Raw genomic sequence first — 57,671 nt, 5'->3', positions numbered from 1 at the left:
TGAAGGAAGGCGACCGCGTCGGCGTGCCCTGGCTGTACACCGCCTGCGGTTGCTGCGAGCACTGCCTGACCGGCTGGGAAACCCTTTGCGAAAGCCAGCAGAACACCGGCTACTCGGTAAACGGCGGCTACGCCGAATACGTGCTGGCGGACCCGAACTATGTCGGCATCCTGCCGAAGAATGTCGGCTTTACCGAGATTGCGCCGATCCTCTGCGCGGGCGTCACCGTGTACAAGGCGCTGAAGGAAACCGAGGCACGTCCCGGCCAGTGGGTGGCCATTTCCGGCATCGGCGGCCTGGGCCACGTCGCCGTGCAGTACGCCAAGGCCATGGGCCTGCACGTGGTGGCAGTGGACGTGGATGACGCCAAGCTGGAGCTGGCGCGCAAGCTCGGCGCCAGCCTGACCGTCAATGCCAAGAAAGAGGACCCGGTCGAAGTGGTGCAGCGTGATATCGGCGGCGCCCACGGCGTGGTCGTCACCGCCGTGTCCAACAGCGCCTTCGGCCAGGGCATCGGCATGGCCCGCCGCGGCGGTACCGTGTCGCTGGTCGGCCTGCCGCCGGGCGACTTCCCCACGCCGATCTTCGACGTGGTGCTCAAGGGCCTGCACATCACCGGTTCCATCGTCGGCACCCGTGCGGACCTGCAGGAAGCCCTGGACTTCGCCGGCGAAGGCCTGGTGAAAGCCACCGTCGCCGCCGGCAAGCTGGATGACATCAACGCCATCCTCGACCGCATGCGCGCCGGGCAGATCGAAGGACGGATCGTGGTGGAGATGTAGGCCCCGCTCCAAACACCAAGCTCTGCGTAGGATGGCGTGGAGCGCAGCGATACCCATCGATCGCGCTGCAGACAGCAAGGGTATCGCTGCGCTCCACCCCTCCTGCAAAAGCGTCCGGGCTCAGCTTCAGAACTCCACAGTGGTCGAAACCTCGAACTGCCGCGGCTCGCCCACGGCGACGTAGAGGTTGTTCGCCGCCGACGGGTAGTAGGTGCGGTCGAACAGGTTCTTCACGTTGAACTGGAAGCCGACGTTGTGGCCACCCAGCTTCGTGTCGTAGCTGGCGAAGGCATCGGTCACGGTGTAGGACGGCAATTCGAAGGAGTTGGACGGGTCGCCCGCACGCTTGCCCACGTAGCGCGGCCCGCCGCCCAGGCGCAGGTTGTCGCCGCCGAAGATCGACCCGGCGTCGTATACCGCCGCCAGCGAGGCGGTTTCCTTGGCCACGTTCTGCAGGCGGTTGCCCTCCAGCACCGGGTCTTCGGTGACCTCGGCATCCAGCCAGGCGTAGCTGCCGATCAGGTTCCAGTGCTCGCTCAGCTGGCCGGTGACATCCAGTTCCGCGCCATAGGAGCGCACCTTGCCGGCGGTGCTGACGCGGCTGTCGCCGTTGGCGTCGAGCTGGGTGACCATCACGTTGCGCTTGCGGATGTCGAAGAAGGCCAGGTTGGCGGTGACGCGGCCGGGGATGTCGAGCTTGCCGCCGATCTCCCAGGAGGTCGCTTCTTCCGGCTGGATCGCCGAGTCGATCACCTCGCCCGTGGACAGCGGCGCGATGGTGGAGTTGGGCTTGAACGACTGGGTGTAGCTGCCATACAGCGACATCTCGTCGTTGATCTTGTAGATCACCCCGGCGCGCGGTACCCACTTCTGTCCGCTGATATCGGTGTTGGCCTTGAACGGCCGGCCGCGCCCGGCGTACTGGTCATACATCTGGTAGCGCCCGCCGGCGACCAGAATCCAGTGGTCGTCCAGGTGCCAGGAGTCCTGCAGGAACAGCGAGTCGCTGCGCAGCTTGTCGGTCTGGTCGCTGTCCGCCGGGCTGACGCGCGTGGCGGGTGAAATCTGCCCGTAGACCGGATCGAGGTAATTGAAGGTGGTGTTCTTCGTGTCGCGGATCAGGTCGGCGCGGTAGATCTTGCGCTTCTCGCTATCGATGCCGAAGCTGACTTCATGGCGGAAGCCGCCCAGTTGCAGGTCGCCGTTCAGCCCGGCGGTGGCGAAGCTGTCGCTGCTCACCGCGCCGCGGGTGGCGTCGGTGCGGCGGGTCAGGGTGCCGTTGCTGTTGACCCTGGTGACGCGGGCCTGGTTGTCGTCGTAGGTCTCGCGGGTCCAGCCGTAGGCGAAATGCGCCTTCCAGGCATCGTCGATGCGCTGCTCGACGTCCAGTCGAGTCAGGTCGGAGCGGCCTTCAGTGATGTTGAAGGGCTCGTCCAGGCGACGCGTACGGGGGATATCCAGCGGCTTGTTGGTGCGCGGGTCGATGGCAGTGCCACGGTCGAACGGCGTCTTGAACTCGCGGTGCTCGTAGCTGAGGTTCACCGTGGTGTCCTCGCCGAACCAGGCCAGCGAGGGCGCGACGAGGGTCTCGCGCTGCTGGCCGAAATTGCGCCAGTAGTTCTCGTCCTGGTGATCGACGATCAGCCGGTAGGCCAGGTTGGTCTCGCCCAGCGGGCCGGTGGTGTCGATCTGCGCGCCGCTGCCCTGTTTGCCGTGGGCGTAGGTCGAACCACGCAGGGTGACGGCATTGTACTGCTGCAGCTGCGGCTTCTTGCTCACCACGTTGACGATGCCGCCCGGGTCCTGGATGCCATACAGCAACGAGGCCGGCCCCTTGAGCACTTCGACGTGGTCGGCGGTGGCGGTGAGGTTGCGGCCCAGCACCGAGGGCAGGCCGTCGCGCATGATCGAACCGTCGCGGTTATCGCCGAAACCACGCTTCATCACCGCGTCCTGGGTGCCGCCGAGGGTGTTGGCCTGGGTGATACCGCTGATGTTGCCAAGCGCGTCGTCAAGATTGCGCGGCTTCTGGTCGTGCAGCGCCTGGGCCGGGACAGTGACGATGCTTTGCGGGGTTTCCAACACCGGCGTGTCGGTGCGGCCGATGGAGGCGACCGGTGCCGGTTGGTAGCTGGTCGACGCCGCCTGGCCGGTGACGGTGGTGTCGGTGAGGCTCAGGGTGTCGGTCGGCACGCGCTCCAGGGTCAGGGTGCGGCCATCGAGGGCGCGGAAGCGATAGCCGGAGCCCGCCAGCAGGCGATTCAGCGCGTCGTTGGCACTGAGCTGGCCGGAGACCGCCGGGGCTTTGAGGTCGTACGGCGCCTCGTCGGTGTAGACCACACTGAGGCCGGTCACCCGGCTGAACTCGCTCAGCGCCTGGGGCAAGGGTTGAGCCGCGATGGCGAAACCAAAGCGCGCCTGCAGGGCAGCGCCGGCGGCGGCATTCTCGGCCCACGCGGAGGGAGCCTGCGCGGCGACCAGGGCAGCGCCCAGCACGACGGCGGCAAGGGGTTTCAGGGACAGCTCGGGAACAGCGCGGCGCAGCGGGATCATCGGGGCTCTCTTGCTCGAAGGTCGGACTACACATGCGAATAAATCGCATTCATGACCACTACACGGAGCAGCCGCCGCAGTACCTCACCCCTTTTTCGAAAAAATCTTCGCCCTCAGCGGATCAGCACGAAGCGACCGAGCAGAGGCTGCTGATGGAAGCCCACCACCGCCTGCAGGGAATCCAGCGCCGCCTGAGGGTCGGTGCTGCGGAAACTGCCGCTGACCCGGCGCTGCGCCAGCTCGCTGTCCAGCAGCACGATGCGGCCCGGGTAGTAAGTGCCCAGGCGCTCCAGCACCTCGCCCAGCGGCGCGCGGTAGAAGGTCAGCCAGCCCTGGCGCCAGGCCAGCGCGGCCTGGGCATCGGCGGGCTGCGCATCACCGAGCCGCGTGCCGTCGATGCCGACCCGTTCGCCAGCGCCCAGCACCACTTCCGGCATGCCGGCGGCATGGCTGCCACGCACCGAGACGCGGCCTTCGGCGACCGTGACGCGGGTCTGCTCGCCCTGGCGACGGACTTCGAACTCGGTGCCCAGCACCCGCGCTTCACCCTCTCCGGCGCGCACCACGAAGGGTTTGGGCAGATGTTTCACGGCAAAGGACGCAGCACCGCGCAGCAGGTCGACGCGGCGTTGTTCACCGTCCAGGGAAACCGCGACGGCGCTGTCGGCGTCCAGGGTCAGGCGCGAGCCGTCGCCCAGGGTGATCTCCCGCACTTCGCCCGGCGCACTGACGTAGTCGGCGGAGAGATCGGTCAGCCAGTGACCCGGCGACCACCAGGCACCGGCCCAGAGCATCAGCAACAGGCAGGCGGCGCTGGCCAGCGGGTAGGCCCAACGCCGGTGGTTGCTCTGCGCGCGGCGCGGCGCCGGGTGGTCCATCGCGGTGAGATAGGCGCCCAAAGCATCGCCCTCTTCCCCCGCCAGCCGCTGCGCCGGCAGGGCGCTGGCCTGCCAGAGCGCATCGACTTCGGCATAGGCGCGGGCATGTTGCGGATCAGCCGCCAGCCACGCCTGGAAAGCCGCCAGCCATACGTCGCCGCCAGCGTCGTTCAGGCGCAGCAGCCACTGGCGCGCCTGCCGCTGGGCGTCCTCGGGCGAGGTGGCGATTTCAGGCTTCATCGGTCGGCGGCTCCACGGCGATCTGCCCGCGCAGCGGGCTCAAGGCTCGCCTTGCACGCATCGAGGGCGCGCATCATATGTTTTTCCACCGCGCTCTGGGAAAGCCCCATGGCCGCGGCGATCTCGCCGTAGGTGCGGCCATGCACACGACTGAGCAGGAAGATATGGCGGGTGCGCTCGGGCAACTGGCGCAGGGCGTCTTCGATGAGGTCCAGTTCGGCGCTGGCCTGCACCGCCTGCTCGGGGGAAGGCTGGGCATCGTCCTGGTCGGGCAGCAGCGCGCTCAGGGTTCGCCCGCGCGAATCTTCACCGCGCAGGTGATCGATGGCGAGGTTGCGCGCACTGCGCAGCAGGTAGCTGCCGAGTTCTTCCACTGGTGCCTGAGGGCGCTTCCAGAAGCGCAGGAACAGGTCCTGGACCAGGTCCGCCGCGGTGGCCCGGCAACCGACGCGGCGTCGTACCAGGGCTTCCATGCGCGGACGCTGGGAAAGGAACACCCGCAGGAAATCCTCGCGCGGCAACGCCTCGGCGGGCGCCGGGGCGTCCGTGGTGCGGGAATCGGCCGGGCGGTCGGAATGGGACATCGGGGCTGCAGGCTCGCCAGCGGTCCGCACCGAAACCGGTGCGAGGGGGAGACCGTGGAAAGCCGCAAATGATAATGCTTATCAAATAAACAGAATAGCCCCGGCTGTCTGCCTCAGGGCGTTTCGTCCAGCCCCAGGCCGCCTTCGAGCTTGCGCCAGAGCAGGCGGATCTGCGCCTTGCGCACCAGCGCACAGCGGTACAGGCGGATTTCCTGCGGGACAATCCAGTGCGGGCCGCCGCACAGCGCCAGCTCACCACGCGCCAGCTCCGACTCCATGCTCAGGCGCGGCACCCAGGCCACACCCATGCCTTGCAGCGCCATGCTTTTAAGGCTGTCGGCCATCGCCGTTTCATAGACCGTCGTGTAACGCAGGTTGCGCTGGCGCAGCAGCAGGTTCACGCCGCGACCGAGGAAGGCACCGGCACTGTAGGCCAGCAGCGGCACGCTCTGCCCGCTGTCGAGATCGAAGAGCGGCACGCCGGCGGAGTTCACCGCGCACACCGGCAGCATTTCGGTGCGCCCCAGGTGCAGCGAGGGGAAGACCTCCGGGTCCATCTGCAAGGCGGCGTCCGGGTCGTAGAAGGCCATCATCAGGTCGCAGCCGCCTTCGCGCAGCAGGTGTACCGCCTCGCCGACGTTGGTCGCCACCAGGCGGCTGGCGATATTCAGGCCTTCCGAGCGCAGCCGGGAAATCCACGCGGGGAAGAAGCCCAGCGCCAGCGAGTGCGCGGCGGCGAACTGCAGCACCTCGCCCTGCCCGCCTTCCAGGTGGTGCAGGTGGCGCACCACCTGGCCGAGTTGCTCAACCACTGCGCGGGCGGTGACGAGGAACAGTTGCCCCGCTTCGGTCAGTTCGATGGGCGTGCGCTGGCGGTTCACCAGGGTCAGGCCGAGGGCATCTTCCAGGCTGCGGATGCGTCGGCTGAAGGCCGGCTGGGTGACGAAGCGCTTTTCGGCGGCCTGGGAAAAACTGCGGGTGGTGGCCAGGGTGCTGAAGTCTTCCAGCCATTTGGTCTCGAGGTTCACGTCAACTCCAACGCATTCACACGCTGATCGATTGGTCAGGAGCCGGGCGCGCGTAGCACAGTCGCACGCTCGCCGTCATCAATTCGTCACAGGGTACATTATGCCGTTCGTGCATGAGGCAGCCTTTAACAGCATTGGCCGACGAAAGGCGAAATCCCTAGTCTACCGGGCATCGCGGCACTGGCCGTGTTTCCCTGAGACAATCCCCGTCATGTCCCCTGTTGCATCGTTCCGCATCGAGAAAGACCTCCTCGGCACCCTCGAAGTACCTTCTGACGCCTACTTCGGCATCCAGACCCTGCGCGCTGTGAACAACTTCCGCCTCTCGGGCGTGCCGCTGTCGCACTACCCGAAACTGGTCGTCGGCCTGGCGATGGTCAAACAGGCGGCAGCCGATGCCAACCACCAGCTTGGCCACCTGTCGAACGAGAAGCACGCTGCCATCAGCGAAGCCTGTGCCCGCCTGATCCGCGGTGACTTCCACGACCAGTTCGTGGTGGACATGATCCAGGGTGGCGCCGGTACTTCCACCAACATGAACGCGAACGAAGTGATCGCGAACATCGCGCTGGAAGCCATGGGCCACACCAAGGGTGAGTACAAGTACCTGCACCCGAACAACGACGTGAACATGGCGCAGTCGACCAACGACGCTTACCCGACCGCCATCCGCCTGGGCCTGCTGCTCGGCCACGACACCCTGCTGGCCAGCCTCGACAGCCTGATCCAGGCCTTCGCCGCCAAGGGCGTCGAGTTCGCCGGCGTACTGAAGATGGGCCGTACCCAGCTGCAGGACGCGGTACCGATGACCCTCGGCCAGGAATTCCACGCCTTCGCCACCACCCTGGGCGAAGACCTCGACCGCCTGCGTCGCCTGGCGCCGGAACTGCTGACCGAAGTGAACCTCGGCGGCACCGCGATCGGCACCGGCATCAACGCCGACCCCGGCTACCAGAAGCTGGCTGTCCAGCGCCTGGCTGAAATCAGCGGCCACCCGGTCGTTCCGGCTGCCGACCTGATCGAAGCCACCTCCGACATGGGCGCCTTCGTGCTGTTCTCCGGCATGCTCAAGCGCACCGCGGTCAAGCTGTCGAAGATCTGCAACGACCTGCGCCTGCTGTCCAGCGGCCCGCGCACCGGCATCAACGAGATCAACCTGCCGCCGCGCCAGCCGGGCAGCTCGATCATGCCGGGCAAGGTCAACCCGGTGATCCCGGAGGCGGTGAACATGTGCGCCTTCGAAATCATGGGTAACGACCTGGCGCTGACCATCGCGGCCGAAGGCGGCCAGTTGCAGCTGAACGTGATGGAGCCGCTGATCGCCTACAAGATCTTCGACTCGATCCGCCTGCTCCAGCGCGCCATGGACATGCTGCGCGAGCACTGCATCACCGGCATCACCGCCAACGTCGAGCGCTGCCACCAGCTGGTGGAGCACAGCATCGGCCTGGTCACCGCGCTGAACCCGTACATCGGCTACGAAAACTCCACCCGTATCGCCAAGACTGCGCTGGAAACCGGCCGCGGAGTGCTGGAGCTGGTTCGCGAGGAGAAGCTGCTGGACGAAGCCACCCTGGCCGACATCCTGCTGCCGGAAAACATGATCGCCCCGCGCCTGATTCCGCTGCGCGCCTGATCCTCCGCCCGGCGCGAGCCGGGCACGTCTCACCGGTTGAGGGGGAGTATTCCTCCCTCACCTTTCAGGGATTGGTTACCCCCAGTCCCTTCTTTTATACCCGGCGCCGCGGGTTTACCCGAGGCGCCACGTCTCACCGGTTGAGGGGCCTCTTGGCCCACTCTCCTTTAGAAGGGACACCGCTTACCCCGGTGTCCCTATTTTTTTGCCTGAAATCCGGGCGCGGCGGAAAACATGGCAGACGGAGTCCGCGCCTACGCCGGTTCAGGTTTCGTAGGAACGGACTCCGTCCGCGATTGGCATGAGTCGCACGGCACCGTAGGGCGCATAACCGCTTGCTGTGATCCGCCAGTTCCGTGCCAGGCACAGTGGCGGATAACGCTGCGCGTTATTCGCCCTACAAAACACTTTCCTGGAGTTCCGGTCGTGGCGGTGCGGCTTCTGTAGGAGAGAGGGGGACGCCATCGTCATTGCTCGCGAACACGATCTCCCTCCCGTCAATACCGGCGCAGGAGGGGTTCGCGAGCAAGCTCGCTCCTACAAAAAGCAGGGGCTGCGGGAGATCAATCCTGACGTTGCAGGTGATCGAGAATCCGCCGATTGAGAGCGGCGATACGCTCCACGGCGTCCGCCTCATCGCACTCGGTATCCGACGCACCGAGCTGGCGGGCGCAGAGGTTGAGCGCAGAGAGCACCATCAGCTCATTGCTGGTGACGTAGGGGAATTTCTTCTTGCTGGCGCTGATCTCCGCCTGCAGCAGCGCAGCCGCGTCCTGCAGCCGGCGCTCTTCACCGGCCGGCGCCCGGACGCTGTATTCGCGCCCGAGGATGCGCAGGACGCGGACGCCGTCGCCACTCATGCGCTGGCGCGGCTGTCGCTGACGCGGCGGATCAGCGCCTGCAGGCGAGTCGCGGTGGCGTTGTGCTTCTCTTCCTGCTCCATGAGCGACAGTTGCAGCGTGTCGTTTTCCTCACGGGCCTTGAGCAGCTCTTCACGCACCTGGGCGTTGTCCTGCACCAGTACTTCATTCTGCTGCAGCAGCTCGGCGACCAGCTGTTCAAGTTGTTCGAGGGTGGAATCGAGCATGGGAGCCTCCGCAAAGCCTTTCAAAGGGTGCGGAGGATAAAGAAAGGGGCGCGGCGGGGCCAGTAAAAACGCGGTTCTTCTGACAAGCCGTATGCTGTCAATTCAATGGCTTACGAGATAATTCTCGTGCTATTTCAATGATTTCCTACCACCAACGAAATTTGGACCGGGAATCAACCCACAAGGTTCGCCTACGGCGCCGGCTTCCGCTCCGATGGGGAAGGCATCCTGCAGGAGCGAGCTTGCTCGCGAACCAGGGCTCGCTGCGGGGATTGTTCGCGAGCAATATCGATGGCCCCTCGCTCCTACGAAGAGCCGGAACGTCAGATGCGAATCACGCCTTCCTCACGCAGCAGCTTGAAGATTGCCTCGGCGCCCGCCTCGGGAGAGACGTCCTTGAGGACCTGCCCGGTACCGCCAGAGGCCTTGGCGGTGGCGGCCTTCATGCGTTCGGCGCCGGTCTTCGCCTTGATCATCTTCAGCCGCTTGGGACGCGGGCGCGCGGGTTGCAGGTTGCCGTCGGCAAGCAGTGGATCGTCCACCACCTCCACTTCGTGGGCTTCCAGATAACCCCGGCGAGCCGGGCCGAAGGCGCTCTGGCGAGCCGCCGGCGCGGCATTGTCGACGCTGGCGACGAAGGGCAGGCGCACCTTCAAACGACGGCGCTGGCCGCGAGGCAAGGCCTGCAATACCTGGGCACTGCCGCCTTCGACCTTCTCCACTTCCGCCAGGCCGACCACCAACGGCCAGCCGAGGCGCTCGGCCAGCAGGAAGGGCAACATGCCGGAGCCTTCACCGGTTTCCGCCTGGGTGCCGGTGAGCACCAGTTGCGCATCGCTGTCGCCCAGGTAGGCGGCCAATGCTGGCAGTGCGTCGGCACCGGCAGGCTGTTCGAGCACGGCCAGCTCATCCAGGCCCATGCCGAGGTAACCGCGCAGCGCTTCTTCCCCGGCATCACCGGCATGCACGACGCGCAGGCGCTTACCGGCGAGGTTCATGCCCAGTTCCACCGCACGGGCATCCTGGTCGGCGCGCCGCGCACGGCCAGAGGCCGGGTGGGCGCCGATGGACACCAGGGCGACGATGTTCAGGTCGTTCATAAGCCACCTCGGGCTTTCAAGCTGGCGTAGGGCGAATAACGCGCAGCGTTATCCGCCGATGATGCGTTGGCGGCGGATAAAGCCGAAGGCTTTATCCGCCCTACCGAGGAACTCCTATCACGCTGCATCGCGCGCCGCTCCATTGCGATGGGCTTCGGCCAGGACCATCAGCGCCTTGAGGATCGCGGCGGAATCACCGATCACCGAGAGATCGGCGCGTTTGATCATGTCGCAGCCCGGGTCCATGTTGATCGCCACCACCTTGTCGCAGGAACCGATGCCCTGCAGGTGCTGGATCGCCCCGGAAATGCCGACGGCAAGGTAGACCCGCGCGGTGACCCAGGTACCGGTGGCGCCAACCTGACGGGCACGCGGCATGTGGCCGTCGTCCACTGCCACGCGCGAGGCGCCTTCGGTGGCGCCGAGCGCAACGGCGGCGCGATGGAACAGCTCCCAGTCCTTCACGCCGTTGCCACCGGAGAGGATGAACTCCGCCTCGGCCATGGGAATCTGCGCCGGGTCCACGGCCACCGGGCCGAGGTCCTCGATGCGCGGCAGGTTGCGCGCGACGCTGCTTTCCAGCTCCACGGCGCGGGCCTCGTGCCGGGTTTCGCTGACCGGCTCCGCACACTCGGCGGCAGCCAGAATCAGGCGCGGCAGGTCGCGATGCAGGTCCTGCTGGCCGGCTCCGGCGCGACCGATGCAGCGCTCGCCTTCGGCCTGCCAGACGCGGGTGGCCGGGCGTTCGCCCAGGCTGGCGGCGAGACGGCGGCCCAGTTCGCCGCCACCGGTGCGGCTGTCGGGCAGCAACCAGTGACGCGGTGCGAACTGGCTGTTGGCCGAACGCAGCGCCAGCACCCTTTGTTCCGGGGCGTAACCGTCGTATTCGTTGCCCTCGATCTGCAACAGGCGGTCGACGCCGGCGGTGTCGAAGGCGGTTTCCTTGTGCTCGCCGAACACCACGGCTAGCACCGCACCGTCGCTGCCGGCCAGCTTGCGGGCCAGGCCCAGCAGGTCGCGGTCGTGGCTGGAGAGGCGGCCGCCCACCATGTCGGGCACCACGGCAATCAGGAAGGCCGGCTGCTCGATGATCACCAGCGGCAGCTGCGTCACCTCCGGCGCGCTGCTGCGCTTGCCGCCTGCCGTACCTTGCTGGCCACCGGAACGGTCGATGCGCTTGACGCCATTGGCCCCGATGAAGCCGACGGCGTGGGGATTCTTGCGCACCACGCCGTTCGGCCCCATCCAGCGGCTCTCGCCACCCTGAGCCGATTGCATGGCCGCGTGCAGCGGGTGCAGGCGATTGCGGGCGATCCACTCGGCCCGCGGGTCGCGGCGGATGATGTCGCTCATGCTCGATGCTCCGGGCTGGAGTAGGGCGAATAACGCGCAGCGTCATCCGCCGAAGTGGCCGAGGCGGCGGATAAAGCCTTCGGCTTTATGCGCCCTACGGGGCTACGCAGGACGTTCACAGGTGCACCTCCACCGCTTCTTCACGGCGCGCCAGCGAGGGCTTTTTTGCCGGCACCTCGGTGGCCTCGATGAGGACCTCGGCGACCAGTTCGGCGATATCCTTGATCTCCGGGCGCGGCGCGACCACGCCTTCGAGCATGGCGGTGCATTGCGGGCAGCCCACGGCAACCAGTTCGGCGCCGGTTTCCTTGATGTCGACCATGCGCATGTCGGGAATCCGCTGCTTGCCGGGGATGTCGGTGATCGGCGCGCCGCCGCCACCGCCGCAGCAGCGTGAACGGAAGCCGGAGCGGTCCATTTCCTTGACCTCGATGCCGATGGCCTTGAGCACGGCGCGCGGCGCTTCGTACTCGCCGTTGTAGCGGCCGAGGTAGCACGGGTCGTGGTAGGTCACGCTGCCGGCCTTGCTCTGGCCGAGGTTCAGCGCGCCCTTGCGCACCAGTTCATCGATGAAGGTCGTGTGGTGCAGCACCTGGTAGTTGCCGCCCAGCGCGCCGTATTCGTTCTTCAGCACGTGGAAGCTGTGCGGGTCGCAGCTGACGATGCGCTTGAAACGGTACTTGGCCAGGGTGGCGATGTTGCGTTGGGCCAGGGTCTGGAAGGTGGCTTCGTCACCCAGGCGGCGTGCCACATCGCCGCTGTCGCGCTCCTCCAGGCCGAGCACGGCGAAGTCGACGTTGGCGGCCTTGAGGACCTTCACGAAGGCACGCAGGGTGCGCTGGTTGCGCATATCGAAGGCGCCGTCGCCGACCCAGAACAGCACGTCGGCCTGCTGCTTGTCCGCCAGCAGCGGCAGGTTCAGGTCGGCCGCCCAGTTCACCCGGCCGCCGGGGGCGAAGCCGCCGGGGTTGTCGGTGGCGATCAGGTTTTCCAGCACCTCGGCGCCCTTGTTCGGGGTCGCGCCCTTTTCCAGGGTGAGGTGGCGGCGCATGTCGACGATGGCGTCGACGTGCTCGATCATCATCGGGCATTCCTCGACGCAGGCGCGGCAGGTGGTGCAGGACCAGAGCGTCTCGGCATCCACCAGCGCCTTGCCGTCCAGCGCGACGATCGGCTGGTGCGGGCCGCCGCGGTGTTCGCCCAGCGGTTTACCGGGATACGGGCTGCCGGCAAAGTTGGCGTCGCTGCCACCGGCAAGGCCGATGACCATGTCCTGGATGAGCTTCTTCGGGTTCAGCGGCTGGCCGGCGGCAAACGCCGGGCACATGGCTTCGCACTTGCCGCACTGCACGCAGGCGTCGAAGCCGAGCAACTGGTTCCAGGTGAAATCGGTGGGTTTCTCGACGCCCAGCGGCGCCATCGGGTCCTGCAGGTCCAGCGGCTTGAGGCCAGTGGAGCGGCCACCGCCGAAGCGTTCGGCGCGGCGGTGCCAGGCCAGGTGCAGGGCACCGGCGAAGGCGTGCTTCATCGGGCCGCCCCAGGTCATGCCGAAGAACAGCTCGGACACACCCCAGGCCACCCCGATGGCAAGGATGGCTGCGAGGAACCAGCCGCCGAAACCCTCCGGCAGGATGCCGGCCACCGGCAGGGTGGCGATGAAGAAGCTCGCCGAGAACATCAGCAGGCTTTTCGGCAGGCGCATCCACGGGCCTTTCGACAGGCGCGACGGCGGGTCAAGGCGGCGCTTGGCGACGAACAGCGCGCCACCAAACATCAGCGCGGTGGCCGCCAGCAGGGCGAAACCGAGAATGCGGCTGTGCAGGCCGAGACCGTGCACGAGGATGGCCAGCAGCGCGGCCAGCACGAAGCCGCCAGCGGTGGCGACGTGGGTCTTCGACATGTACTTGTCGCGCTCGACCACGTGGTGCAGGTCGACCAGGTAGCGACGCGGCATCTTCAGCAGGCCGCCGATCCAGTCGACCTGCGCGGGCCGGCCACGGCGCCACATCGCGAAGCGCTTCACGGCGCCCAGCACGGCGAGGCCGAGGGCGGCGAAGAGCAGGATGGGGAGGATGATGTTGAGCATTTCTGGTCTCCCTACGGGACCTCAGGGGGCGCTGGACAAGCGCCCTCTCCCGCTTGCGGGAGAGGGCGGGGGGAGAGGGTGTTTCCGGTCGGCTCGGTCACTTGGCCCACCACCCTCTCGCCAACCCTCTCCCTGAAGGGAGAGGGGGTTGTCCGTGCTTGCCGGACATCACATGGCGTGTCTTAGAAGTCCTTGCACAGTCGCAGCGCGTCGTAGATCGCCGCATGGGTGTTGCGCTGGGCCACGCAGTCGCCGATGCGGAACAACAGGTAACCGTCACCCGGCTCGCTGAGACACGGCTGCGGCTTGATCGCGAACAGCGCCTCGACGTCGATCTGGCCCTTGTTGCGGGAGCCCTGCTTGAGCGCGTAGTACAGGCTCTCGTCCGGGCGCACGCCATTCTCGACGACGATCTGGTCGACCACCCGCTCTTCCTTCGCGCCGGTGTATTCGTTCTCCAGCACCGCTACCAGCTTGTCGCCCTCGCGGTAGACCTTCTCCAGCATCAGGTCGCCGGTCATGATCACTTCCTTGGGGTACATGCTGCGGTAGTAGGTCGGGAAGGTGGTGCCGCCGATGGCCACGCCCGGCTTGATGTCGTCGGTGACGATCTCGACCTGGGCGCCCTTGTCGGCGAGGAAGTCCGCCACCGACATGCCGCTGAACTCGCAGATGGTGTCGTAGACCAGCACGTTCTTGCCCGGCTCGACCTTGCCGTCGAGTACGTCCCAGCTGCTGACCACCAGCCCGTCGGCGGCGCCCCAGTGTTCGTTCTGCTCAAGGAACGGATGGCCGCCGTTGGCCAGCACCACCACGTCGGGGCGCAGGTCGAGGATGGTGTCGGCATCCGCGCCGGTGCCCAGGCGCAGGTCGACGTTCAGCCGCGCCAGCTCCAGCTGGTACCAGCGGGTGATGCCGGCGATCTGGTCGCGCTGCGGAGCTTTCGAGGCGGTGGTGATCTGCCCGCCGAGCTGTTCCTTCTTCTCGAACAGGGTGACGTCGTGGCCACGCTCGGCGGCGACGCGCGCGGCTTCCATTCCAGCCGGGCCGCCACCGACGACCACCACCTTGCGCTTCACGCCGGTGGTCTTCTCGATGATGTGTGGCACGCCCATGTACTCACGGGAGGTGGCGGCGTTCTGGATGCACAGCACGTCCAGGCCCTGGTACTGGCGGTCGATGCAGTAGTTGGCGCCGACGCACTGCTTGATCTGGTCGATCTGGCCCATCTTGATCTTGGCGATCAGGTGCGGGTCGGCGATGTGCGCGCGGGTCATGCCGACCATGTCCACGTAACCGCCTTCGAGGATACGCGTGGCCTGGTTCGGGTCCTTGATGTTCTGCGCGTGCAGCACCGGCACGTTGACCACTTCCTTGATGCCGGCGGCCAGGTGCAGGAACGGCTCCGGCGGGAAGGTCATGTTCGGGATGACGTTGGCCAGGGTGTTGTGGGTGTCGCAACCCGAGCCGACCACGCCGATGAAGTCGAGCATGCCGGTGTCGCTGTAGTACTTGGCGATCTGCTTCATGTCCTCGTGGGACAGGCCGTCCGGGTGGAATTCGTCGCCGCAGATGCGCATGCCGACACAGAAATCGTCGCCGACTTCGGCACGCACGGCCTTGAGCACTTCCAGGCCGAATTTCATGCGGCCCTCGAAGGTGCCGCCCCATTCGTCGGTGCGCTTGTTGACCCGCGGGCTCCAGAACTGGTCGATCATGTGCTGGTGCACGGCGGACAGCTCGACGCCGTCCAGGCCGCCGGCCTTGGCACGGCGAGCCGCTTGCGCGTAGTTGCCGATCACCCGCCAGATCTCTTCCGGCTCGATGGTCTTGCAGGTGGCGCGGTGCACCGGCTCGCGCACGCCGGAGGGCGACATCAGGGTCGGCCAGTTGAAGCCGTCCCAGCGCGAGCGGCGGCCCATGTGGGTAATCTGGATCATGATCTTGGCCCCATGCTTGTGCATGGCGTCGGCCAGGTTCTGGAAGTGCGGGATGATGCGGTCGGTGGAGAGGTTCACCGAGCTCCACCATTCCTGCGGGCTGTCGATGGCGACCACGGAGGAACCGCCGCAGATGGCCAGGCCGATGCCGCCCTTGGCCTTCTCCTCGTAGTACTTCACGTAGCGCTCGGTGGTCATGCCGCCGTCGGTGGCATACACCTCGGCGTGAGCGGTGGAGAGTACGCGGTTGCGGATGGTCAGCTTGCCGATCTGGATCGGCTGGAACATTGCCTCGAAAGCCATTGCGGCATCCTCACGGGATCAGAGGTTTCTTGTTGTCTGGCGGCCTTGCGGCTGCTTGTTCGCGAGCTAGCTCGCTCCTACAGGGGGCGAAAGATCAGAGCGGTTTGACGACGAACAGGCCGTCGTCGTGGCCTTCCTCGGCGCCGCTGTAGACCTGCTCGGCGACGGTGCGGATATCGCTGCCGCGTGCCTGGAGAATCTGGTCCATCGCGCCGGCGAACCAGCCGGTGAACATGTAGTCGACCTTGCGGTTGACCTTGCCGTAGACGTAGACGAAGGCCGAGTGCTTCAGGCGAACCTGGGCGGTGCCCTTGTCGAGGTCGATCTGCTCGATCTGGAACAGGCCCCAGCCGCGCTGGGACAGGCGCTTCATGTAGTGCTCGAAGACTTCCACGCCGACCAGGCCGTGGCACTCAGCTTCCTTCTCGCACCAGTGCCAGGCGGACTTGTAGCCGGCCTTGTAGAGGATTTGCGCGTAGCGCTCGGCGCCCAGCTCTTCCTCGATGCCCATGTGGTTGTTGACGAAGAAGTGCCGCGGTACGTAGAGCATCGGCAGGGCGTCGGTGGTCCAGACGCCGGTTTCGCTGTCGACTTCGATGGGCAGTTCGGGGGCGTGTTTGGCCATGTGTGCAGCTCCGATTCCGGGTAGGACCCGCTCACTCTGGGAGAGGGTCGGGATGTAGAGGATCGCGGGTGAGCGCCGGCGGCCCTCACCCCTTGCCTCTCCCGCGAGCGGGAGAGTGGAAAGTCGGTGTTACTCGCCCCACACGTCTTTCAGGACGCGCACCCAGTTCTCGCCCATGACCTTGCGCACCACGCGCTCGGGCATGCCGCGCTTGAGCAGGGTTTCGGTGAGATTGGGGAACTCGCCCACGGTGCGGATGCCCAGCGGGTTGACGATCTTGCCGAAGTTGGTGAGGCGGCGGGCATAACCCTTGTCGTGGGTCAGCCACTCGAAGAAGTCCTGGCCGTGGCCCTGGGTGAAGTCGGTGCCGATGCCGATGGCGTCCTCGCCGACGAGGTTCATCACGTACTCGATGGCTTCGGCGTAGTCGTCGATGGTCGAGTCGATGCCCTTGGCGAGGAAGGGCGCGAACATGGTCACGCCGACGAAGCCGCCGTGGTCGGCGATGAACTTCAGCTCGGCGTCGGACTTGTTGCGCGGATGTTCCTTGAGGCCCGACGGCAGGCAGTGGGAATAGGTGACGGGCTTCTTCGACTCGAGGATGACTTCCTCGGAGGTCTTGGAGCCGACGTGGGACAGGTCGCACATGATGCCGACGCGGTTCATCTCCGCGACGATCTCGCGGCCGAAACCGGAGAGGCCGCCGTCGCGCTCGTAGCAGCCGGTGCCGACCAGGTTCTGGGTGTTGTAGCACATCTGCACGATGCCCACGCCCAGTTGCTTGAACACCTCGACGTAGCCGATCTGGTCCTCGAATGCATGGGCGTTCTGGAAGCCGAAGAGGATGCCGGTCTTGCCCTGCTCCTTGGCCTTGCGGATGTCCGCGGTGGTGCGCACCGGGATGACCAGGTCGCTGTTCTCGCGGATCAAATTGTTGCTCGTGACTATGTTGTTCACCGTGGCCTGGAAGCCTTCCCACACGGAGACGGTGCAGTTCGCGGCGGTCAGCCCGCCCTTGCGCATGTCCTCGAACAGCTCGCGGCTCCACTTGGCGATGATCAGGCCATCGATGACGATGCTGTCGGCGTGGACTTCGGCTGGGCTCATCTTGGCGTACCCCTTCTCAGGCTTGGCGCGCCGGGGCTTGTGCCGACGCTTTGCAGGCAGGATATCCCTGCCCCCCGAGGCGACCCGGTTCGAAAACGACCAGGGTCGACCCGAAAGCGTCAACCTCGCGACATGGGCGACAGCGTTTGCGTCGCGCTGGGGAATGTGTGGTGCGGAACTCCATGTGCTGCAGGGTTCGCAGTACCTGTAGGAGCGAGCTTGCTCGCGAATGCTCTTCGTTGCGGGACGCGGCGTGAGAGCTGAAAACGCCCTCTCCCCAGCCCTCTCCCTGAAGGGAGAGGGAGCGGTCCTGATTTCGCGGAAAGACCAGCGTCAACCAGCGAGCACTTGATCTGCCCGCTGCACGAACAGTCCCCTCTCCCTTCAGGGGGAGGGTTAGGGAGGGGGTATTTCGTCGGCGGCACCGGGTCCCCCGGGGGACATTCGCGAGCAAGCTCGCTCCTACAAGTAACGCTGCGCCAGGGCGATTTCAGCGCTTGCGCCAACAGGCGAAGAGGTTCCACGCCACCAGGCCGGTGACGAAGGCGGAGCTGCTGTAGAAGAGCATGGCGTCCAAGGGGATTCCTCTTCAACGACAGCGCCCCCGCAAAGGGGGCGCTGGGTGGCGGGGGCTTACTTCTCGGCGACCAGGCGCGCGTGGGCGGATTCCTCGCCCAGGTTGTTCAACATCCGCTCGCTGTACCAGTCGAGGAAGTTGATCACACCGAACTCGTAGGTCTTGGAGTACGGCCCCGGCTGGTAGGCGGTGGAGTTGATACCACGCTGGTTCTCTTCGGCCAGGCGGCGGTCCTGGTCGTTGGTGGCGTCCCAGACTTCGCGCAGGCGCGCCACGTCGTAGTCGACACCTTCCACCGCATCCTTGTGCACCAGCCACTTGGTGGTGACCACGGTTTCCTGCGCGCTGATCGGCCAGACGGTGAAGACGATCAGGTGGTCGCCCATGCAGTGATTCCACGAGTGCGGCAGGTGCAGGATGCGCATCGATCCCAGGTCCGGGTTCTGGATGCGGCCCATGAGCTTCTTGCTGCCCTGCTTGCCGTCCATGGTCATGGACACGGTGCCCTGCAGCAGCGGCATGCGCACGATGCGGTTGCGCAGGCCGAAGCTGGCGTGGGCGTACGGAATCTTCTCCGCTTCCCAGGCGGTGGTGCAGGCCGCCACCTGGTCCTTGAACGCCTGGCTAGCGCGCGGGTCGGTGACGTCGTCCCACTCCAGCAGGGTGTTCAGCAGCTCCGGGTGCGAGCCGTTGCAGTGATAGCACTCGCGGTTGTTTTCCAGCACCAGCTTCCAGTTGGCCTTTTCCCGCAGCGTGGTCTGCACCGCCACCTTGGTGTTCTCCATGTCGTACGGCTCCATGTAGTGCTCGAGCGTACGCAGGAAGTCATCGATGGCCGGCGGGTTCTCCGACAGCGAGATGAAGATATAGCCGCCGGCGGTCTTCACATTCACCGGCTTCAGGCTGTAGTCCTTCATGTCGAAGTCCGCGCCCATCTCGGTGCCGGCGAACAGCAGGCGGCCGTCCAGTTCGTAGGTCCACTGGTGGTACGGGCAGACCAGCTTGGCGACCTTGCCCTTGTCGCTGACGCACAGGCGCGAACCACGGTGGCGGCAGACGTTGTGGAAGGCGTGGATCTTGCCCTCGGCGCCGCGCAGCACGATGACCGGGTTGTCGCCGATCTGCAGGGTGAGGAAGTTGCCCTTGGCGGGGATCTCGCAGGTCATGCCGGCGATCAGCCACTCCTTGTGGAAGATCTCCTGCATGTCCAGCTGGAACAGGCGTTCGTCGTTGTAGAAGGGTTGCGGCAGCGAGAAGCTGTGGTCGCGAGTGCGCAGCATCTCGGCGGTGGCCTTGCGGGCCGGTTCCAGCGGATCGCCCAGACTCAGGGTAGTAGTGACGTCCATTGCTAGGTCCTCATGCCGCAGCCCGTTTAGCTGCCGGCGGAAATAAGTGGCTGATACGGTGTGCCACGCAGGGCATTTGCGGCAGGTGCCAGGCGCGCCGAGTGCGCCGTTTCCCGCCGTCTCGCTCAACCTGGGGGGTTGCTCGGCATGGAGCTGAGTGTGGGGCCGCGCCCTGTAGGAACCCTTATCCATGGGCGACACGGCCAGATCATTTCCCGACGCGCAACGGCACGTCCCAGGCGGCAGGTCGCGATAAGCATGCAAATGTCGCTGGCAGGTAAATGCACCGGTCATCCTCGTGCACACAATCCGCCCCATCAGGCATGCCGACAGGCCCCGTGCTTTCTACGCTCAAGCGACGTAGGCAACGGACCCCGGCGCTGCCCCCTCAGGCCCAGCACGGCCCGCGTGCGCGGAGAGACAGCATGTCGACGAACACCTTCCTCAACCCGGTGAACACCCAGACCTGGGCCAACGGCCGCCACCTGGTGCGCTGCGTGAAAGCCATCCAGGAAACCTGGGATGTGCGCACCTTCTGCTTCATGGCCGACGCGCCGATCATGTTCTTCTTCAAGCCCGGCCAGTTCGTCACCCTGGAACTGGAGATCGACGGCCAGCCGATCATGCGTTCCTACACCATCTCCAGCTCGCCCTCGGTGCCGTACAGCTTCTCCATCACCATCAAGCGGGTGCCCGGCGGCAAGGTCTCGAACTGGCTGCACGACAACCTGAAGGAAGGCGACCAGATCCCGGTGCACGGCCCGGTGGGCAACTTCAACGCCATCGATTTTCCCGCCGAGAAGGTGCTATTCCTCTCCGGCGGTGTCGGCATCACCCCGGTGATGTCCATGTCGCGCTGGTTCTTCGACACCAACGCCAACGTCGACATGGTCTTCGTGCACAGCGCGCGCACGCCCAAGGACATCATCTACCACCGCGAGCTGGAGCACATGAACTCGCGGATCAACAACTTCAAGCTGTACCTGGTCTGCGAGAAGTACGAGATGGGCGAGTCCTGGGCCGGCTATCGGGGCTTCCTGAACAAGGCGATGCTGCAACTGATGGCGCCGGACTACCTCGAACGCGAAGTCTTCTGCTGCGGCCCGACGCCGTACATGCATGCGGTCAAGCGCCTGCTCGAAGCCGAAGGCTACGACATGTCGCGCTACCACGAGGAAGCCTTCGGCCCGACCCCACCGGAAGTGCGCGCCGACGTGAAGGAGCTGGCCGCCGAGGCCGCCGAAGCGCCAGCCGTGCCGCTGGCCGAGCAGAACCTCGTGGAATTCTGCGAAACCGGCAAAAGCATCCGCGTGGCGCCGGGCGAGACCGTCCACGCCGCCGCTGCCCAGCTCGGCCTGCACATTCCCAAGGCCTGCGGCATGGGCATCTGCGGCACCTGCAAAGTAATGAAGCGCTCCGGCGAGGTGGAGATGGAGCACAACGGCGGGATCACCGACGAAGATGTCGCCGAAGGCTACATCCTGTCCTGCTGCAGCGTGCCCAAGGGCGATGTGGTGATCGAGTACTGATCACAGGCTGCCCCCATCCGTCCCACACGTTACCCACCGAGTTATCCACAGGAAAGGGGTGTCCCGGCGCAAGGCTGGAGACACCTCCGGCCGACCCGAATGGCCGCCTCGATCCCGCCTGCAACCCGCATGCCACGTGGCTTACGGCAGACCGGCGAGGCCATTGTGGCGACGCGTGGAAGCGCACAGGCACGGGCCTTTGCGGCGCCCGCCTGCGACAACTATCCACATTCGTTCAATCTTCTTCCGGGGTTGCCTTGTAGCCACTGGACAGGCGCTGCTGCACGTCCTGTGGGACGGCGCTGTAATGGCTGGAGGAAAGGCTGTAGAGCCCCTGCCCGGCGGTAATGGATTTCAAGCGATTGGCGTAGCCGTCCATCTCCGCCAGCGGGACCTGGCCACGCACCAGCGCGACGCTGGCCGACAGCGACTCGGTACCCAGCACCTGGCCCCGGCGGCCGGTGAGATCGGCGGTGATATCGCCCAGATGCGACTCGGGCGTCGTCACCTCGATCTGCATCACCGGCTCCAGCACGATGCCCCCGGCATTGCGCAGCGCATCGAGCATCGCCTTGCGCCCGGCGGCCTGGAAGGCGATGTCCTTGGAATCCACCGAATGGCTCTTGCCGTCGAACACCGTGACCTTGACGTCTTCCACCGGGAAGCCGGCCAGCGGCCCGGCTGCCAGCGCCGCGCGCACGCCCTTTTCCACCGAGGGGATGAAGTTGCCGGGGATCACCCCGCCCTTGATCGCATCGACGAAGGCGAAGCCCTCGCCACGCGGCAGCGGCTCGATGCGCAGGAACACCTCGCCGAACTGCCCCGCTCCGCCCGTTTGCTTCTTGTGCCGGCTGTGGCCCTCTGCCGCTCGCGTGGCGGTCTCGCGGTAAGGGACGGCCGGCGCGCGGGTCTGCACCTCCAGCTTGTATTGACCGGCCATGCGTTCCAGCAGGTAGCGCAGGTGCATCTCACCCATGCCGCGCAGCACGGTCTGCTGGGTCGAGGCGTTGTAATCCAGACGCACACAGGGGTCTTCGGCCTGCAGGCGCTGGAGGATTTCCGCCAGGCGCTGCTCGTCGCCGCGGCGGCTCGCCTCGATGGCCAGGCCCTGCATCGGCTCGGGGAATTCCAGCGGCTTGAGGTGGATGTGGTCCTCATCGTGGGAATCGTGCAGCACCACCCCGTACTCCAGTTCGTCGACCTTGGTCAGCGCGCCGAAGTCTCCCGGGATCAGCCACGGCGCCTCCTCATGCTTCTTCCCCTGCAGGCGCAACAGGTGTCCGACCTTGAACGGTTTGCGCCCGTCGCCGGCGAACAACTGCATTTCCCGGCGCACCGTGCCCTGATGCACGCGGAATACAGCCAGGCGGCCGACGAAGGGATCGATCACCACCTTGAACACGTGGGCCAGCACATGGGCCTTGGGGTCCGGCTGGCAGGTCACCGGGTGTTCCTTGCCCTTGTCGTCGGTGCGCAGGAACAGCGGCGGGTTGCCTTCGCCGGGGTTGGGCGCGAGGCGCGCGAGAATGTCGGCCAGCTCAGGGACGCCAGCACCGGTGCGGGCAGAAACGAAGCACAGGGGAATCAGGTGCCCTTCGCGCAGCGCACGCTCGAAGGGTTCATGCAGCGCCTCGGGCGCCACCTCGCCCTCCTCCAGGTAATGCGCCATCAGCGCCTCATCCACTTCCACCACCTGGTCCACCAGCGCCTGATGCGCCTCGGCCACGGAGGAGAAGTCAGCCTGCCCGTCAGGATTGAAGAAGCAATCCACAACCCGCGCGCCACCCTCGGCGGGCAGGTTGAGGGGCAGTACTTCCTTGCCGAACGACTCGCGCAAACCCGCCAACAGGGCCGGCAGGTCAACGCGCTCGGCGTCGATCTTGTTCACCACCAGCATCCGGCACAGGCCGCGTTCGCCCGCCCAGTCCATCATCCGCCGCGTGGACAGCTCGATGCCGTTCTGCGCATTCACCACCACCAGCGCGGTTTCCACCGCAGCGAGCGCCGGCAACGCGTGGCCGATGAAGTCGGGATAACCGGGGGTGTCGACCAGGCGGATGTGTGCGCCCGCGTGCTCGAAGTGCGCCAGTGCGGCGGCCAGTGAGTGGTGGTACTCGCGCTCCATGGGGTCGGAATCGCAGAGGGTGTCGCCGCGCTCCAGCGAACCCATGCTGGAGATTGCGCCGGCGTGCTGCAGCAGCGCCTCGGCAAGCAGGGTCTTGCCGCTGTCACCGTGGCCGACCAGGGCCACGGTGCGGATCTGTTCCACCGAGTAACTGGACATGCTGGATCTCCCGCCACCAGGGTTTCTGCCCGCCGTGGCTAAATTATAGGCAGCCTCCCCCAGGGCCCTGGACAAATATTGATCAACCCCGCGAGAGCCATAGGGAGCGGGGCTCGCAGCGATCCATCCACAACCCGCCCACAAGTTCCTGGCAGAACGCTGCACAGCCGATGTGGAAAACTCGCCGGAAAAGCCGCTGGAAGCCAGTAACGACGCCACTTTCGCCATTTGATCAAAAAACGTACTGATATGAGGACGGCGCGCCGTGCGCGGCCTCCAGCGATCTGGGTACAGCTTGTCCACAGCTTCCTCGAGATTCGCCCCACAGCCATTGTGGAAAGTTTTACGCCGCTCCCGGCGCCGGGGAAAAGTCGCTGTGGATCAATTGCTTGCTCCCTTGCTGGTCAATCCTTGAGCAAGGCTGTGAAACCCACGGCAGGCGTGGCGCGGAGGATGTTTTCCACAGGAGGCGCACAAGCGGGTCAACACAAACCGGGGATAGCGGAGGAAAGATCGTGCACAGACCCTTTGCCGAAAATCGATACACAGACTCCCAAGTGGTTGAAAAGAAGGAGTTGATCAGAAAACAGCCAGATTCGGGCAAGCCAGGCACCACCAGCTCCGCAGGCACCTCCCAACAGGTTTTCCACAGGTTGGGCAAGCGTGCCTCCACAGCAGCTGTGGAGATCTCCCCAACGCTCACTTCTACCTCTGCAAGCCGCGAATAACGGGCACCTTGCGAAAATGAGCGACGATTTTCCAGCCGTCACGAAAGTGCCGCGGGAGTGTCATTTTCCACCAGGTTGTCCACAGCTTTATCACAAGGTTTCCCCGGTATCTTCGCCAAACGCTGAAACACAGCCGGCGCGGCCTTCCCTGAGGTGCAGGGCTATGCTGGATTTCCCCAGCAGAGGAGCCAGTCCCATGATCCTGACCACCACACCCACCATCGAGGGCAAGACCATCCAGGAATACCGCGGCATCGTGGTCGGCGAGGCGATCCTCGGCGCCAACGTGTTCCGCGATCTGTTCGCCGGCCTGCGCGACATCATCGGCGGCCGCTCCGGAGCGTACGAGAAGGAGCTGGGGCGGGCGCGGGAGATTGCCTTCGAGGAGCTGCAGGAACGCGCCGAGGAGCTGGGCGCCAACGCCGTGGTCGGCATCGACCTGGACTACGAGGTGGTGGGCCAGAACGGCAGCATGCTGATGGTCAGCGTGAGCGGGACGGCGGTGAAGATATAGAAATCCTGCTTGTGCTCCGGGAGGTCCGTGCCTTGCATTCCCCTCACCCCAGCCCTCTCCCTCAGGGAGAGGGGGCAATCCGTGCCGGCTGAGACCACCGTCTCATCCTGTGCCAATCGCTCCGTGGAGAGTGAGCCCCCTTGTAGGAGCGAGCTTGCTCGCGAACCGCAGTCCGCCTGATTCCACGGAGTGAAGCGAGGCTACGGATGTTCGCGAGCAAGCTCGCTCTTACCATCAACCCGCGCCGCTCAAATATTGACCAGACCTGTGCAGGCCAGTCCGCCCGCGGCCTGCAAGCATTCATCCACAGGTTGGCGACAGGTTGCCCGTGCAACCGTCCCCAGCGCCTGGGGACAACTCCGGCGCCCTTCAGCCTGCCGCCATGACCTTGCGAATGTCAGCGGCCAGTTCCTCGACCCGCTCGATCTCGGTGTCCCACGAACACATGAAGCGCGCGCCGCCGGCGCCGATGAAGGTGTAGAAGCGCCAGCCGAGCTGACGCAGGGCTTCCAGCGCCGGTTCGGACATCTGCAGGAACACGCCGTTGGCTTCCACCGGGAACATCAGCTGCACGCCCGGCACATCGGCGACGCGCTCGGCCAGCAGTTGTGCACAGCGGTTGGCATGGCTGGCGTAGTGCATCCAGGCATCGTCCTGCAGCACGCCCACCCAGGGCGCGGCGAGGAAGCGCATCTTCGAGGCCAGTTGGCCGGCCTGCTTGCAGCGGTAGTCGAAGCCTTCGGCCAGCTCGCGGTTGAAGAACAGGATGGCCTCACCCACCGCCATGCCGTTCTTGGTACCGCCGAAGCACAACACCTCGACGCCGGCCTTCCAGGTCAGCTCGGCCGGGGTCGCGGCGAGGAAGGCGCAGGCATTGGAGAAGCGCGCGCCGTCCATGTGCAGGTGCAGGCCCAGCTCGCGGCAGGTGGCACTGAGCGCCTGCAGCTCATCCGGGCGGTAGACGGTGCCGACCTCGGTGGCCTGGGTGATGGTGACCACGCGCGGCTTGGGATAGTGGATGTCCTGGCGCTTGAGGGCGATCTCGCGGATCGCAGCCGGGGTCAGCTTGCCCTGGGCGTCGGTGCGCGCCAGCAGCAGCTTGGAGCCGTTGGAGAAGAACTCCGGCGCGCCGCACTCGTCGGTCTCGACGTGGGCGGTCTCGGCGCAGATCACGCTGTGGTAGCTCTGGCACAGGGCGGCCAGGGCCAGGGAGTTGGCCGCGGTGCCGTTGAAGGCGAAGAAGACTTCGCAGTCGGTCTCGAACAGCTCGCGGAAATAGTCGGAGGCACGGGCGGTCCACTGGTCGTCGCCGTAAGCGCGCTCGTGGCCGCGGTTGGCCTCGGCCATCGCCGCCCAGGCTTCGGGGCAGATGCCGGAATAGTTGTCGCTGGCGAACTGTTGGGTGTTGTCGGTCATGGGCTGCCTCGGCACTGCGCAGAAATGTCAGTCAGCAGCGTAGCGAAAACCCCGCCTCTCGTGCAGCCGGACTCTTACAGCCGCTGGTTCACGTAGGCGCTGACGAACTGCTTGGCATCCTGGGTCGCCGACAACTGCTGGTCGTAGCAGACCTTCCGGGTATTGCTCTCGCCGGGGAGCATCACTTCACCGCAATCGCCCCGCAGTACCAGGGCGATAGGTTCCCTGTCCTGGGAATGCAGCTTGAACAGGGATTCGTCGAGCAGGCTGAGGCCATCCATCCGATGGATGCGCATGTTCCATGCGTGGGCCACCCCGCCGATGCGCACCAGGAACATATTGGCCTTGCGCGGGCCTATCTGTTCAAGCCAGACCTTGACGCCGTCCGCACCGCTGTAGGCCTTGACCTCGGGTGCGGGTTGCGCGGGTATCTGCGTCGCATGGCCGGCCAGCGAAAACGCCGCTGCCAGCAGCAGGGGCAGGTTTCTCAATTTGAATTTCATGGTCCTCCACCTCGGCCTCTGGCGATCGGTAACGAACGATGCCGAGAATCTTCCTAAGAACTAGGTGAGATGGAGGATCAGAAACCGGAATGACTTCCTGTCAGATATATCTCTATCTGTCAGGGCAGCTTGGTCAGCGCCATCTGCTCGGAGATCGGCACGAACAGCTCGCGCAGGGACTGGGCGGTGCCGCCGTTGGGCTTGTCCGGCGAGGTCATGTTGAGCACGTAGCGGCCCTTGATCAGCCCCGTCAGGCTCGACTCGCCGGCCTTGTCGTCCGGGGCCGGCACGCTGATGGCCAGCGGGTCGCCCATACGGGTGCTGTCGATCACCGGCAGGTACTGCTCGCCGCCGAACTGCGCGGCGGTGCCGTTCTGCAGCGCGGCCTGGCGCGCCTGGTTGAGCAGCGAGACGTTCTTCGCGGTGGTGTCGCGCAGCTTGGCCTGGGCGGCCAGGTACTGCTTGGCGGCCTCACCCTGTTGGTCGGCGCCCGGCGCCGGCAGGCCGGTATCGGTCAGGGTCACGACCAGTTGCTGGCTGCCATCGGCCTTGCCGTAGACGATGGTAGCACTGTCATAGCCGCACTCGCGGGACAGGTAGGGATAGCCGTAGACGGCCTTGGTCGGCGGCAACGCGCGTTCCAGTTCATGGCCGGAGCAACTGTCGCCAGCCGGGGTAGCGGCGGCGCTGCTGGCAGCCTGGGGCGCTTCGGCCTTGGCGGGTTTGCTGTCGTCACCACAGCCCTGCAGCGTCGCGGTGAGCAGCAGGGCGGAAAGCAGAGTCAGGGAACGGTTCATGGCGTCCTCGCATTTCGTGAGGGCCGCAGTTTAGTCCCTTGGCCGGGCGGTTCCTATCCGTAGCTTCATTGCGCGGGTTTGCAGAGCCAGCGACCGGCTCCCTCGTCGAAGCCCGCGTCAATGACTGCGAGCCCATCGCCGCGCGACTCCAGGCAGAAGGTCCTCATGAACGTCGCCCGTGCGCCGTCCCCGCGGCTGTCGTGCCCACCAACGGTGACGCTGTACAGGCCCGGCTCGAGGGGCCGGGCCGGAGTTTTCTCGGTGAAGCCGGGGATCGCCTGGCCGTAGGCGAAGCAGGTGTCGCTGCGCAGCGGCACGCCCTGAGCCGGCTCGATACTGGAAGATGCCCAGAACGGCTCGTAAGGCTCGCGGGAGACCTCGATGTCATGCACCGCTACCTGCCGCTCATCCACCTTCAGCGTGCGGTTGAAGAACAAACCGGGCGACTTGAACGCCGCGCCGCCGAAGCACAGCGTCCTGCCCTGCATCCAGACATTGGCGTCGCCGTCGAACAGGCGCGACATGCCCCAGGCCGACCCCGTCGACACCAGCAGGGCAAGGCCCAGCGACCCCCATAGAAAGCAGCGCTTCATCCGCATGACTCCACCGGCCACGCCGCCCTGGCGCAGGCATGTCGCATTCTGACCAGCCGTCGCGAGCAATTCCACGCACCCGGTCGCTTTTGCGCCTGTCGCGGCATGTCGCAAACGCACCTACCCGCGACGTGCGCAGGCATCTGGACCGGCTGGGCCAGTCATACCATCGCTGCCATGGGGGCCACTCGGCTCCGTACCGGCCATGGCGCTTCCGGGCGCCGCAGGGAGACCAGCGATGTTCAGCAAGCAAGACCAGATCCAGGGCTATGACGACGAACTGCTCGCGGCGATGGATGCCGAGGAAGCGCGCCAGGAGGACCACCTCGAGCTGATCGCTTCGGAGAACTACACCAGCAAGCGCGTCATGCAGGCTCAGGGTAGCGGGCTGACCAACAAGTACGCCGAAGGCTATCCGGGCAAGCGCTACTACGGTGGCTGCGAGCATGTGGATAAAGTCGAGCAGCTGGCCATCGACCGCGCCAAGCAGCTGTTCGGCGCCGACTACGCCAACGTGCAACCGCACTCCGGCTCCTCGGCCAACGCCGCCGTGTACCTCGCACTGATCAACGCCGGCGACACCATCCTGGGCATGAGCCTGGCCCACGGCGGCCACCTGACCCACGGCGCCAAGGTCTCCTCCTCAGGCAAGCTGTACAACGCTGTGCAGTACGGCCTGAACACCGACACCGGGCTGATCGACTACGACGAGGTCGAGCGCCTGGCGGTGGAGCACAAGCCGAAGATGATCGTTGCCGGCTTCTCCGCCTACTCCAAGACGCTGGACTTCCCGCGCTTCCGTGCCATCGCCGACAAGGTCGGGGCGCTGCTGTTCGTCGACATGGCCCACGTCGCCGGCCTGGTGGCCGCCGGCCTGTACCCGAACCCGCTGCCCTACGCCGACGTGGTCACCACCACCACCCACAAGACCCTGCGCGGCCCGCGTGGCGGCCTGATCCTGGCCAAATCCAACGAAGAGATCGAGAAGAAGCTCAACTCGGCCGTCTTCCCCGGCGCCCAGGGTGGCCCGCTGATGCACGTGATCGCTGCCAAGGCGGTGTGCTTCAAGGAAGCACTGGAGCCCGGCTTCAAGGACTACCAGGCCCAGGTGATCAAGAACGCCCAGGCCATGGCCAAGGTGTTCATCGAGCGCGGCTTTGAGGTGGTTTCCGGCGGCACCGACAACCACCTGATGCTGATCAGCCTGGTGAAGCAGGGCCTGACCGGCAAGGAAGCGGACGCCGCCCTCGGCCGCGTCGGCATCACCGTGAACAAGAACGCCGTGCCGAACGATCCGCAGAGCCCGTTCGTCACCTCCGGCATCCGCATCGGCACCCCGGCAGTCACCACCCGTGGTCTGAAGGAAGAACAGTGCCGCGAGCTGGCCGGCTGGATCAGTGACGTGCTGGACCACCTGGGCGACGCCGACGTCGAGGCCAAGGTGGCGACTCAGGTCGCCGGGCTGTGCGCGGACTTCCCGGTCTACCGTTGACGAACTTCCTTCTCCCTCTGGGAGAAGGTGCCCGAAGGGCGGATGAGGGGGAGCAACCCCCTCACCCCAGCCCTCTCCCCAGGGGAGAGGGGGAAGAGATCAGGAGCACCCCATGCAACGCTACTCCGGCTTCGGCCTGTTCAAGCACTCCCTGAGCCACCACGAGAATTGGCAGCGCATGTGGCGCACGCCCACGCCCAAGCCGGTGTATGACGTGGTCATCGTCGGCGGTGGCGGGCACGGCCTGGCGACCGCCTACTACCTGGCCAAGGAGCACGGCATCACCAACGTCGCGGTGGTCGAGAAGGGCTGGCTGGGCGGCGGCAACACCGCGCGCAACACCACCATCGTGCGTTCCAACTACCTGTGGGACGAGTCGGCGCTGCTCTACGAACACGCCATGAAGCTGTGGGAAGGCCTGTCCCAGGACCTGAACTACAACGTCATGTTCTCCCAGCGCGGGGTCTACAACCTCTGCCACACCCTGCAGGACATGCGCGACGGCGAGCGCCGCGTCAGCGCCAACCGACTCAACGGCGTGGACGGCGAACTGCTCAACGCCCAGCAGGTGGCCGAAGAGATTCCCTACCTGAACTGCACCAAGAGCGCCCGCTACCCGGTGATGGGCTCCACCGTGCAACGTCGTGGCGGCGTGGCCCGACACGATGCCGTGGCCTGGGGCTTCGCCCGTGCCGCCGACGCCTTGGGCGTGGACCTGATCCAGCAGACCGAAGTGATCGGCTTCCGCAAGCAGGACGGCGCGGTCATCGGCGTCGAGACCAATCGCGGCTTCATCGGCGCCAAGCGCGTCGGCGTGGTCACCGCCGGCAACTCCGGGCACATGGCGATGCTCGCCGGCTTCCGCCTGCCGATCGAGTCCCACCCGCTGCAGGCGCTGGTTTCCGAGCCGCTGAAACCCATCATCGACAGCGTGATCATGTCCAACGCCGTGCACGGCTACATCAGCCAGTCGGACAAGGGCGACCTGGTCATCGGCGCCGGCATCGACGGCTACAACGGCTACGGCCAGCGCGGCTCCTACCCGGTGATCGAGCACACCCTGCAGGCGATCGTCGAGATGTTCCCGGTGCTCTCGCGCGTACGCATGAACCGCCAGTGGGGCGGCATCGTCGACACTACCCCGGACGCCTGCCCGATCATCGGCAAGGCTCCGGTGAAGAACCTGTTCTTCAACTGCGGCTGGGGCACCGGCGGCTTCAAGGCCACGCCCGGTTCAGGCAACGTCTTCGCCGCCACCCTCGCCAAGGGCGAGCCGCATCCGCTGGCCGCGCCCTTCTCCATCGAACGCTTCCACACCGGCGCGCTGATCGACGAACACGGCGCCGCCGCCGTCGCTCACTAAAAGCCGCCCGAAGGGCGAAATCTGATGACCCTCTCCCTTCAGGGAGAGGGTGCCCGAAGGGCGGGAGAGGGTGCTGAAGGCGCGAGCCAACCCTCAACTGAAACGAAACAACGGGAGAGCGACCCTCTCCCCAACCCTCTCCCTGAAGGGAGAGGGAGCCGGTCAGCCGGCAAGATCAGTTTCCGGAGGCTACAAAATGCTAAACATCTTCTGCCCCCATTGCGGCGAGCTGCGTTCCGAAGAGGAATTCCACGCCAAGGGCCAGGCGCACATCCCGCGCCCGCTCGATCCGGCCGCCTGCACCGACGCCGAATGGGGCGACTACCTGTTCTTCCGCGACAACCCGCGCGGCATCCACCACGAGCTGTGGGTGCACGCCGCCGGCTGCCGCCAGTACTTCAACGTCACCCGCCACACGGTGACCTACGAGATTCTCGAAACCTACAAGATCGGCGAAAAACCCAACGTCACCGCCGCCAACTCCGAGAAGAAATCCGCTGTCCAGCCCGCCGTGGAGAAGGCCTAATGAGCCAGATCAATCGCCTGTCCCGTGGCGGTCGCATCGACCGCAACAAGCCGCTGACCTTCAGCTTCAACGGCCAGAGCTACCAGGGCTTCGCCGGTGACACCCTGGCCGCCGCGCTGCTGGCCAACGGCGTCGACATCCTCGGCCGCAGCTTCAAGTACTCGCGCCCGCGCGGCATCGTCGCCGCCGGCGCAGAAGAGCCCAACGCCATCCTGCAGATCGGCTCGCGCGAATCCACCCAGGTGCCCAACGTGCGCGCCACCCAGCAGGCGCTGTACAACGGCCTGGTGGCCACCGCCACCAACGGCTGGCCGAACGTACAGAACGACCTCATGGGGATCTTCGGCAAGGTCGGCGGCAAGCTGATGCCGCCGGGCTTCTACTACAAGACCTTCATGTACCCGCAGTCCATGTGGCTGACCTACGAGAAGTACATCCGCAAGGCCGCCGGCCTGGGCCGCGCGCCCACCGAAGTGGACCCGGACAGCTACGACTGGATGAACCACCACGCCGACGTGCTGATCGTCGGCGCCGGCCCCGCCGGCCTCGCCGCCGCCCTGGCCGCCTCGCGCAGCGGTGCGCGGGTGATCCTCGCCGACGAACAGGAAGAGTTCGGCGGCAGCCTGCTGGATACCCGCGAAACCCTCGACGGCAAGCCGGCCGAGGAATGGGTGGCCAAGGTGATCGCCGAGCTGGAAGGCAACCCGGACGTGCTCCTGCTGCCGCGCGCCACGGTCAACGGCTACCACGACCACAACTTCCTCACCATCCACGAGCGCCGCACCGACCATCTCGGTGAGACCGCTCCGCTGGGTCAGGTGCGCATGCGTGTACATCGCGTGCGCGCCAACCGCGTGGTGCTCGCCGCCGGCGCCCACGAGCGCCCGCTGGTCTACGGCAACAACGACGTGCCGGGCAACATGCTCGCGGGCGCCGTCTCCACCTACGTACGCCGCTATGGCGTGGCGCCAGGCAAGAAACTGCTGCTGTCCACCAACAACGACTACGCCTACCGCGTCGCCCTGGACTGGCAGGAAGCCGGTCTGCAGGTGGTCGCCATCGCCGACGCCCGCCCCAATCCGCGTGGCGAGTGGGTCGAGGAAGCGCGCAAGCGCGGTATGCGCGTCATCACCGGCAGCGCAGTGATCGAGGCACGCGGCAGCAAACGCGTGAGCGGTGCGAAGGTCGCCTCCATCGACACTTTCCGCCACAAGGTCAATGCGCCCGGTGAGTGGCTGGACTGCGACCTGGTCGCCAGCTCCGGCGGCTACAGTCCGGTGGTGCACCTGGCCTCGCACCTGGGCGGCAAGCCGGAATGGCGCGAGGACATCCTCGCCTTCGTTCCCGGCCTAGCCTTCCAGAAACGCCTCTGCGCCGGCGCGGTGAACGGCGTGTTCCGTCTCGCCGATGCCCTGGCCGACGGCTACCAGGCCGGCAGCCAGGCTGCTGTCGACGGCGGATTCAAGTCCGTCGACGGCGAGCTGCCGGTGGTCGCCGAGCGCGCCGAAGACGCCACCCTGGCGCTGTTCCAGGTGCCCCACGAGAAATCCACGGCGCGCGCGCCCAAGCAATTCGTCGATACCCAGAACGACGTCACCGCCGCCGCCATCGAACTGGCCTGCCGCGAGGGCTTCGAGTCCATCGAGCACGTCAAGCGCTACACCGCGCTGGGCTTCGGCACCGACCAGGGCAAGCTGGGCAACATCAACGGCCTGGCCATCGCCGCCCGCGCCCAGGGCAAGAGCATCGCCGACACCGGCACCACCATGTTCCGCCCCAATTACACCCCGGTGACCTTCGGCGCCGTCGCCGGCCGTCACTGCGGGCACCTGTTCGAGCCGGTGCGCTTCACCGCCCTGCACGCCTGGCACGTGAAGAACGGCGCCGAGTTCGAGGACGTCGGCCAGTGGAAGCGCCCGTGGTACTTCCCCAAGCGCGGCGAAGACATGCACGCCGCCGTGGCCCGCGAATGCCGGGCCGTGCGTGAAAGCGTCGGCCTGCTCGACGCCTCCACCCTGGGCAAGATCGACATCCAGGGCCCGGACGCCCGCGAGTTCCTTAATCGCGTCTACACCAACGCCTGGACCAAGCTGGACGTGGGCAAGGCCCGCTATGGCCTGATGTGCAAGGAAGACGGCATGGTCTTCGACGATGGCGTCACCGCGTGCCTGGCGGACAACCACTTCGTCATGACCACCACCACCGGCGGCGCGGCGCGCGTGCTGGAGTGGCTGGAGCTGTACCACCAGACCGAATGGCCGGAGCTGAAGGTGTACTTCACCTCGGTCACCGACCACTGGGCCACCCTCACCCTGTCCGGCCCCAACAGCCGCAAGCTGCTGGCCGAAGTCACCGACATCGACCTCGACAAGGACGCCTTCCCCTTCATGACCTGGAAGGAAGGCAAGGTCGCTGGCGTCCCGGCGCGGGTGTTCCGCATCTCCTTCACCGGCGAGCTGTCCTACGAGGTGAACATCCAGGCCAACTACGCCATGGGTGTGCTGGAGGCCATCGTCGCTGCGGGCGCGAAGTACAACCTGACGCCCTATGGCACCGAGACCATGCACGTCCTGCGCGCCGAGAAGGGCTTCATCATCGTCGGCCAGGACACCGACGCCTCGGTCACCCCGGACGACCTGAACATGGGTTGGGCGGTGGGCCGCACCAAACCGTTCTCGTGGATCGGCTGGCGCGGCATGAACCGCGCCGACTGCCAGCGCGAAGACCGCAAGCAGCTGGTGGGCCTGAAGCCGACCAACCCGATGGACCTGCTGCCCGAAGGCGCGCAACTGCTGTTCACCCCGCAGCACAGCGTCCCGGCGACCATGGTCGGCCACGTCACCTCCAGCTACATGAGCAGCAGCCTGGGCTACAGCTTCGCTCTGGCGGTGGTGAAGGGCGGCATCAAGCGCCTGGGCGAGAAGGTCTATGCCCCGCTGGCGGACGGCCGGGTGATCGAAGCGGAGATTTGCAGCTCGGTGTTCTACGACCCGAAAGGGGAGCGGCAGAACGTGGATTGATTCGGAGCGGCCGGTTGCCCTCACCCCCACCCTCTCCCGGAGGGAGAGGGTGTAGTTCGAGGCGGCCGGCGAGCACGACACTCACAGCATACTCAGCTCGGCCCCCTCTCCCTTCGGGAGAGGGCTGGGGTGAGGGGAAACAGGCGATAAGCGCCCCCAAGGTGAACAGAACATGAGCAAAGCCAACCTCTACCAGCAACGCCCCGCCGACGGCATCCAGGCCGAATCGCCCCTGCACCACGCCGAGCTGGACAAGCTCGCCGCGCGCAAGGTGGCCAATGCCGGCGTGACCCTGCGCGAGAAGAAATTCCTCGGCCACCTGACCCTGCGCGGCGACGCCCACGACCCAGCCTTCGCCGGTGGCGTGCACCAGGCCCTGGGCCTGGAGCTGCCGGTCGCCCTGGGCCTGGTGGCCAAGGGCGAAACCTCGCTGCAGTGGCTCGGCCCGGACGAGTGGCTGCTGATCGTCCCCGGCGGCGAGGAATTCGCCGTCGAGCAGCGCCTGCGCGAGGCGCTTGGCGAAGAACTGCACTACTCGGTGATCAACGTCAGCGGCGGCCAGACCCTGCTGGAACTCGAAGGCGCCAAGGTCCGCGAAGTGCTGATGAAGTCCACCGGCTACGACGTGCACCCGAGCAACTTCCCGGTGGGCAAGGCGGTCGGTACGAACTTCGCCAAGTCCCAGCTGGTGATCCGCCATACCGGGGAGCACACCTGGGAGCTGGTGGTGCGCCGCAGCTTCTCCGACTACATCTGGCTGTGGCTGCAGGACGCCTGCGCCGAGTACGGCCTGCAGGTAGCGGCGTAAGAAACGCTCTTCCCCCTCTCCCCCTGGGAGAGGGCCGGGGTGAGGGAAACCCCACTCCAACCTCTGCAACCAGAGGAAAACTTCGGAGCCAGACCATGAGCCGCACCCCCGATACCTGGATCCTCACCGCCGACAGCCCTAGCCTGCTGGGCACGGTGGACGTGGTCACGCGCTACCTGTTCGAACAGCGCTGCTACGTCACCGAGCACCACTCCTTCGACGACCGCCTGGCGCAGCGCTTCTTCATCCGCATCGAATTCCGCGCCGGCGACGGCTTCGACGAGGCGGCCTTCCGCGCCGGCCTCGCCGACCGCGTCTCGCCCTTCCAGATGAACGTCGAACTGACCCCGCCGGGCTACCGCAGCAAGGTGGTGATCATGGTCTCCAAGGCCGACCACTGCCTGAACGACCTGCTCTACCGCCAGCGCATCGGCCAGTTGCCGATGGACGTGGCGGCGGTGATCTCCAACCACCCGGACCTGGAACCGCTGGCGCGCTGGCACGGCATTCCCTACCACCACTTCGCCCTCGACCCCAACGACAAGGGCGCGCAGGAGGCGAAGGTCTGGCAGGTGATCGAGGAAACCGGCGCCGAGCTGGTGATCCTCGCCCGCTACATGCAGGTGCTGTCCCCCGAGCTATGCCGGCGCCTGGACGGCTGGGCGATCAACATCCACCACTCGCTGCTGCCCGGCTTCAAGGGCGCCAAGCCCTACCACCAGGCCTACCAGAAGGGCGTGAAACTGGTCGGCGCCACCGCCCACTACATCAACAACGACCTCGACGAGGGCCCGATCATCGCCCAGGGCGTCGAGCCCGTGGACCACTCCCACTACCCCGAGGACCTGATCGCCAAGGGCCGCGACGTGGAGTGCCTGACCCTGGCCAAGGCCGTGGGCTACCACATCGAGAAGCGCGTGTTCCTGAATGCCAACCGGACGGTGGTGCTGTAGAGCAGCACCCGTAGGGCGCATAACGCCACAGGCGTTATCCGCCGTGCCGGCCTGAACGGCGGATGGATGGAGCTCATCCGCCCTACGCTTCTGGAGCCACCGGTGAAGCCGGTGACCAGACAGCGCACCGAACAAGCCCCCTCTCCCTCTGGGAGAGGGCTTGGGTGAGGGGCTCTTAGACCTCCTCCCACGCACCGAGCAACACCGACAGCCCAGCCGGCTGCCAGCTGTACCGACCGGCCCTGTCGCGCAACACACGACATCCCAGTGCAAAACCGCGAGCCGCAGGGCCCGCCTTTGTACCCACAAACACAATGAGGAATGCGTATGTCTGGCAATCGTGGTGTGGTTTATCTCGGCCCAGGAAAGGTCGAGGTCCAGAACATCCCCTATCCGAAGATGCAGGACCCGCAAGGCAAGCAGATCGACCACGGGGTAATCCTGCGCGTGGTCTCCACCAACATCTGCGGCTCCGACCAGCACATGGTCCGCGGCCGTACCACCGCGCCGGAGGGCCTGGTGCTGGGCCACGAGATCACCGGTGAAGTCGTCGAGATCGGCCGGGGCGTGGAGACCATGAAGATCGGCGACCTGGTTTCGGTCCCGTTCAACGTCGCCTGCGGCCACTGCCGCACCTGCAAGGAACAGCACACCGGCGTCTGCCTGACGGTCAACCCGGCTCGCGCCGGCGGCGCCTACGGCTACGTCGACATGGGCGGCTGGGTCGGCGGCCAGGCGGAATACGTACTGGTGCCCTACGCCGACTTCAACCTGCTGAAACTGCCCAACCGCGACGCGGCGATGGAGAAGATCCGCGACCTGACCTGCCTCTCCGATATCCTGCCCACCGGCTACCACGGCGCCGTCACTGCCGGCGTGGGTCCGGGCAGCACCGTCTACATCGCCGGCGCCGGTCCGGTGGGCCTTGCCGCCGCTGCTTCGGCCCGCCTGCTGGGCGCCGCCGTGGTCATCGTCGGTGACGTCAACCCGACCCGCCTGGCCCACGCCAAGGCGCAGGGCTTCGAGATCGCCGACCTGTCCAAGGACACTCCGCTGCACGAACAGATCGCCGATCTGCTGGGCGAGCCGGAAGTGGACTGCGCGGTCGACGCGGTGGGCTTCGAGGCCCGCGGCCATGGTCATTCCGGGTCGCAGCACGAGGCTCCGGCCACCGTGCTGAACTCGCTGATGGGCGTGGTGCGGGTGGCCGGCAAGATCGGCATTCCCGGCCTGTACGTCACCGAGGATCCGGGCGCCGTGGACGATGCCGCCAAGCACGGCAGCCTGAGCATCCGCTTCGGCCTGGGCTGGGCCAAGTCGCACAGCTTCCACACCGGCCAGACCCCGGTGATGAAGTACAACCGCCAGCTGATGCAGGCGATCATGTGGGACCGCATCAAGATCGCCGACATCGTCGGGGTGGAGGTCATCACCCTGGACGATGCGCCGAAAGGCTACGGCGAGTTCGATGCCGGGGTGCCGAAGAAATTCGTCATCGACCCGCACAACCTGTTCCGCGCCGCCTGACGGCGCACCCGCCCCCGGCCGCGAGCCACTTCCGCGGCCGTCTCTCCAGGGGAGCCGCAAGGCTCCCTTTTTTTGTCCGCACGGCAGGGACGTGTAGGAGCGAGGGGGACGCCTAGTTCTTGCTCGCGAACCCGCTCAGCACCGGCGCAACCGGGACATCTGTTCGCGAGCAAGCTCGCTCCTACAGAAAAGCCGTCAGTGCTTGGGAGCGGGGCAGTTGAAGTCGCCTTCCTGGCAGTCGGACAGCGTCTGCAGCTCCTTGATGCGCTGATCGGTCATGGCCTTCAGGCAGTTGCTGTAGGCCATCGGGTAACCCGAACCACCCTCGACGCTGGAGGTCTCGAACTTGCAGCTCAGGTCGCGATAGTTCAACCAGGCTTTCTGCGCGGCGGTGAGCGCTTTCTTCTGTCCGGCATCCAGGCGCTGGCGGTACTGCCCGTAGAGGTCGTTGAGGCGCTTGTCGCTGGCTTTGTAATCGGAGCCGATGCAGGCGTTGATATCCGCCTGGGTCTGGGCGTCGGCGCAGTCGGCAGCGGCCTGGGCGAGGGAGGAGAAGGCCAGCAGGCCGAGGGGAAGGAGCAGGAACTTCATGGGGACGCGATCCGTTGTTTTGGATGGAGTCCCTACTCTAGCCGCTCGGGCGCGAAGTCGATGCAGGACATCGACCCAAGCTCAGCTCGTGAGAAGGCGGCGGATAACGCTGGGGGCGTTATGCGCCCTACGGGATTTGGCGCGATACCGTAGGGCGGATAACCGCTCGCGGTTATCCGCCGTTTCGTCGCAGGTTCAGCCCAGCAGCTTCGCCGCCATCCGCTCCAGCGCCTGACGCTGGAAGGCGCGGAAGTCCGCGTCCGGCTGCTGGCCTTCAAGCATCGGCAGGAAGGGATCGACCACCTCGGTGCGCACGCCAACCATTTCCTCGATCACCGCGTGACCGCAGAACGGCACGTAGGCTTCCGCGTAGCCGCCCTCGTGCACCACCACCAGCTTGCCAGCGCACAGGCGCTCGGCGGCGTCACGCACGGCGGCAGTCATGAAGCGGAAGGTCTCGCTGTGGGCGAGCATCCGCGCCAGTGGGTCCACGCCGTTGGCGTCGAAGCCGCTGGCGACCACGATCAGCTCGGGCTGGAAGCGTTCCAGCGCCGGCACGATGAGGGTTTCCATGGCCGCGCGGTAGGCTTCGTCGCCGCTGCCCGGATAGAGCGGCACATTGAGGTTGTAGCCCTTGCCCGCGCCTTCGCCGATGTCGTCCACGGCGCCAGTCCCAGTGGGGTAGCAGTCGGCCTGGTGGATCGACAGGGTCAGCACGTCGTCACGGCCGTAGAAGATCGCCTCGGTGCCGTTGCCGTGGTGCACGTCCCAGTCGAGCACCGCCACGCGCTGGATACCGTGGCGCGCCTTGGCCGTCTCCACCGCCACGGCGATGTTGGCCAGGTAGCAGAAGCCCATGCCGCGATCGGGCAGGCAGTGGTGGCCCGGCGGGCGGGATAGCGCGTAGGCGTTGTCCAGTTCGCCGCGCAATACCGCGTCCACCGCGGCGATGGTCAGGCCTGCGGATTGCCGGGCGATGTCGTAGGTGCCATGGCTGACCATGGTTTCCTCGCCCATGTCGCCGTGGCCGGCTTCGCTGTACGCCTTGAAGCGCTCCAGGTAGCTGGCGGGGTGCACCCGCAGCAGGTCTTCCTCGCTGGCCAGCGGCGCGCTGGACAGGTGCAACTGGCTGCTCAGGCCGGAGACATCCATCAGGCTTTTCAGCCGGCGCTTGCTCTCCGGCGACTCGGCGTGGCCGGCGCCCACCGGCGGCTGCAGCCAGCCGCCGACCGGGAGGATCAGGGCATGCAGCCCGGTCGCGTGCCAGAAGCAGCGCTCGTCGAAGAAGAACCCGGTACGACGGCTCATGCGCGGGCCGCCTTCAGGGCGCGCTGGCGCTTGCGGCTGAACAGCCAGTAGACCGGCGAGACCACGCCCAGGCCGACGACCCAGGAGATGTCCGCGCCGTTCATGGCCTGCGCGGCGGCGCCGGTGTAGAGCGCGGTGGACATGAACGGCACCTGCACCAGGATGCCGAGGATGTAGCAGTTCACCGCGGTCCAGTTGAAGGTGCCGTAGATACCGCCGTCACGCCGGAAGAACGACAGCACGTCGTATTCGCCGTGGGCCACCAGGTAGTAGTCGACCAGGTTGATCGCGCTCCAGGGCACCAGGACGTAGAGCAGCAGCAGGATGAAGTTGGTGTAGTTGGCCATGAAGTTGTCCTGGCCGAGCAGGGCGATGGCCAGCGAGCCACCGAACAGCGCCAGGGCGATCACCGCGCGCCAGCCGGCCTGGGCCGACCAGGACGGCAGCAGGGTCTGGCCGACGGTGATGGCCGAGAGCGTGCCGCAGTACAGGTTCATCGAGTTGGTCGCGGCGATGCCGATGGAGAACACCGCAACCATGATGGCGCTGAAGCCGCCGGTCATCTCGATCAGGCCGGCGATGACGTCGCCCTCGCCCACCGACAGGCCGACCAGCACACCCAGCAGCATTGGCAGGATGGAGCCCAGGCAGCAGCCCCAGTAGCTCGACCAGAACGCAGTGCGCGCACCGGTGCCCTGCGGCATGTAGCGCGAGTAGTCGGAAACGTAGGGGGCGTAGGCCAGCTGCCAGAGCGCGGCGATGGACAGCGCGCCGAGGAAGCCGGGGATGTTGTTCTCGTTGCGCTGCAGCAGGTCCGCCGGCAGGCCGTGGACGAACACCAGCCAGACGAAGCTGACCAGCAGCACCGCGCCGGACAGCCAGGACATCACGCGGGTGTAGCCGTGGATCAGGCGGTAGCCGAACACCGTGGCGATCACGCTGATCGCACCCACCAGCAGGATGCCGGTGTTGGTGCCGATCACCTCGAAGCGCGCGTGCAACGCCTGGCCGCCGAGCACCAGGTTGGAAGCGAAGAAGCCCAGGTACATGATCACCACCAGGGCGACCACCAGCAGCGAGCCGAAGGAGCCAAACTGGCCGCGGGTCTGCACCATCTGCGGCACGCCCAGCTGCGGGCCCTGGGCCGAGTGCAGGGCCATGAACACGCCGCCCACCAGGTTGCCCAGCACCAGCGCCAGCACGGCGGCGAAGAATGGCAGCTTGAACACGGTGACCGCCAGGGCGCCGGTGACCACGGTCAGCAGCATGATGTTGCTGCCGAACCAGATGGTGAAGAGGTCGCGGGCGCGGCCGTGTCGTTCGTGCGCAGCGATGGGCTGGATGGTGCTCAGCTCCAGCGTCGTCGCCTGGTTTTGCGTCGTTGTCATGGTGTTTCTCACGCGTCGTTGGCAAGGCAGGCCCGGCGCAAGCGCCGGGCGCGGATCAGGAAAGGGAAATCAGCGAGCGGCCCAGGCGTTGAAGCGCTGTTCCAGCTCTTCGCCGTGGTCGACCCAGAAGGCCGCGTCCACCGAGCGGGCGCCTTCGAGGTTGGCCGGCGCGGTGGGCAGCGCGTCGCGCACGTCCGCCGGCAGCAGGTCGAGGGTGCCCTTGTGCACGGGGCCGTAGGGGATGTTCTCGGAGAAGGTCTTCTGGGTCTGGGGCTGACTGGCGAAGGCGATGAACTTCTCGGCCAGCGCCTTGTTCGGCGTGCCTTTCACCACGGCCCAGTATTCCGGGTCGTACAGGCTGCCCGGCCAGACGATGCCCAGCTTCACGCCTTCCTTCTGCGCGGCGGCGATGCGGCCGTTGTAGGCGGCGCTCATCACCACGTCACCGGCGGCCAGCCACTGCGGCGGTTGCGCGCCGGCTTCCCACCACTGGATGTTGCCCTTGAGCTGGTCGAGCTTGGCGAAGGCGCGGTCGACGCCTTCCTTCGTGCCGAGCACCTTGTAGATATCTTCCTGCTTCACGCCGTCTGCCAGCAGGGCGATTTCCAGGGTGTACTTGGCGCCCTTGCGCAGGCCGCGCTTGCCCGGATATTCGGCGGTGTTCCAGAAGTCGGCCCAGGACTGCGGGGCCTTGGCGACCTTGGCGCCGTTGTAGGCCATGACCATGGACCAGACGTAGGTGGCCACGCCGCACTCGCTGAGGGTGCCGGGGACGAAGTTCTTCTCGTCGCCGATGGCCGCCGGGTCGATGCGCTCGAACAGGCCTTCCTCGCAGCCGCGCAGCAGCTCGGGGCTTTCCACCTCGACCACGTCCCAGGTGACTTTGCCGACATCGACCATGGCCTTCACCTTGGCCATCTCGCCGTTGTATTCGCCGGCAACGATCTTGCCGGCGCCACTGGCCTCGAAGGGCTTGAAGTAGGCCTGCTCCTGGGCCGCCTTGGTGGCGCCGCCGAAGGAGATGACGGTGATGCTTTGGGACTGGGCGTTCACGCTGCCGACAGCGGCGGCGAGGGCACAGGTGATGGAGATGCGCGTGAGCAAGGACACTTTCATGGAACGACTCCCACAGCCGGATTGGCGTTGTTGTGTTGCTGGGCAGTACCCCCGGCCAGAAGCCGGGCAAAAGGGTTCCATCGCGCGGGCGTCTTTGCGCTCGCGGCGTTGTTGTTGGTGTTCTTTTTTGTAGGAGCGGGATTGCTCGTGAAACTTCGGCGCTAGCGGGTTCCCTCTCCCTAACCCTCTCCCTTCAGGGAGAGGGTTAGGGAGAGGGGCCCTCAGACCCAGCACAAAAGCTTCGCGAGCAAGGACTAGGCGTCCTCCTCGCTCCTACAAAAGTGCGTGCCTTACAGCACGCCGATTTCCTGGGCCGTGCGATCCACCGCGCGGCGGGTCTTGTCGACCAGTTCGTCGATCTCGGCACGACCGGCGACCAGCGCCGGGGCCATGATCATGCGGCCGAGGGTGGAACGGATGATCACGCCTTCCTCGAAGCCGATGGTGCGGCAGCGCCAGGCGATGTCGTTCTCGTTGTCGAAGCGCTTGCGGGTGGCCTTGTCCTCGACGAACTGCAGCGCGGCGACGAAGCCGGTGCCCTGGATGTCGCCCACCAGCGGGTGGTTGCCGAAGACCTCGCGCAGGCACTGCTGCAGGTACGGGCCGGTGTCGTTCTTCACCGCAGTCACCCAGCCCTCGTCACGCAGCGCGCGCAGGTTGGCGACGGCTACGGCGGCGGCCACCGGGTGGCCGGAGTAGGTCAGGCCGTGGGCGAACACGCCGCCCTCTTCCACCAGCGCCTTGGCGATGCGCTTGCTCAGCACCAGGCCGCCCATGGGGATGTAGCCGGAGGTCAGGCCCTTGGCGATGGACAGGGTGTCCGGCTGGAAGCCGAAGTGCTGGTGGGCGAACCACTCGCCGGTACGGCCGAAGCCACCGATCACTTCGTCGGCGCACAGCAGCACGTCGTACTGACGGCAGATGCGCTGGATTTCCGGCCAGTAGCTTTCCGGCGGGAAGATCATGCCGCCGGCGCCCTGGAACGGCTCGGCGATGAAGCCGGCGACGTTGTCGGCGCCCAGTTCGAGAATCTTCTCTTCCAGCTGCAGCGCGCAGCGACGGCCGAACTCGGCCGGGGTCAGGTCACCGCCGGCGGCGAAGAAGTAGGGTTCGTCGATGTGCGCGATGTCCGGGATCAGGCCGCCCATCTCGTGCATGAACTTCATGCCGCCCAGCGCGGTGGCCGCCAGGGTCGAGCCGTGGTAGCCGTTCCAGCGGCCGATCATGATCTTCTTCTGCGGCTTGCCTTCGATCTGCCAGAAGCGGCGCACGGTACGGATCAGCACCTCGTTGGCCTCGGAGCCGGAGTTGGTGTAGATCGCGTGGCTGTAGTGGTCGGGCAGCAGGCTGAAGAGCGTCTCGGAGAGTTCGATCACCGCCGGGTGGGTGGTGTGGAAGAACATGTTGTAGTACGGCAGCTCGTCCAGCTGGGCGGTGGCGGCGGCGGTCAGGTCCTTGCGGCCGTAGCCCAGGTTGGTGCACCACAGGCCGGACATGCCGTCGATGTACTTGTTGCCGTCGTTGTCCCACAGATGCAGGCCTTCGCCACGCACCATCACGCGCGGGCCCTCGGCGTTCAGCGCCTTCTGGTCGAGGAAGGCATGGATGTGGTGGGCCGCATCGGCTTTCTGGTATTCACGGGTGTCGCGCGGGGCGCGGGTGTTGTCGGTCATCGACTTTCTCCTCTATCCCTCGGCGGTGCTCCGGCAGCCGGCCTGAGGGGTCTTCAGGGGATCGAGGGCGACGGACTTACCTGGGCAGTCTCACCGGCCGTCTCGAACGGTTCGGTTAGAACCTGTTTACGATCTGCTGCGCGTCGGCATGGCGGCGTTAAAAACAGGCTCTTATGAATCGGGGTATTGCTCAGGCGCCGGGTTCGACCCCGGCGGCCTGTCTTGTCTTCAGTCGCGCAGCTGGAACCAGGTGGTTTTCAACTGGGTGTACTTGTCGAACGAGTGCAGCGAGAGGTCGCGGCCGAAGCCGGACTGCTTGCCGCCACCAAAGGGAATCGCCGGGTCCAGCGCGTCCACAGTGTTCACCGACACGGTGCCGGCATTGAGCTTGCGGGCCACGCGGTGAGCGCGGTGCAGGTCATCGCTCCACAGCGAAGCGGCGAGGCCGTAGATGCTGTCGTTGGCCAGACGCACGGCTTCCTCTTCGCTGTCGAAGGGGATGACTGCAAGCACCGGGCCGAACACTTCGTCGCGGGCCAGGGACTGTTCCGGGCGCACGCCGGTGAAGAGGGTCGGTTCGATGAAGTTGTCCGAGCCATTGAAGCTCAGCTGGCGGCCACCGCAGGCGAGCTGCGCGCCATCGCTCTGGGCGCGGTCGATGCAGGCCATGATGCCGGCGGTCTGCTTGTTGTCGACGATGGAGCCGGCGCGGCTGGCCGGGTCCAGCGGGTCGCCGGGCGCCCAGTCGCGGGCCTTGGCGATCAGGCGCTCGACGAACTCGTCGTGGATCGAACGCTCCACCAGCAGGCGCGAGTTGGCCGAGCAGACTTCGCCCTGGTTGAAGAAGATGCCGAAGGCGGCTTTTTCAGCGGCGAGGTCGAGGTCGCGGCAGTCGGCGAACACCAGGTTCGGGCTCTTGCCGCCGCACTCCAGCCAGACCTGCTTGAGGTTGGACTGCGCGGAATACTGCATGAAGTACTTGCCGACCTGGGTCGAGCCGGTGAACACCAGGGCGTCCACATCCGGGTGCAGGCCCAGCGCCTTGCCGGCGGTTTCGCCCAGGCCCGGCACGACGTTCAGCACGCCTTCGGGGATGCCGGCTTCGAGCGCCAGCTCGGCCAGGCGCAGGGCGGAGAACGGCGACTGCTCGGCGGGCTTGAGCACCACGGAGTTGCCGGCGGCCAGCGCGGGCGCCAGCTTCCAGGCGGCCATGTCGAGCGGGAAGTTCCACGGCACCACGGCGCCGATCACGCCCAGCGGCGTGCGGGTGATGGTGGCCAGGGCGTTCTGCGCGGTCGGGGCGACCTGATCGTAGAGCTTGTCGAGGCTTTCGGCGTACCAGGAGAACACGCCTGCGGCGCCGGGCACGTCGATATTCCAGGCGTCCATCACCGGCTTGCCCATGTTCAGGGTGTCGAGCAGGGCCAGTTCGTCGCGGTTGGCCATCATCAGCTCGGCGAGCTTCTGCAGCGCGGCCTTGCGCTCACGCGGCGCCATGCGTGCCCAGGGGCCGGTCTCGAAGGCCTGGCGGGCAACCCGCACGGCGGCGTCGATCTCGGCCGCGCCGCAGGCGGCGACATTGGCCAGCAGGCGATTGGTCGCCGGATCGATGGACGCGAAGGTCGCGCCGTCCTGCGCAGCCACGCGGCGGCCGCCGATCAGCGCGCTGTCGATGAAGGTCTGCCGGGCAGCACGCTGCCGCCAATCGTTGAGCTCGTACACCAGGGCACTCCGTGGAGGATCGTTGTTGTTGGAATGTGGATTGGATGGTCGCCGAAGGCCTTGCCAAGGAAAATTATTAAATTTGTCTTCGGGGTATATGAAAAAGCTGGGCAGCCTCGCACCAGCCCGGAGCATGGCGCGCCATCGCGGGGCGTGCCTGCGCACCGCTGCAGGGCCCGTATTCAGCGGGTCAGCGCACCGTACAGCTCGGGGCGGCGGCACGCCAGGTAAGGGAAGGTGCCGGCCTGGCGGGCACGCTGCTGCGTGTCGAGATCGACGATCAGCAGACTCTCCGCGGGCCCGGCGGCAGCCAGGCGCTCGCCGTCCGGCGCGACGATGCAGGAGCCGCCGAGGAAGGCCAGCCCGTCCTCCACGCCGCAGTGGTTGCAGTAGGCGACGAACAACTGGTTCTCCACCGCCCGCGCCGGGACGATCACGCCCGGAACCGCGCCGTACTCCGGCGTCAGCGCGGTGGGGATGAGGATCAGCCCGGCGCCGTTCAGTGCGTGGGTGCGTACCGCCTCGGGATACTCCACGTCGAAGCAGATCAGCAGGCCGATACGCCAGCCGGCGTAGTCGAACGGGGCTTCCAGCACATCACCGGCGCTGAACACTTCGCGCTCCATGGCGCCGAACAGGTGCGCCTTGCGGTAGTGCCCGATGGCCTTCCCGGATGGGCCGATCACCTGCACCGAGTTGTACGGCTTGCCGCCCTGAGGGTGGCGTTCGGCGTAGCCGTAGGCGATAGCCAGCCCGAGGCGCTGCGCCAGCTCGCCGATACGCCGGGCGGACGGCCCGTCCGCCGCTTCGGCCAGCTCGTTCATCTGCTGCGGGACGTTGTAGCCGCCCAGCCAGAGTTCCGGGCAGAGCAGCAGCTGCGCGCCGGTTGCGGCGGCCGCGCTGGCCTGGCGCTCCAGTTGGTCGAGGTTGCCGGCAACGTCGCCGGGAAGTCCGCAGGTCTGCCACAGGGCCATGCGCATGGGCTTTACTCCAGTCCGCGTGTACGGGATTTGCAGGGTGCATTTAGGGTTTGGGCGGAGTATGCCCGCGCCCGGAGGGACGCAGCAGGCGGCCAAGGCCATGAAAAATGTGGTCCCCGGCGAGGAAAATCTTCGCCACGGGCCGCCCCCGCCGGCCGGCTCAACGCGGTATCTTGTATAAAAAAGCATCAACGAGGCGTGCAGTGGCTTCCTATACCTTGCGGCAACTGAAGTATTTCGTGACCACCGTGGAGTGCGGCAGCGTGGCTGAAGCCTCGCGCAAGCTGTACATCGCGCAACCGTCCATTTCCACGGCGATCAAGGGGCTGGAAGAGAGCTTCGGCGTGCAGCTGTTCATCCGCCACCACGCCCAGGGCGTGTCGCTCACTCCCAGCGGCGCGCGCTTCTACCGCAAGGCGCAGGAACTGCTGCGCATGGCCCACGAGTTCGAGCAGAACGCCCTGGCCGACAATGACGTGGTCGCCGGGCAGATCGACATCGGCTGCTTCGAGACCGTCGCCCCGCTCTACCTGCCGCGCCTGATCTCGGGCTTCCGCGAGCGCTACCCGGGCGTGGAAATCCGCATCAGCGACGGCGAGCAGCAGGAGCTGGTGCAGGGCCTCACCGCCGGCCGCTTCGACCTGGCGCTGCTCTACGAACACGACCTCGACGCGACCATCTCCACCGACCCGCTGATGCCCGCCCAGCGCCCTTACGCGCTGCTGCCGGAGAACCACCGCTTCGCCAAGCAGGACAAGGTGTCCCTGCGCGACCTGGTGCTGGAACCGATGATCCTGTTGGACGTGCAACCCAGCCGCACCTACTTCGTGCGCATCTTCGAGGAACTGGGGCTGAACCCGCACATCGCCTTCAGCTCGCCCTCCATCGAGATGGTGCGCGGCATGGTCGGCCAGGGTTTCGGCTTCTCGGTGCTGGTCACCCGCCCGCATTCGGAGTGCACCTACGACGGCAAGAAGGTGGTGATGGTGAACATCGCCGAGGACGTCAGCGCCTCCGGCCTGGTCGCCGCCTGGCTCAAGCGCGCCCAGCTGACCAAGCCGGCGCAGCTGTTCGTCGACTTCGCACGGGAGGAGTTGAGCGGGAAGCATTGAAGCCCGCTCTTCGTAGGAGCGAGCTCGCTCGCGAACAGACGTCGGCGCTGCGGCCTGCCCTCACCCTCTCCCGGAGGGAGAGGGGACTGGTCGGCATGCACTGAATACACAGCGCTCGCCGGCTAACTCCGAAAACAAGCCAACACTGCGAACGGCCCCCTCTCCCCCTGGGAGAGGGCTGGGGTGAGGGAAACACCCAGGCACCAAACTCCCCTCCCGTCACTCCCCGTGCCCCTCGCCGACATCCGGCGTTACAATCTCGCCCCCTTTCGTTTTCGTTGTCCCATCGTCCCCATGCTCATCTGGAAAGAGCGCGTGCAGCGCCTGATCACCCTCGTCCTCGGCCTGCTGCAGCGCTACCCGCGCCTGATCGCCCTCTTCGGTTTCTGCTCCGGGGTGTTCAGCTTCGTCATGGTCGACCGCCACCGCGCCGGTTTCGCCCGCGCCATGGCCATCGTCATGCTGGTCAGCTGGATCTGGCTGATGCTGGAGAACCTGCTCACCAAGCGCTTCAAGAGCCGCTTCGGCTGGGAAGTACCGCCGGGCCTGCTGCGCTACGCGACCCAGCTGATCCACCAGGAAAGCCTGTTCTTCTGCCTGCCGTTCTTCTTCGTCACCACCACCTGGAACAGCGGCCAGGCGCTGTTCACCGGCGTGCTGACGCTGGCGGGGCTTGCCGCGATCACCGACCCGATCTATTACAAGTGGCTGTCGGTGCGGCGCTGGACCTTCCTCGGCTATCACACCCTGACGCTGTTCGCGGTGCTGCTCACCGCGCTGCCGATCATCCTCCACCTGAGCACCCCGCAGAGCTACCAGGCGGCGCTGGGCATCGCCGTGCTGCTGTCCTTCCCCAGCCTCGCGGTGACGGTGAAGATCCACAAATGGTGGCGTTGGTTCGCCCTCGTCGGCCTGACCCTGTCCATCGGCGCGGTGGGCTGGTTCGCCCGCGCCTGGGTGCCGCCGTCGACCCTGTGGATGACCGAGATGGCGGTGACCGAGAGCTTCGACAACGCCCAGCGCACTCCCGGCGACAGCCTGGAGACGGTCAGCGTCGCGCAGATCAAGAGCCAGGGCCTTTACGCCTACACCGCGATCAACGCTCCGCGCGGGCTGAACGAGCGCATCTATCACGCCTGGCGCAAGGACGGCCAGGAAGTCGACCGCATCGCCCTGGACATCAAGGGCGGCCGCGAAGCCGGCTATCGCGCCTGGACGCACAAGCAGAACTTCCCCAGCGACCCCAGCGGCAAGTGGCAGGTGCAGGTGCTCACCGAAGCCGGACAAGTCATCGGAACATTGCGCTTCGAGGTCACGCCCTGACCGCTCGGTATCCTTGACCCGCCTCGGCGCTTTCCTCTACATAGAGCCTCTCCCGAGAACAAAAAGCACCGAGAGAGTCATGACCGATACTGCCCTGCACCCGTTCGACCGCGCCGTGGCCCTGCAACCCGTAGCCGGCCAGCCCAACCTCTACGAAGGCCACACCAGCCAGGACTACTGGAACATGGTCGGCCCCTTCGGTGGCGTGACCGCCGCAGTCCTGCTGCAGGGCGCGCTGCGCCATCCGCAGCTGCTCGGCAGCCCGGTGTCATTGACGGTGAACTATGCCGCTGCCGTCGTGGCAGGCGCCTTCCAGGTCGAAGCCATCCCGGTGCGCACCAACCGCTCCACCCAGCACTGGCTGCTGCAACTGACCCAGCCCGATGACGCCGGCGAACAGCAGGTCACCACCACTGCCACCCTGGTCACCGCGCTGCGCCGCGAAACCTGGAGCCTGACCGATATCCCCGCGCCGAACGTCGCTCCGCCCAGCGACTTCGAGCCGATGAGCCCAGCCGCCAAGGGCGTGGCCTGGCCCAGGCAGTACGAGATGCGCCCGGTCTCCGGCGCCTTCCCGACGAAATGGGACGGCAGCGGCGAGACCAGCCGCAGCCAGCTCTGGATGCGCGATGCACAACCACGCCCGCTGGACTTCCTGTCCCTGGCGGCGCTGAGCGACATCTTCTACCCGCGCGTCTGGCTGCGCCGCGCCACGCCGGTACCGGCCGGCACCGTGTCGATCACCACCTACTTCCACACCGACGCGGCGCAACTGGCCGAGGTCGGCACCGGCCACCTGCTGGGCGACGCCCGCGCCCAGGAATTCCGCAATGGCTTCTTCGACCAGAGCGCGCAGCTGTGGAGCGAGTCCGGCGCGCTGCTGGCGACCAGCAACCAGATCGTTTACTACAAGGAATAAGTGCCTCAGACCCGTTTTCGGAGGGGCATGGGTCACCTGTAGGAGGTATTGCGGCAGGCAGGCAACAAAAAGCCCGGCACTTGGCCGGGCTTTCTCATCGCTGTGCAGTAGGCTCAGACCTTGCGCACGAACTCCGACTTCAGCTTCATCGCGCCGATGCCGTCGATCTTGCAGTCGATGTCGTGGTCGCCGTCGACGAGACGGATGTTCTTCACCTTGGTGCCGACCTTCACCACCAGGGACGAGCCCTTGACCTTGAGGTCCTTGATCACGGTGACGGTATCGCCGTCCTGCAGCAGGTTGCCCACCGAGTCCTTGATCACGCGCGCGTCGCCGTCAGCCTCGGCGGATGCATCGGCGGACCACTCATGGGCGCACTCGGGGCAGACCAGCTGGGCGCCGTCTTCGTAGGTGTATTCGGAATTGCATTTGGGGCAGGGCGGCAGCTGGCTCACGGCGGTTCTCACAGTGGAAACGGTAAAAAGACCGCAGAGTATATAAGGTTTCTCCCGTCCCTGCCCGGCAACAGCATTGGCAATGAGCCAGCACCGTTACAAAAGCGTAAGAATCCATCGCTATAAAAGGCGGCCTCTTCGATAAGAAAAAGGACGCCACGCCATGCTGCACAAGCCCTCCCCGCTCGCGCTGAGCATCGCCGTCGTTCTGGCGAGCCTGGCCGCGGAAACCGCTAATGCCGTTCCGGTATCGCCCATCATCAGCGACGCGCAGACCAGCAGCCGGACACTGGCCAACCAGGACACCCTGACGGTCACCCGCATCGGCAGCCTGGTCACCAGCGGCAAGAGCCTCGACCTCAAGGGCGCAGCTACCGGCAGCGGCGTGGTCATCGACAACAGCGGCCTGCTGCAGTCCACCACCGGCCGCGTGGTCGATACCTCCGGCAGCGACAGCACCACGCGCTTCTACCAGATCATCAACCGCGAAGGCGGCCGCATCGGCGGCTACGACGACGCCATCCGCATGAACAACCCGTTCAGCGCCGGCAGCCTGCTGATCGACAACGCCGGCAGCATCACCTCGGCCACCGGCCAGGCGCTGGACCTGGACAAGCTGCAGAGCGCCGCCGCCACCACGATCATCAACCGCGCCAGCGGGGTCATCCACAGCGACGGCAACGACGCGATTCGCCCCGGCGGCAACGCGAGCATCACCAACTACGGCGAGATCAGCAGCTCCGACATGGTCACCGCCGACACCAAGAACGACGGCATCGACTTCCAGGGTGCCGCGGGCGGCCAGGTGGAAAACCACGGCCTGATCAGCGGCGGCCGCCACGGCATCACCACCGATGTGGGCGCCACCCTGATCAACCATGCGGACGGCGTGATCATCGGCCGCAACGGCTCGGGCTTCGGCTCGGACGGCGACGGCACCGTGATCAACTACGGGCGCATCAGCGGCGCCTACAACGGCCTGGTGCCGGACGGCGACGGCGATGGCGTGGACATCGACTACACCGGCCACATCGAGAACCACGGCATCATCGAAGGTCTCGGCGCAGCCGGCTCGAAGGACGGCTCGCCCAACGGCAGCGAAGGCATCGCCATGGGCGGCGGCACCGTCATCAACTACGCCGGCGCGGTCATCCGCAGCGTCGACCGCGGCATCCTGGTCGACGACGGCAACGGCAACAGCGGCTTCAGCTCCACCACACTGGAAAACCACGGCACGATTTCCGGCGAATCCTCCTCGGGCGTTACCCTCTCGGGCGACCTCGACGACACCGTGATCAACGACGGTCTGATCCACGGCGGCAACGGCATCGCATTGGAAATGGGCGGCGGCAACGACAGCCTGGTGCTGCTCTCCGGCAGCCGCTTCGAAGGCCTGGTGGACGGCGGCAGCGGCCGCGATAGCGTGACCCTCGACGACGCCGCCGGCGGCAGCTTCGGCAACAGCAGCAACTTCGAATGGCTGGACGTGAAACAGGGCAGTTGGGCCCTCTCCAGCGTGAACGACTTCAGCGAAGGCGGCGAAGTCTTCAGCGGCGCCAGCCTGAGCAACACCGGCAGCCTCCTCGGCACCCTGCAGGTCGACCAGGGCGCCACCTACTCGGGCAGCGGCAGTGTCGGCGGCCTGGACGTCGCCGGCACCCTGGTCGCCTCGCCGACCCTGGGCGCTGCCCACGTCACCGGCAACCTCAACCTGCAGAGCGGCTCGACGCTCTCCTTCGGCGTGGAGCCCAGCGGCGCCCATGCCATCGTGCAGGTGGACGGCACCGCCAGCATCGCAGGCTCGCACCTCGCCGTGCAGGCTGGCAGCGGCAACTGGCCATGGCAGAGCAGTGTGCAGGTCATCGGTGCTACCGGCGGCGTCAGCGGGCAGTTCGCCGACGTGAAGAGCAACTTCGCCTTCCTCACCCCGACGCTCAGCTACAGCGCCAACAGCGTCGACCTGCAACTGATCCGCAACGACGTGCAGTTCGGCGACCTGGCCAGCAGCAGCAACGGCCGCAATGCCGGCGCCGCGCTGCAAAGCCAGAACGGCGGCGCGCTGTACAACGCACTGGTCACCAGCGATGCAAGCAACGCCAGCGCTGCCCTGGAGCAGTTGGCCGGCGCCAGTAACGCCAGCCTCGCCGCCGCGACCATCGTCGGCAGCCAGCAGGTCGGCAGCGCCATGCTCAACGCCGTACGCCAACTGGGCAGCAGCAGCTTGCTGGCTGCCACCGAGCGCAACGATACGCCGATGCTCGCCGCCACCGGCGTGCCCAGCGAAGCGCGCAACCTGAACGACCCGAACGCCTCCGGCCGGCTGTGGGTACAGGGCATCGGCAGCCACGGCAAGCTCGACGAACACAACAAGAGTGGCGACCTGCAACAGGACACCGGCGGCACCCTGCTCGGTGCCGACTGGGCAGTGACTCCGGACTGGCGCCTGGGCGTGCTGGGCGGCTACTCGCACACTGATCTGGATGGCAGCGGCGGTGTTTCCGGCGATATCGAAAGCTGGCACCTGGGCGCCTACGCGCTGCACCAGAGCGGCCCGCTGGCCCTGCGACTGGGCGCGGCCTACAGCAGCCACGACGGCGAGAGCAAACGCCGGGTCGAGTTCGACGGCGTCAGCGATCGCCCCAAAGGTGACTATGACGCCGACAGCTGGCAGGCCTTCGCCGAGACTGGCTACGCCATGGGCAGCGGCCGCCTGAGCGCCGAGCCCTACGCACGCCTGGACTACCAGCGCTACGAGCGCGATTCGTACGACGAGAAAGGCGGCGCCGCCGCACTGCACGTCGACTCCCAGGACCAGGACAACCTGAGCAGCACCCTGGGCCTGCGCATCGCCCGCCTGGATACCCTGAGCAACGGCATGAGTCTCACCCCGCGCCTGGGCCTGGGCTGGCGTCACACCTTCGGCGACATCGACAGCGAAACCCGCCAGTCCTTCATTGCCGGCGGTGATGCCTTCAGCGTCCAGGGCACCGCGTTGGACCGCAACAGCCTGCTGCTGGACGTCGGTTTCGACGTCGGCCTGTCCGCACGCAATAGCGTCGGCATCGGCTACAGCGGGCAGATGGGGAGCAATGCGCAGAACCACGCGCTGATCGCCCAGTGGCAGATGGCGTTCTGACCTGAACAACGTGCAACGAAAAAGCCCGGTACCCACCGGGCTTTTTCCTTTGAGTCTTTGACACGGATGAATCGGAAATTTCCCGGCCAATCTCGGAGCACGGCAAATGGCCTCACACCCCGGAGACGGCAAAGCTTGCGGCCCCGGTCAACCGACCGGCATTCGCCAACCCTCGATGAGTGAGCACCCTCATGAAAAAGCTTTGCCTCCTGATCGCCGCCTGCGCCGTCCTCGCCGCCTGCGACAAGAAACCCGAGTCGACCTCGCAGACCGCTGTGCCCGCAGCCGCCACCCAGCAAGCCAAGCCTGCGCCGCAACCTGAAGCCGCGCCGGCGGAGCAGCCCGCACCGGCTTCCACCGAGGAACAGGCCACTCCGGCAGAGCAGCCAGCCGCCGAACAGGCCGCACCGCAAGCGCAACCCGAGACCGCCGACAAGCCGGCCGAGAACAAGCAGCAGTAGGATTTCACCCGGCTTTACAGCGCATTCCAGCCAGCCGCCGCGGGGCGGCTGGTTGATTCAGGGGCGCAGTTGGCTGAGGTAAGCGGCCAGCGCCTTAATGTCGTCATCGCTGAGTAGCCCGGCTACCGCCAGCATCGGCGAGCCGGCCCGGCTCGGGTCCTTGTCACGGTAGCGCTGCAGCGCGTGGGTCAGGTAAGGCCTTGGCTGCCCGGCAATGCGCGGGAAGCCATCACGGCCCATCGCCTGGGCGCCATGGCAGGTCACGCAGACCGTGGCGAAACGCTGGGCACCCTGCTCGATCTCCGCCGCGTCAGGCACGGCTTCCGTGCGTGGCAGGACCTCCTGCTGGCTGAAGTAGTAAGCGATATTCACCCGCTCGTTGAGCGTCAGCAGCTTGGCCGCCTGGTTCATCACGAAGTCGGTGCGCTGGCCGTCGACATACTTCTCGAAGGCATCGAACAGGTACTGCGGATTCTGCCCGGCCAGGTTGGGGATGTAATCGCGCTTGCTGTTGCCGTCCTTGCCGTGACACTTGCTGCACAGCAGGATGCGCTCCTCGGCGGCCGCATAGGCCTGTTCGCGCTTGGCCGGGTCCTTCTCCAGGGCAGCAAGCCGATCCATCATTTCCGATGACTGCGCCAATGCCTGGGCGCTCGCGCACAGCAGCACCCACCACAGAACGACTCTCCCCATCACCGCACCCTGGTCAGTTTTCCCAGCGTCGACGCTAATGGGTTTCTGAAGGAAGTTTCCGACGCAGATCAAGCAAACGCGCCGTCGGCTGAAAAACCTGCGGGCAAAAAAAGGGGGAGCATCGTGCTCCCCCGTGGGACTGAACCTTAAAGACCCGTCTGTCCTTGGTCAGCCTTCAATTTCAACCAGGATCTCACCGGGGTTGACCCGGTCGCCCTTGGCTACGTGGATGGCCTTCACGGTGCCGGCGATGCCCGCCTGCACTTCGGTCTCCATCTTCATGGCTTCGGTGATCAGCACGGCCTGGCCGGCCTTCACGCTGTCGCCTTCCTTCACCAGCACATCGACGATGTTGCCCGGCATGGTGGTGCTGACATGGCCCGGCTCGCTGGCGTGCTTGCGCTTGTTGCCGCCGCCGCCGACGAACTCGTTGAGCGGCTCGAACACCACTTCTTCGGGCATGCCATCCACCGACAGGTAGAAGTGGCGCTTGCCGTCGGTCTTCACGCCGACGCCGGTGATGTCCACGCGGTAGCTCTCGCCGTGCACGTCGACCACGAATTCGGTCGGTACGCCCTCACCGCCGGCAGCGGCGACGCCCTTGCCGTTGGGGATCGGCAGCAGCTCTTCGGGTTTCAGGGTGCCGGCGGCACGCTCCTCGAGGAACTTGCGGCCGATGTCGGGGAACATGGCGAAGGTCAGCACGTCCTCTTCGGACTTGGCCAGGCTGCCGATCTCTTCGCGCAGCTTGTTCAGCTCCGGCTTGATCAGGTCGGCCGGGCGCACGTCGATGACTTCCTCGTTGCCGATGGCCTGGCGGCGCAGCTGCTCGTTGATCTTGCCCGGCGCCTTGCCGTAACGGCCCTGCAGGTAGAGCTTCACCTCGTTGGTAATGGTCTTGTAGCGCTCGCCGGCCAGCACGTTGAAGAACGCCTGAGTGCCGACGATCTGCGAGGTCGGGGTGACCAGGGGCGGGAAACCGAGGTCTTCGCGCACGCGGGGGATTTCCGCGAGCACTTCGGGCATGCGGTTCAGCGCGCCCTGTTCCTTGAGCTGGTTGGCCAGGTTGGAAATCATCCCGCCCGGTACCTGGTTGACCTGCACGCGGGTATCCACGCCAGTGAACTCGCTCTCGAACTGGTGGTACTTCTTGCGCACGGCGTGGAAGTACATGCCGATTTCCTGGATCAGCTCCAGGTCCAGGCCGGTATCGAACGGGGTGTCGCGCAGGGCGGCGACCATGGATTCGGTGCCCGGGTGGCTGGTGCCCCAGGCCATGCTGGAGATCGCGGTGTCGATGCGGTCGGCGCCGTTTTCCACAGCCTTGAGCTGGCACATGCTGGCCACGCCGGCGGTGTCGTGGGAGTGCACTACCACGTCCAGCGGCAGCGCCTCTTTCAGCGCCTTGACCAGTTGGCCGGTGGCATACGGAGTCAGCAGGCCGGCCATGTCCTTGATGGCGATGGAGTCCACGCCCATGTCGGCCATGGCCTTGCCCTGGGCAACGAAGGCCTCGATGGTGTGCACCGGGCTGGTGGTATAGGCAATGGTGCCCTGGGCGTGCTTGCCAGCAGCCTTCACCGCTTCGATGGAGACGCGCAGGTTACGCACGTCGTTCATCGCGTCGAAGATGCGGAACACGTCGATGCCGTTGACCGCCGCCTTGGCGACGAAGGCACGGACCACGTCGTCGCTGTAGTGGCGGTAGCCCAGCAGGTTCTGCCCGCGCAGGAGCATCTGCAGGCGGGTGTTGGGCAGCGCGACCTTGAGCTTGCGCAGGCGCTCCCACGGGTCTTCCTTGAGGAAGCGTACGCAGGCGTCGAAGGTGGCGCCGCCCCAGACTTCCAGCGACCAGTAGCCGACCTTGTCGAGCTTGTCGCAGATGGGCAGCATGTCCTCGGTGCGCATCCGGGTCGCCAGCAGCGACTGGTGGGCGTCGCGCAGGATGGTATCGGTGACGGTGACTTTCTTGGCAACGGTCATGTACGTGATCCTCACAGGCCAGCGTGGGCGGCAATGGCGGTAGCGATGGCGATGGCCAGGTGCGACGGGGTGCGTTTGATGGAGTACTGGGTCAGTTCCGGGTGGCTTTCGACGAAGCTGGTGTTGAACTGGCCGTTACGGAATTCCGGGTTCTTGAGGATTTCCTGGTAGTAGGCCGCTGTGGTCTTCACGCCCTGCACGCGCATGTCGTCCAGCGCACGCAGGCCGCGGTCCAGCGCCTCTTCCCAGGTCAGTGCCCAGACCACCAGCTTCAGGCACATCGAGTCGTAGTACGGCGGGATGGTGTAGCCGGTGTAGATCGCCGTGTCGGTGCGCACGCCGGGGCCGCCGGGCGCGTAGTAGCGGGTGATCTTGCCGAAGGACGGCAGGAAGTTGTTCTTCGGGTCTTCGGCGTTGATGCGGAACTGCAACGCGAAGCCACGGTGGATGATGTCTTCCTGCTTCACGGACAGCGGCAGGCCCGACGCCACGCGAATCTGCTCGCGGACGATGTCGATGCCGGTGATTTCCTCGGTGATGGTGTGTTCCACCTGCACGCGGGTGTTCATCTCCATGAAGTACACCTCGCCATCGGCGAGCAGGAACTCCACGGTGCCGGCGTTCTCGTAGCCCACGGCCTTGGCCGCGCGCACGGACAGGTCGCCGATGTAGGCGCGCTGTTCGGGGGTCAGCTGCGGGCTGGGGGCGATCTCGATGAGCTTCTGGTTGCGGCGCTGGATCGAGCAGTCGCGCTCGAACAGGTGCACGGTGTTGCCGAAGGAGTCGGCGAGAATCTGTGCCTCGATGTGCTTCGGATTGACGATGCACTTCTCGAGGAAGACCTCCGCGCTGCCGAAGGCCTTGGTGGCCTCGGAGATCACCCGGGGGAAATTCTGCTCCAGCTCTTCGCGGCTGTTGCAGCGGCGGATACCGCGGCCGCCGCCACCGGAGGTGGCCTTGAGCATCACCGGGTAGCCGATGCGCTCGGCTTCGGACAGGGCTTCGGCCAGGTCGGCGACGTTGCCTTCGGTACCGGGAGTGCAGGGCACGCCGGCGGCGATCATGCTGCGGCGCGCCTCGGTCTTGTCGCCCATGCGGCGGATGACTTCGGCGGACGGGCCGATGAACTTGATCCCGCGCTCGGCGCAGATATCGGCCAGCTCGGCGTTCTCGGAGAGGAAGCCGTAACCGGGGTGCAGGGCGTCGCAACCGGTTTCCACGGCCAGGTTCACCAGCGCCCGCGGGTTGAGGTAACCCGCCAGCGGGTCGGCGCCCAGGCTGTGCGCTTCGTCGGCACGCTTCACATGCAGGGCGTGGCGGTCGGCGTCGGAATAGACGGCCACCGAACGAATGCCCATCTCGGCGCAGGCGCGCACGATCCGGACAGCGATCTCCCCACGGTTGGCGATCAGGATTTTCTTGATCACTGCGGCTTTCCCTCGGCCCGGGCCTTGTGGACCCCGGCGTAAAGACCAATCGGCAGCCCCGTTCAGGCAGCTGGATTCTCTTGTGGATATTCGTGGCCGGAGCGGG

The 57,671-nt window shown here is 66.2% G+C and carries 45 protein-coding genes and 1 pseudogene (1 of these 46 running past the window's edge); 16 read left to right on the top strand and 30 right to left on the bottom strand.

Annotated features, from left to right (window positions below):
- Nucleotides 1-782: the 3' portion of an alcohol dehydrogenase AdhP gene (adhP, locus tag PNI01S_RS24895; protein WP_038803792.1), read on the top strand. It extends 253 nt beyond the left edge of the window; 782 of the gene's 1,035 nt are visible here — the last part of the coding sequence; its start codon lies beyond the left edge, outside the window; its stop codon occupies nt 780-782.
- A 126-nt stretch (nt 783-908) separates the two neighbouring features.
- Here adhP and PNI01S_RS24890 read toward each other — a convergent pair whose 3' ends face one another.
- The 4 genes from PNI01S_RS24890 to PNI01S_RS24875 form a co-directional block, all read right to left on the bottom strand.
- The gene (locus PNI01S_RS24890) at nt 909-3,335 is read right to left on the bottom strand and encodes a TonB-dependent siderophore receptor (RefSeq protein WP_084359614.1); all 2,427 of its coding nucleotides are present in this window, start codon (nt 3,333-3,335) and stop codon (nt 909-911) included.
- A 113-nt stretch (nt 3,336-3,448) separates the two neighbouring features.
- Complete coding sequence (locus PNI01S_RS24885) at nt 3,449-4,453, bottom strand: FecR family protein (protein ID WP_084359612.1); 1,005 nt, start codon at nt 4,451-4,453, stop codon at nt 3,449-3,451.
- Complete coding sequence (locus tag PNI01S_RS24880; protein ID WP_084359610.1) at nt 4,450-5,037, bottom strand: RNA polymerase sigma factor; 588 nt, start codon at nt 5,035-5,037, stop codon at nt 4,450-4,452. Before PNI01S_RS24880 ends, PNI01S_RS24885 begins: the two co-directional genes overlap by 4 nt.
- 113 nt (nt 5,038-5,150) lie before the next feature.
- Complete coding sequence (locus PNI01S_RS24875) at nt 5,151-6,065, bottom strand: LysR substrate-binding domain-containing protein (protein WP_024766745.1); 915 nt, start codon at nt 6,063-6,065, stop codon at nt 5,151-5,153.
- Nucleotides 6,066-6,276: 211 nt separating this feature from the next.
- Between PNI01S_RS24875 and PNI01S_RS24870 the strand changes: the two genes are divergently transcribed.
- A complete protein-coding gene (locus PNI01S_RS24870; RefSeq protein ID WP_065085092.1) occupies nt 6,277-7,701 on the top strand; it encodes an aspartate ammonia-lyase in 1,425 nt (474 codons plus the stop codon).
- A 563-nt stretch (nt 7,702-8,264) separates the two neighbouring features.
- Here the strand turns inward: PNI01S_RS24870 and PNI01S_RS24865 are convergent.
- From PNI01S_RS24865 to gbca, 9 genes are all read right to left on the bottom strand, one after another.
- On the bottom strand, nt 8,265-8,561 hold the full coding sequence (locus tag PNI01S_RS24865) for a cell division protein ZapA (protein ID WP_024766747.1): 297 nt from the start codon (nt 8,559-8,561) through the stop codon (nt 8,265-8,267).
- Complete coding sequence (locus PNI01S_RS24860; protein ID WP_024766748.1) at nt 8,558-8,788, bottom strand: hypothetical protein; 231 nt, start codon at nt 8,786-8,788, stop codon at nt 8,558-8,560. Before PNI01S_RS24860 ends, PNI01S_RS24865 begins: the two co-directional genes overlap by 4 nt.
- Nucleotides 8,789-9,111: 323 nt before the next feature.
- Entirely contained in the window at nt 9,112-9,888 is a 777-nt protein-coding gene (etfB, locus tag PNI01S_RS24855; RefSeq protein ID WP_024766749.1) for an electron transfer flavoprotein subunit beta, read from the bottom strand.
- Nucleotides 9,889-10,005: 117 nt separating this feature from the next.
- A complete protein-coding gene (etfA, locus tag PNI01S_RS24850; protein ID WP_084359608.1) occupies nt 10,006-11,241 on the bottom strand; it encodes an electron transfer flavoprotein subunit alpha in 1,236 nt (411 codons plus the stop codon).
- Nucleotides 11,242-11,356: 115 nt separating this feature from the next.
- Nucleotides 11,357-13,327, bottom strand: a complete 1,971-nt coding sequence (dgcB, locus tag PNI01S_RS24845) for a dimethylglycine demethylation protein DgcB (protein ID WP_084359606.1) — start codon at nt 13,325-13,327, stop codon at nt 11,357-11,359.
- A 182-nt stretch (nt 13,328-13,509) separates the two neighbouring features.
- Complete coding sequence (gene dgcA, locus PNI01S_RS24840; RefSeq protein WP_084359604.1) at nt 13,510-15,570, bottom strand: dimethylglycine demethylation protein DgcA; 2,061 nt, start codon at nt 15,568-15,570, stop codon at nt 13,510-13,512.
- Between the two features lie 94 nt (nt 15,571-15,664).
- Nucleotides 15,665-16,195 carry a 4-vinyl reductase gene (locus tag PNI01S_RS24835; RefSeq protein WP_024767038.1) on the bottom strand — a complete coding sequence of 177 codons (531 nt, stop codon included), beginning with the start codon at nt 16,193-16,195 and terminating at the stop codon, nt 15,665-15,667.
- Between the two features lie 129 nt (nt 16,196-16,324).
- A complete protein-coding gene (locus PNI01S_RS24830; RefSeq protein ID WP_024767037.1) occupies nt 16,325-17,302 on the bottom strand; it encodes a dipeptidase in 978 nt (325 codons plus the stop codon).
- Between the two features lie 633 nt (nt 17,303-17,935).
- A complete protein-coding gene (gene gbca, locus PNI01S_RS24825) occupies nt 17,936-19,225 on the bottom strand; it encodes a glycine betaine monooxygenase oxygenase subunit (RefSeq protein ID WP_024767036.1) in 1,290 nt (429 codons plus the stop codon).
- A gap of 425 nt (nt 19,226-19,650) precedes the next feature.
- On the opposite strand from gbca, the gene gbcB reads away from it, so the two are divergent.
- The gene (gbcB, locus tag PNI01S_RS24820) at nt 19,651-20,754 is read left to right on the top strand and encodes a glycine betaine monooxygenase reductase subunit (RefSeq protein ID WP_038803790.1); all 1,104 of its coding nucleotides are present in this window, start codon (nt 19,651-19,653) and stop codon (nt 20,752-20,754) included.
- Between the two features lie 235 nt (nt 20,755-20,989).
- On the opposite strand, the gene fusA is transcribed toward gbcB, so the two are convergent.
- Nucleotides 20,990-23,038, bottom strand: coding sequence for an elongation factor G (gene fusA, locus PNI01S_RS24815; RefSeq protein WP_084359602.1), 2,049 nt, complete (start codon nt 23,036-23,038; stop codon nt 20,990-20,992).
- Nucleotides 23,039-23,962: 924 nt separating this feature from the next.
- Here fusA and PNI01S_RS24810 point away from each other — a divergent pair.
- Nucleotides 23,963-24,280 carry a heavy metal-binding domain-containing protein gene (locus PNI01S_RS24810; RefSeq protein WP_037012683.1) on the top strand — a complete coding sequence of 106 codons (318 nt, stop codon included), beginning with the start codon at nt 23,963-23,965 and terminating at the stop codon, nt 24,278-24,280.
- A 369-nt stretch (nt 24,281-24,649) separates the two neighbouring features.
- On the opposite strand, the gene PNI01S_RS24805 is transcribed toward PNI01S_RS24810, so the two are convergent.
- The 4 genes from PNI01S_RS24805 to PNI01S_RS24790 form a co-directional block, all read right to left on the bottom strand.
- Nucleotides 24,650-25,696: a threonine aldolase family protein gene (locus PNI01S_RS24805; RefSeq protein WP_065085098.1), complete on the bottom strand. Its 1,047-nt coding sequence runs from the start codon at nt 25,694-25,696 to the stop codon at nt 24,650-24,652.
- Nucleotides 25,697-25,770: 74 nt separating this feature from the next.
- Entirely contained in the window at nt 25,771-26,199 is a 429-nt protein-coding gene (locus PNI01S_RS24800) for a hypothetical protein (protein WP_024767032.1), read from the bottom strand.
- A gap of 119 nt (nt 26,200-26,318) precedes the next feature.
- Entirely contained in the window at nt 26,319-26,996 is a 678-nt protein-coding gene (locus PNI01S_RS24795) for a hypothetical protein (protein WP_084359600.1), read from the bottom strand.
- A 65-nt stretch (nt 26,997-27,061) separates the two neighbouring features.
- Entirely contained in the window at nt 27,062-27,589 is a 528-nt protein-coding gene (locus PNI01S_RS24790) for a hypothetical protein (RefSeq protein WP_024767030.1), read from the bottom strand.
- 238 nt (nt 27,590-27,827) lie between these two features.
- On the opposite strand from PNI01S_RS24790, the gene glyA reads away from it, so the two are divergent.
- The 7 genes from glyA to fdhA all read left to right on the top strand — a co-directional run bounded on the left by glyA (nt 27,828) and on the right by fdhA (nt 37,278).
- Entirely contained in the window at nt 27,828-29,081 is a 1,254-nt protein-coding gene (gene glyA, locus PNI01S_RS24785) for a serine hydroxymethyltransferase (protein WP_084359598.1), read from the top strand.
- 112 nt (nt 29,082-29,193) lie between these two features.
- Complete coding sequence (locus PNI01S_RS24780; RefSeq protein WP_024766973.1) at nt 29,194-30,444, top strand: sarcosine oxidase subunit beta; 1,251 nt, start codon at nt 29,194-29,196, stop codon at nt 30,442-30,444.
- 196 nt (nt 30,445-30,640) lie between these two features.
- The gene (locus PNI01S_RS24775; protein ID WP_084359596.1) at nt 30,641-30,970 is read left to right on the top strand and encodes a sarcosine oxidase subunit delta; all 330 of its coding nucleotides are present in this window, start codon (nt 30,641-30,643) and stop codon (nt 30,968-30,970) included.
- Entirely contained in the window at nt 30,970-33,990 is a 3,021-nt protein-coding gene (locus PNI01S_RS24770; protein WP_084359594.1) for a sarcosine oxidase subunit alpha, read from the top strand. The genes PNI01S_RS24775 and PNI01S_RS24770 overlap by 1 nt, the downstream gene beginning before the upstream one ends.
- A gap of 172 nt (nt 33,991-34,162) precedes the next feature.
- Entirely contained in the window at nt 34,163-34,798 is a 636-nt protein-coding gene (locus PNI01S_RS24765) for a sarcosine oxidase subunit gamma (RefSeq protein ID WP_037012695.1), read from the top strand.
- A gap of 95 nt (nt 34,799-34,893) precedes the next feature.
- Nucleotides 34,894-35,751, top strand: coding sequence for a formyltetrahydrofolate deformylase (locus tag PNI01S_RS24760; protein WP_024766976.1), 858 nt, complete (start codon nt 34,894-34,896; stop codon nt 35,749-35,751).
- Between the two features lie 327 nt (nt 35,752-36,078).
- Nucleotides 36,079-37,278, top strand: a complete 1,200-nt coding sequence (gene fdhA / locus PNI01S_RS24755; RefSeq protein ID WP_038803808.1) for a formaldehyde dehydrogenase, glutathione-independent — start codon at nt 36,079-36,081, stop codon at nt 37,276-37,278.
- Nucleotides 37,279-37,473: 195 nt separating this feature from the next.
- Here the strand turns inward: fdhA and PNI01S_RS24750 are convergent, their stop codons facing one another.
- The 8 genes and pseudogenes from PNI01S_RS24750 to PNI01S_RS24720 form a co-directional block, all read right to left on the bottom strand.
- A complete protein-coding gene (locus PNI01S_RS24750) occupies nt 37,474-37,869 on the bottom strand; it encodes a lysozyme inhibitor LprI family protein (protein WP_084359592.1) in 396 nt (131 codons plus the stop codon).
- 195 nt (nt 37,870-38,064) lie between these two features.
- Entirely contained in the window at nt 38,065-39,177 is a 1,113-nt protein-coding gene (locus PNI01S_RS24745) for a class II histone deacetylase (protein ID WP_084359590.1), read from the bottom strand.
- Nucleotides 39,174-40,565: a purine-cytosine permease family protein gene (locus tag PNI01S_RS24740; protein WP_084359588.1), complete on the bottom strand. Its 1,392-nt coding sequence runs from the start codon at nt 40,563-40,565 to the stop codon at nt 39,174-39,176. Before PNI01S_RS24740 ends, PNI01S_RS24745 begins: the two co-directional genes overlap by 4 nt.
- Before the next feature lie 69 nt (nt 40,566-40,634).
- Entirely contained in the window at nt 40,635-41,681 is a 1,047-nt protein-coding gene (locus PNI01S_RS24735) for a gamma-aminobutyric acid-binding protein (RefSeq protein WP_084359586.1), read from the bottom strand.
- A gap of 290 nt (nt 41,682-41,971) precedes the next feature.
- Entirely contained in the window at nt 41,972-43,354 is a 1,383-nt protein-coding gene (locus PNI01S_RS24730; RefSeq protein ID WP_065083729.1) for an aspartate aminotransferase family protein, read from the bottom strand.
- Nucleotides 43,355-43,366: 12 nt separating this feature from the next.
- Nucleotides 43,367-43,467, bottom strand: a pseudogene (locus PNI01S_RS28875) (hypothetical protein); the annotation flags it as partial.
- 115 nt (nt 43,468-43,582) lie between these two features.
- Entirely contained in the window at nt 43,583-45,076 is a 1,494-nt protein-coding gene (locus PNI01S_RS24725; protein WP_084359584.1) for an aldehyde dehydrogenase, read from the bottom strand.
- Between the two features lie 182 nt (nt 45,077-45,258).
- Complete coding sequence (locus tag PNI01S_RS24720) at nt 45,259-46,056, bottom strand: carbon-nitrogen hydrolase family protein (protein WP_065083730.1); 798 nt, start codon at nt 46,054-46,056, stop codon at nt 45,259-45,261.
- Nucleotides 46,057-46,259: 203 nt separating this feature from the next.
- Between PNI01S_RS24720 and PNI01S_RS24715 the strand changes: the two genes are divergently transcribed.
- The 3 genes from PNI01S_RS24715 (at nt 46,260) to PNI01S_RS24705 (ending at nt 49,410) form a co-directional block, all read left to right on the top strand.
- On the top strand, nt 46,260-47,168 hold the full coding sequence (locus PNI01S_RS24715) for a LysR substrate-binding domain-containing protein (RefSeq protein WP_024766981.1): 909 nt from the start codon (nt 46,260-46,262) through the stop codon (nt 47,166-47,168).
- 294 nt (nt 47,169-47,462) lie between these two features.
- Entirely contained in the window at nt 47,463-48,491 is a 1,029-nt protein-coding gene (locus tag PNI01S_RS24710) for a DUF5924 family protein (protein WP_024766126.1), read from the top strand.
- A 79-nt stretch (nt 48,492-48,570) separates the two neighbouring features.
- Nucleotides 48,571-49,410, top strand: coding sequence for an acyl-CoA thioesterase (locus PNI01S_RS24705; RefSeq protein WP_084359582.1), 840 nt, complete (start codon nt 48,571-48,573; stop codon nt 49,408-49,410).
- Nucleotides 49,411-49,523: 113 nt separating this feature from the next.
- On the opposite strand, the gene PNI01S_RS24700 is transcribed toward PNI01S_RS24705, so the two are convergent.
- Nucleotides 49,524-49,865 (bottom strand): zinc ribbon domain-containing protein YjdM, encoded by a 342-nt coding sequence (locus PNI01S_RS24700; RefSeq protein WP_024766124.1) that lies wholly within the window; start codon nt 49,863-49,865, stop codon nt 49,524-49,526.
- A 163-nt stretch (nt 49,866-50,028) separates the two neighbouring features.
- Here PNI01S_RS24700 and PNI01S_RS24695 point away from each other — a divergent pair, with 163 nt between their 5' ends.
- Together PNI01S_RS24695 and PNI01S_RS28745 are read left to right on the top strand one after the other, a co-directional pair.
- On the top strand, nt 50,029-53,001 hold the full coding sequence (locus tag PNI01S_RS24695) for an autotransporter outer membrane beta-barrel domain-containing protein (protein WP_084359580.1): 2,973 nt from the start codon (nt 50,029-50,031) through the stop codon (nt 52,999-53,001).
- A 191-nt stretch (nt 53,002-53,192) separates the two neighbouring features.
- Nucleotides 53,193-53,462, top strand: a complete 270-nt coding sequence (locus PNI01S_RS28745) for a hypothetical protein (protein ID WP_084359578.1) — start codon at nt 53,193-53,195, stop codon at nt 53,460-53,462.
- 57 nt (nt 53,463-53,519) lie between these two features.
- On the opposite strand, the gene PNI01S_RS24685 is transcribed toward PNI01S_RS28745, so the two are convergent.
- The 3 genes from PNI01S_RS24685 to PNI01S_RS24675 all read right to left on the bottom strand — a co-directional run bounded on the left by PNI01S_RS24685 (nt 53,520) and on the right by PNI01S_RS24675 (nt 57,565).
- The gene (locus tag PNI01S_RS24685) at nt 53,520-54,155 is read right to left on the bottom strand and encodes a c-type cytochrome (protein WP_231387675.1); all 636 of its coding nucleotides are present in this window, start codon (nt 54,153-54,155) and stop codon (nt 53,520-53,522) included.
- 168 nt (nt 54,156-54,323) lie between these two features.
- Nucleotides 54,324-56,138, bottom strand: coding sequence for a sodium-extruding oxaloacetate decarboxylase subunit alpha (gene oadA / locus PNI01S_RS24680; RefSeq protein ID WP_084359576.1), 1,815 nt, complete (start codon nt 56,136-56,138; stop codon nt 54,324-54,326).
- 11 nt (nt 56,139-56,149) lie between these two features.
- On the bottom strand, nt 56,150-57,565 hold the full coding sequence (locus tag PNI01S_RS24675; RefSeq protein WP_024766119.1) for an acetyl-CoA carboxylase biotin carboxylase subunit: 1,416 nt from the start codon (nt 57,563-57,565) through the stop codon (nt 56,150-56,152).
- Between the last annotated feature and the right edge of the window lie 106 nt (nt 57,566-57,671).

This window comes from Pseudomonas nitroreducens NBRC 12694 (assembly GCF_002091755.1).
GTDB classification, from domain to species: domain Bacteria; phylum Pseudomonadota; class Gammaproteobacteria; order Pseudomonadales; family Pseudomonadaceae; genus Pseudomonas; species Pseudomonas nitroreducens.
The sequence above is the reverse complement of the archived record's forward strand: the minus strand, read 5'-3'. Positions and strand labels throughout refer to the sequence as shown.

Coding starts and splice junctions, on each gene's coding strand:
- PNI01S_RS24890 (WP_084359614.1), bottom strand. CDS start 3,335: ATGATCCCGCTGCGCCGCGCTGTTCCCGAGCTGTCCCTGAAACCCCTT.
- PNI01S_RS24885 (WP_084359612.1), bottom strand. CDS start 4,453: ATGAAGCCTGAAATCGCCACCTCGCCCGAGGACGCCCAGCGGCAGGCG.
- PNI01S_RS24880 (WP_084359610.1), bottom strand. CDS start 5,037: ATGTCCCATTCCGACCGCCCGGCCGATTCCCGCACCACGGACGCCCCG.
- PNI01S_RS24870 (WP_065085092.1), top strand. CDS start 6,277: ATGTCCCCTGTTGCATCGTTCCGCATCGAGAAAGACCTCCTCGGCACC.
- PNI01S_RS24865 (WP_024766747.1), bottom strand. CDS start 8,561: ATGAGTGGCGACGGCGTCCGCGTCCTGCGCATCCTCGGGCGCGAATAC.
- PNI01S_RS24860 (WP_024766748.1), bottom strand. CDS start 8,788: ATGCTCGATTCCACCCTCGAACAACTTGAACAGCTGGTCGCCGAGCTG.
- etfB (WP_024766749.1), bottom strand. CDS start 9,888: ATGAACGACCTGAACATCGTCGCCCTGGTGTCCATCGGCGCCCACCCG.
- etfA (WP_084359608.1), bottom strand. CDS start 11,241: ATGAGCGACATCATCCGCCGCGACCCGCGGGCCGAGTGGATCGCCCGC.
- dgcB (WP_084359606.1), bottom strand. CDS start 13,327: ATGCTCAACATCATCCTCCCCATCCTGCTCTTCGCCGCCCTCGGCCTC.
- dgcA (WP_084359604.1), bottom strand. CDS start 15,570: ATGGCTTTCGAGGCAATGTTCCAGCCGATCCAGATCGGCAAGCTGACC.
- PNI01S_RS24835 (WP_024767038.1), bottom strand. CDS start 16,195: ATGGCCAAACACGCCCCCGAACTGCCCATCGAAGTCGACAGCGAAACC.
- PNI01S_RS24830 (WP_024767037.1), bottom strand. CDS start 17,302: ATGAGCCCAGCCGAAGTCCACGCCGACAGCATCGTCATCGATGGCCTG.
- gbca (WP_024767036.1), bottom strand. CDS start 19,225: ATGGACGTCACTACTACCCTGAGTCTGGGCGATCCGCTGGAACCGGCC.
- gbcB (WP_038803790.1), top strand. CDS start 19,651: ATGTCGACGAACACCTTCCTCAACCCGGTGAACACCCAGACCTGGGCC.
- fusA (WP_084359602.1), bottom strand. CDS start 23,038: ATGTCCAGTTACTCGGTGGAACAGATCCGCACCGTGGCCCTGGTCGGC.
- PNI01S_RS24810 (WP_037012683.1), top strand. CDS start 23,963: ATGATCCTGACCACCACACCCACCATCGAGGGCAAGACCATCCAGGAA.
- PNI01S_RS24805 (WP_065085098.1), bottom strand. CDS start 25,696: ATGACCGACAACACCCAACAGTTCGCCAGCGACAACTATTCCGGCATC.
- PNI01S_RS24800 (WP_024767032.1), bottom strand. CDS start 26,199: ATGAAATTCAAATTGAGAAACCTGCCCCTGCTGCTGGCAGCGGCGTTT.
- PNI01S_RS24795 (WP_084359600.1), bottom strand. CDS start 26,996: ATGAACCGTTCCCTGACTCTGCTTTCCGCCCTGCTGCTCACCGCGACG.
- PNI01S_RS24790 (WP_024767030.1), bottom strand. CDS start 27,589: ATGAAGCGCTGCTTTCTATGGGGGTCGCTGGGCCTTGCCCTGCTGGTG.
- glyA (WP_084359598.1), top strand. CDS start 27,828: ATGTTCAGCAAGCAAGACCAGATCCAGGGCTATGACGACGAACTGCTC.
- PNI01S_RS24780 (WP_024766973.1), top strand. CDS start 29,194: ATGCAACGCTACTCCGGCTTCGGCCTGTTCAAGCACTCCCTGAGCCAC.
- PNI01S_RS24775 (WP_084359596.1), top strand. CDS start 30,641: ATGCTAAACATCTTCTGCCCCCATTGCGGCGAGCTGCGTTCCGAAGAG.
- PNI01S_RS24770 (WP_084359594.1), top strand. CDS start 30,970: ATGAGCCAGATCAATCGCCTGTCCCGTGGCGGTCGCATCGACCGCAAC.
- PNI01S_RS24765 (WP_037012695.1), top strand. CDS start 34,163: ATGAGCAAAGCCAACCTCTACCAGCAACGCCCCGCCGACGGCATCCAG.
- PNI01S_RS24760 (WP_024766976.1), top strand. CDS start 34,894: ATGAGCCGCACCCCCGATACCTGGATCCTCACCGCCGACAGCCCTAGC.
- fdhA (WP_038803808.1), top strand. CDS start 36,079: ATGTCTGGCAATCGTGGTGTGGTTTATCTCGGCCCAGGAAAGGTCGAG.
- PNI01S_RS24750 (WP_084359592.1), bottom strand. CDS start 37,869: ATGAAGTTCCTGCTCCTTCCCCTCGGCCTGCTGGCCTTCTCCTCCCTC.
- PNI01S_RS24745 (WP_084359590.1), bottom strand. CDS start 39,177: ATGAGCCGTCGTACCGGGTTCTTCTTCGACGAGCGCTGCTTCTGGCAC.
- PNI01S_RS24740 (WP_084359588.1), bottom strand. CDS start 40,565: ATGACAACGACGCAAAACCAGGCGACGACGCTGGAGCTGAGCACCATC.
- PNI01S_RS24735 (WP_084359586.1), bottom strand. CDS start 41,681: ATGAAAGTGTCCTTGCTCACGCGCATCTCCATCACCTGTGCCCTCGCC.
- PNI01S_RS24730 (WP_065083729.1), bottom strand. CDS start 43,354: ATGACCGACAACACCCGCGCCCCGCGCGACACCCGTGAATACCAGAAA.
- PNI01S_RS24720 (WP_065083730.1), bottom strand. CDS start 46,056: ATGCGCATGGCCCTGTGGCAGACCTGCGGACTTCCCGGCGACGTTGCC.
- PNI01S_RS24710 (WP_024766126.1), top strand. CDS start 47,463: ATGCTCATCTGGAAAGAGCGCGTGCAGCGCCTGATCACCCTCGTCCTC.
- PNI01S_RS24705 (WP_084359582.1), top strand. CDS start 48,571: ATGACCGATACTGCCCTGCACCCGTTCGACCGCGCCGTGGCCCTGCAA.
- PNI01S_RS24695 (WP_084359580.1), top strand. CDS start 50,029: ATGCTGCACAAGCCCTCCCCGCTCGCGCTGAGCATCGCCGTCGTTCTG.
- PNI01S_RS28745 (WP_084359578.1), top strand. CDS start 53,193: ATGAAAAAGCTTTGCCTCCTGATCGCCGCCTGCGCCGTCCTCGCCGCC.
- PNI01S_RS24685 (WP_231387675.1), bottom strand. CDS start 54,155: ATGGGGAGAGTCGTTCTGTGGTGGGTGCTGCTGTGCGCGAGCGCCCAG.
- oadA (WP_084359576.1), bottom strand. CDS start 56,138: ATGACCGTTGCCAAGAAAGTCACCGTCACCGATACCATCCTGCGCGAC.